The organism is Chromatiales bacterium, from assembly GCA_024234935.1.
Taxonomy (GTDB): Bacteria; Pseudomonadota; Gammaproteobacteria; order Steroidobacterales.
This window is the reverse complement of sequence record JACKNI010000004.1, coordinates 115,344-173,014: the sequence shown is the minus strand read 5'-3', so window position 1 is coordinate 173,014 and position 57,671 is coordinate 115,344. Positions and strand designations below refer to the sequence as shown.

Annotated in this window: 50 protein-coding genes and 1 riboswitch (2 of these 51 cut by a window edge); of the genes, 21 read left to right on the top strand and 29 right to left on the bottom strand. The window is 63.1% G+C overall.

From position 1 onward, the window contains the following. The 4 genes from H6979_10525 to H6979_10510 form a co-directional block, all read right to left on the bottom strand. Window positions 1–1,529, bottom strand: the 5' portion of a protein-coding gene (locus H6979_10525) for a CDC27 family protein (GenBank protein MCP5140282.1). The gene continues 382 nt to the left of window position 1, outside the view; the window shows 1,529 of its 1,911 coding nt (coding positions 1–1,529); its start codon is at window positions 1,527–1,529; its stop codon lies beyond the left edge, outside the window. Window positions 1,530–1,538: 9 nt separating this feature from the next. Then, complete coding sequence (locus H6979_10520; GenBank protein ID MCP5140281.1) at window positions 1,539–2,102, bottom strand: AraC family transcriptional regulator; 564 nt, start codon at window positions 2,100–2,102, stop codon at window positions 1,539–1,541. 28 nt (window positions 2,103–2,130) lie between these two features. Further along, a complete protein-coding gene (locus tag H6979_10515) occupies window positions 2,131–2,655 on the bottom strand; it encodes a TlpA family protein disulfide reductase (protein MCP5140280.1) in 525 nt (174 codons plus the stop codon). Window positions 2,656–2,792: 137 nt separating this feature from the next. After that, a riboswitch (cyclic di-GMP riboswitch) is annotated at window positions 2,793–2,894 on the bottom strand. 97 nt (window positions 2,895–2,991) lie between these two features. Next, the gene (locus H6979_10510) at window positions 2,992–3,696 is read right to left on the bottom strand and encodes a hypothetical protein (protein MCP5140279.1); all 705 of its coding nucleotides are present in this window, start codon (window positions 3,694–3,696) and stop codon (window positions 2,992–2,994) included. Window positions 3,697–3,772: 76 nt separating this feature from the next. Between H6979_10510 and H6979_10505 the strand changes: the two genes are divergently transcribed. Further along, window positions 3,773–4,516, top strand: a complete 744-nt coding sequence (locus tag H6979_10505) for an SDR family oxidoreductase (GenBank protein MCP5140278.1) — start codon at window positions 3,773–3,775, stop codon at window positions 4,514–4,516. 36 nt (window positions 4,517–4,552) lie between these two features. Here H6979_10505 and H6979_10500 read toward each other — a convergent pair whose 3' ends face one another. The 11 genes from H6979_10500 to H6979_10450 form a co-directional block, all read right to left on the bottom strand. Next, a complete protein-coding gene (locus tag H6979_10500; protein MCP5140277.1) occupies window positions 4,553–6,343 on the bottom strand; it encodes a hypothetical protein in 1,791 nt (596 codons plus the stop codon). After that, a complete protein-coding gene (locus H6979_10495; GenBank protein MCP5140276.1) occupies window positions 6,340–7,713 on the bottom strand; it encodes a GNAT family N-acetyltransferase in 1,374 nt (457 codons plus the stop codon). The genes H6979_10500 and H6979_10495 overlap by 4 nt, the downstream gene beginning before the upstream one ends. A 65-nt stretch (window positions 7,714–7,778) precedes the next feature. Next, on the bottom strand, window positions 7,779–8,660 hold the full coding sequence (locus H6979_10490) for an FAD:protein FMN transferase (GenBank protein MCP5140275.1): 882 nt from the start codon (window positions 8,658–8,660) through the stop codon (window positions 7,779–7,781). Between the two features lie 242 nt (window positions 8,661–8,902). Next, window positions 8,903–10,741 carry a glycoside hydrolase family 15 protein gene (locus H6979_10485; GenBank protein MCP5140274.1) on the bottom strand — a complete coding sequence of 613 codons (1,839 nt, stop codon included), beginning with the start codon at window positions 10,739–10,741 and terminating at the stop codon, window positions 8,903–8,905. Beyond that, window positions 10,738–12,957: a bifunctional alpha,alpha-trehalose-phosphate synthase (UDP-forming)/trehalose-phosphatase gene (locus H6979_10480; GenBank protein ID MCP5140273.1), complete on the bottom strand. Its 2,220-nt coding sequence runs from the start codon at window positions 12,955–12,957 to the stop codon at window positions 10,738–10,740. Before H6979_10480 ends, H6979_10485 begins: the two co-directional genes overlap by 4 nt. Before the next feature lie 84 nt (window positions 12,958–13,041). Beyond that, on the bottom strand, window positions 13,042–14,166 hold the full coding sequence (locus H6979_10475) for a DUF3570 domain-containing protein (GenBank protein MCP5140272.1): 1,125 nt from the start codon (window positions 14,164–14,166) through the stop codon (window positions 13,042–13,044). Continuing rightward, on the bottom strand, window positions 14,167–14,391 hold the full coding sequence (locus H6979_10470; protein ID MCP5140271.1) for a DUF4266 domain-containing protein: 225 nt from the start codon (window positions 14,389–14,391) through the stop codon (window positions 14,167–14,169). Then, window positions 14,388–14,885 carry a TlpA family protein disulfide reductase gene (locus tag H6979_10465; protein MCP5140270.1) on the bottom strand — a complete coding sequence of 166 codons (498 nt, stop codon included), beginning with the start codon at window positions 14,883–14,885 and terminating at the stop codon, window positions 14,388–14,390. Before H6979_10465 ends, H6979_10470 begins: the two co-directional genes overlap by 4 nt. A gap of 19 nt (window positions 14,886–14,904) precedes the next feature. Further along, window positions 14,905–15,582: an outer membrane beta-barrel domain-containing protein gene (locus H6979_10460; protein ID MCP5140269.1), complete on the bottom strand. Its 678-nt coding sequence runs from the start codon at window positions 15,580–15,582 to the stop codon at window positions 14,905–14,907. Next, window positions 15,552–16,292 (bottom strand): SH3 domain-containing protein, encoded by a 741-nt coding sequence (locus tag H6979_10455; GenBank protein ID MCP5140268.1) that lies wholly within the window; start codon window positions 16,290–16,292, stop codon window positions 15,552–15,554. Before H6979_10455 ends, H6979_10460 begins: the two co-directional genes overlap by 31 nt. Window positions 16,293–16,309: 17 nt before the next feature. After that, entirely contained in the window at window positions 16,310–18,952 is a 2,643-nt protein-coding gene (locus H6979_10450; GenBank protein MCP5140267.1) for a PD40 domain-containing protein, read from the bottom strand. A gap of 265 nt (window positions 18,953–19,217) precedes the next feature. On the opposite strand from H6979_10450, the gene H6979_10445 reads away from it, so the two are divergent. The 9 genes from H6979_10445 to H6979_10405 all read left to right on the top strand — a co-directional run bounded on the left by H6979_10445 (window position 19,218) and on the right by H6979_10405 (window position 28,922). Next, on the top strand, window positions 19,218–20,348 hold the full coding sequence (locus H6979_10445; protein MCP5140266.1) for a hypothetical protein: 1,131 nt from the start codon (window positions 19,218–19,220) through the stop codon (window positions 20,346–20,348). Between the two features lie 21 nt (window positions 20,349–20,369). Next, window positions 20,370–22,823 carry a LamG domain-containing protein gene (locus H6979_10440; GenBank protein ID MCP5140265.1) on the top strand — a complete coding sequence of 818 codons (2,454 nt, stop codon included), beginning with the start codon at window positions 20,370–20,372 and terminating at the stop codon, window positions 22,821–22,823. A 33-nt stretch (window positions 22,824–22,856) separates the two neighbouring features. Next, window positions 22,857–24,473, top strand: a complete 1,617-nt coding sequence (locus tag H6979_10435; protein MCP5140264.1) for a general secretion pathway protein GspF — start codon at window positions 22,857–22,859, stop codon at window positions 24,471–24,473. A gap of 916 nt (window positions 24,474–25,389) precedes the next feature. Next, window positions 25,390–25,770: a type II toxin-antitoxin system RelE/ParE family toxin gene (locus tag H6979_10430; GenBank protein MCP5140263.1), complete on the top strand. Its 381-nt coding sequence runs from the start codon at window positions 25,390–25,392 to the stop codon at window positions 25,768–25,770. Next, window positions 25,763–26,071, top strand: a complete 309-nt coding sequence (locus H6979_10425; protein MCP5140262.1) for a DNA-binding transcriptional regulator — start codon at window positions 25,763–25,765, stop codon at window positions 26,069–26,071. Before H6979_10430 ends, H6979_10425 begins: the two co-directional genes overlap by 8 nt. Before the next feature lie 581 nt (window positions 26,072–26,652). Continuing rightward, the gene (locus tag H6979_10420) at window positions 26,653–26,904 is read left to right on the top strand and encodes a DUF2281 domain-containing protein (GenBank protein MCP5140261.1); all 252 of its coding nucleotides are present in this window, start codon (window positions 26,653–26,655) and stop codon (window positions 26,902–26,904) included. Further along, a complete protein-coding gene (locus H6979_10415) occupies window positions 26,888–27,313 on the top strand; it encodes a putative toxin-antitoxin system toxin component, PIN family (protein ID MCP5140260.1) in 426 nt (141 codons plus the stop codon). Before H6979_10420 ends, H6979_10415 begins: the two co-directional genes overlap by 17 nt. A 71-nt stretch (window positions 27,314–27,384) precedes the next feature. Then, the gene (locus H6979_10410) at window positions 27,385–27,522 is read left to right on the top strand and encodes a hypothetical protein (protein ID MCP5140259.1); all 138 of its coding nucleotides are present in this window, start codon (window positions 27,385–27,387) and stop codon (window positions 27,520–27,522) included. 26 nt (window positions 27,523–27,548) lie between these two features. Beyond that, entirely contained in the window at window positions 27,549–28,922 is a 1,374-nt protein-coding gene (locus H6979_10405) for a methyltransferase domain-containing protein (GenBank protein ID MCP5140258.1), read from the top strand. 12 nt (window positions 28,923–28,934) lie between these two features. Here the strand turns inward: H6979_10405 and H6979_10400 are convergent, their stop codons facing one another. Genes H6979_10400 through H6979_10390 form a run of 3 tightly spaced genes read right to left on the bottom strand, consistent with a single transcriptional unit; the run spans window position 28,935 to window position 31,482 of the window. Further along, a complete protein-coding gene (locus H6979_10400) occupies window positions 28,935–30,293 on the bottom strand; it encodes a GHKL domain-containing protein (protein MCP5140257.1) in 1,359 nt (452 codons plus the stop codon). A 33-nt stretch (window positions 30,294–30,326) separates the two neighbouring features. After that, the gene (locus H6979_10395; GenBank protein ID MCP5140256.1) at window positions 30,327–31,010 is read right to left on the bottom strand and encodes a response regulator transcription factor; all 684 of its coding nucleotides are present in this window, start codon (window positions 31,008–31,010) and stop codon (window positions 30,327–30,329) included. Window positions 31,011–31,020: 10 nt separating this feature from the next. Beyond that, window positions 31,021–31,482, bottom strand: a complete 462-nt coding sequence (locus H6979_10390) for a PepSY domain-containing protein (GenBank protein MCP5140255.1) — start codon at window positions 31,480–31,482, stop codon at window positions 31,021–31,023. Here H6979_10390 and can point away from each other — a divergent pair. After that, window positions 31,481–32,116 carry a carbonate dehydratase gene (gene can, locus H6979_10385; GenBank protein ID MCP5140254.1) on the top strand — a complete coding sequence of 212 codons (636 nt, stop codon included), beginning with the start codon at window positions 31,481–31,483 and terminating at the stop codon, window positions 32,114–32,116. The two genes, H6979_10390 and can, sit on opposite strands and share 2 nt — an antisense overlap. A 25-nt stretch (window positions 32,117–32,141) precedes the next feature. On the opposite strand, the gene H6979_10380 is transcribed toward can, so the two are convergent. Genes H6979_10380 through H6979_10370 form a run of 3 tightly spaced genes read right to left on the bottom strand, consistent with a single transcriptional unit; the run spans window position 32,142 to window position 35,895 of the window. Then, window positions 32,142–34,391, bottom strand: a complete 2,250-nt coding sequence (locus tag H6979_10380) for a molybdopterin-dependent oxidoreductase (GenBank protein MCP5140253.1) — start codon at window positions 34,389–34,391, stop codon at window positions 32,142–32,144. Further along, window positions 34,381–34,887, bottom strand: a complete 507-nt coding sequence (locus H6979_10375; protein ID MCP5140252.1) for a (2Fe-2S)-binding protein — start codon at window positions 34,885–34,887, stop codon at window positions 34,381–34,383. The genes H6979_10380 and H6979_10375 overlap by 11 nt, the downstream gene beginning before the upstream one ends. 12 nt (window positions 34,888–34,899) lie before the next feature. After that, window positions 34,900–35,895: an FAD binding domain-containing protein gene (locus H6979_10370; GenBank protein MCP5140251.1), complete on the bottom strand. Its 996-nt coding sequence runs from the start codon at window positions 35,893–35,895 to the stop codon at window positions 34,900–34,902. A 123-nt stretch (window positions 35,896–36,018) separates the two neighbouring features. Between H6979_10370 and H6979_10365 the strand changes: the two genes are divergently transcribed. Beyond that, on the top strand, window positions 36,019–36,837 hold the full coding sequence (locus tag H6979_10365) for a lipid-binding SYLF domain-containing protein (GenBank protein ID MCP5140250.1): 819 nt from the start codon (window positions 36,019–36,021) through the stop codon (window positions 36,835–36,837). 42 nt (window positions 36,838–36,879) lie between these two features. On the opposite strand, the gene H6979_10360 is transcribed toward H6979_10365, so the two are convergent. Then, complete coding sequence (locus H6979_10360; GenBank protein ID MCP5140249.1) at window positions 36,880–37,284, bottom strand: hypothetical protein; 405 nt, start codon at window positions 37,282–37,284, stop codon at window positions 36,880–36,882. Window positions 37,285–37,582: 298 nt separating this feature from the next. Here H6979_10360 and H6979_10355 point away from each other — a divergent pair, with 298 nt between their 5' ends. Further along, window positions 37,583–38,284 carry a Crp/Fnr family transcriptional regulator gene (locus H6979_10355; protein MCP5140248.1) on the top strand — a complete coding sequence of 234 codons (702 nt, stop codon included), beginning with the start codon at window positions 37,583–37,585 and terminating at the stop codon, window positions 38,282–38,284. Window positions 38,285–38,382: 98 nt separating this feature from the next. Here the strand turns inward: H6979_10355 and H6979_10350 are convergent, their stop codons facing one another. From H6979_10350 to H6979_10335, 4 genes are all read right to left on the bottom strand, one after another. Further along, window positions 38,383–38,685, bottom strand: coding sequence for a hypothetical protein (locus tag H6979_10350; GenBank protein ID MCP5140247.1), 303 nt, complete (start codon window positions 38,683–38,685; stop codon window positions 38,383–38,385). Window positions 38,686–38,722: 37 nt separating this feature from the next. Next, a complete protein-coding gene (locus H6979_10345; protein ID MCP5140246.1) occupies window positions 38,723–42,046 on the bottom strand; it encodes a FecR domain-containing protein in 3,324 nt (1,107 codons plus the stop codon). A 163-nt stretch (window positions 42,047–42,209) separates the two neighbouring features. Continuing rightward, a complete protein-coding gene (locus H6979_10340; GenBank protein ID MCP5140245.1) occupies window positions 42,210–44,417 on the bottom strand; it encodes an adenylate/guanylate cyclase domain-containing protein in 2,208 nt (735 codons plus the stop codon). A 9-nt stretch (window positions 44,418–44,426) separates the two neighbouring features. Next, window positions 44,427–45,116, bottom strand: a complete 690-nt coding sequence (locus H6979_10335) for a Crp/Fnr family transcriptional regulator (GenBank protein MCP5140244.1) — start codon at window positions 45,114–45,116, stop codon at window positions 44,427–44,429. Window positions 45,117–45,596: 480 nt separating this feature from the next. Here H6979_10335 and H6979_10330 point away from each other — a divergent pair, with 480 nt between their 5' ends. Then, a complete protein-coding gene (locus H6979_10330) occupies window positions 45,597–45,845 on the top strand; it encodes a hypothetical protein (GenBank protein ID MCP5140243.1) in 249 nt (82 codons plus the stop codon). A 12-nt stretch (window positions 45,846–45,857) separates the two neighbouring features. Further along, window positions 45,858–47,918 carry a TonB-dependent receptor gene (locus H6979_10325; GenBank protein MCP5140242.1) on the top strand — a complete coding sequence of 687 codons (2,061 nt, stop codon included), beginning with the start codon at window positions 45,858–45,860 and terminating at the stop codon, window positions 47,916–47,918. Window positions 47,919–47,924: 6 nt separating this feature from the next. Here H6979_10325 and H6979_10320 read toward each other — a convergent pair whose 3' ends face one another. Both H6979_10320 and H6979_10315 read right to left on the bottom strand, forming a co-directional pair. Then, entirely contained in the window at window positions 47,925–50,036 is a 2,112-nt protein-coding gene (locus H6979_10320; GenBank protein MCP5140241.1) for an HD domain-containing protein, read from the bottom strand. After that, window positions 50,009–50,659, bottom strand: a complete 651-nt coding sequence (locus tag H6979_10315; protein ID MCP5140240.1) for a transglutaminase-like cysteine peptidase — start codon at window positions 50,657–50,659, stop codon at window positions 50,009–50,011. Before H6979_10315 ends, H6979_10320 begins: the two co-directional genes overlap by 28 nt. A 69-nt stretch (window positions 50,660–50,728) precedes the next feature. On the opposite strand from H6979_10315, the gene H6979_10310 reads away from it, so the two are divergent. The 6 genes from H6979_10310 (at window position 50,729) to H6979_10285 (ending at window position 57,252) form a co-directional block, all read left to right on the top strand. Continuing rightward, on the top strand, window positions 50,729–52,009 hold the full coding sequence (locus H6979_10310) for a DUF560 domain-containing protein (GenBank protein ID MCP5140239.1): 1,281 nt from the start codon (window positions 50,729–50,731) through the stop codon (window positions 52,007–52,009). Between the two features lie 176 nt (window positions 52,010–52,185). Beyond that, complete coding sequence (locus H6979_10305) at window positions 52,186–53,331, top strand: hypothetical protein (protein ID MCP5140238.1); 1,146 nt, start codon at window positions 52,186–52,188, stop codon at window positions 53,329–53,331. A gap of 25 nt (window positions 53,332–53,356) precedes the next feature. After that, window positions 53,357–53,941, top strand: a complete 585-nt coding sequence (locus tag H6979_10300; protein ID MCP5140237.1) for a VPLPA-CTERM sorting domain-containing protein — start codon at window positions 53,357–53,359, stop codon at window positions 53,939–53,941. Window positions 53,942–53,953: 12 nt separating this feature from the next. Beyond that, on the top strand, window positions 53,954–55,141 hold the full coding sequence (locus tag H6979_10295; GenBank protein ID MCP5140236.1) for a L,D-transpeptidase family protein: 1,188 nt from the start codon (window positions 53,954–53,956) through the stop codon (window positions 55,139–55,141). 39 nt (window positions 55,142–55,180) lie between these two features. After that, complete coding sequence (gene icd / locus H6979_10290; GenBank protein ID MCP5140235.1) at window positions 55,181–56,479, top strand: NADP-dependent isocitrate dehydrogenase; 1,299 nt, start codon at window positions 55,181–55,183, stop codon at window positions 56,477–56,479. Window positions 56,480–56,496: 17 nt separating this feature from the next. Continuing rightward, window positions 56,497–57,252 (top strand): hypothetical protein, encoded by a 756-nt coding sequence (locus H6979_10285; GenBank protein ID MCP5140234.1) that lies wholly within the window; start codon window positions 56,497–56,499, stop codon window positions 57,250–57,252. Window positions 57,253–57,291: 39 nt separating this feature from the next. Here the strand turns inward: H6979_10285 and recQ are convergent, their stop codons facing one another. Beyond that, a protein-coding gene (recQ, locus tag H6979_10280; protein ID MCP5140233.1) for a DNA helicase RecQ crosses the window boundary here: on the bottom strand, window positions 57,292–57,671 show its 3' portion. 1,459 nt of this gene lie beyond the right edge of the window; the window shows 380 of its 1,839 coding nt (coding positions 1,460–1,839); its start codon lies beyond the right edge, outside the window — the gene reads right to left on this strand; its stop codon occupies window positions 57,292–57,294.

Sequence of the window (57,671 nt, the reverse complement as noted above, 5' to 3'; positions counted from 1 at the left end):
AGCACACCCTTCAGGAGGCGATAGCGTTCGCGGGCATCGCCGGCAGCTTCGTCCGCCAGGACCGGGCTTGCCCCGACTGCTTCGAGACGCTGCCAGCGATCGAGCTCTTCAGTTGTCGCCAGTCCGGCAACATCGCGTGACTCTGCAACCTGCTCAAGATGAGCCGCCAGCACATCACGCCGCGCCTGCAACTCATCGATGCCAGCCTGGTCGAGCCCGGCGGCAACGCGACCCTGGCGCTGCGCATAAGCCATGCGCCGCGTCGCCACCATCTGCTCGAAGGCTGCGAGCTTCGACTGCCACTCATCGAGGTTGGCTGAAAGGGCCGCCAGGTCACGCACATTGCGCAGGCCTTCCTGAAAGCTGTGCCGCGCCACCAGGTCATACAGATAACGGGTTTCAACGCTGTCGGGCAGCGCATCGAGCTGCCAGTACCAGCGGCCGATCCGTGCATCATCGGCGCTGAGCATGGCGGGTACCAGCTGGCCGGAGCGGCTGCCTGCAATCGCGGCATCGAGCTTGCCGATCTCGGCATCGTAGGCATCCAGTGCAGCCTGGTAACCGGCCGCCGCCTCGCTGTGCGCATCGAGCCTCGCCCAGGCATAGGGAATCGCGAGCAGAGACTCCTGCACCGCGCTGTCAAGCAGATCGCGGTCGCGCAATTCGAGCCACGGTGTCAACGCGGCACGGTAGTCCTGCGCCGCTGCATCCGCCCACCCGGCGCCGAGCAGCGCCTTCGCGGAGAAGGGTCCGTTCAGGCGTACTCGCGCAAGTACCGGGCGAGCCTCGCTGTCGCGACCCTGCTGCAGATAGAGGTAACCGAGCGCGAGATTGGCCTTGTCACGCAGGTCGCGCAGTTCGGCAGTATCGGCTGAGCTGCGGCCCAGCTGATCGAGCTGGCGAATCGCATCTTCCGGCCGATCAAGCCGCACCAGCGCCACGCCCAGGTTGTAGCGCGCGTAGGCCACCCAGCTTTCCGGGCCCCGCCAGCCGTCCAGCAAGGCAACCGCTGCGTCAAAACGACCGAGCGCGAGATACGCCTGGGCCTTGAGCATCGGCAGTTCGGCCTCCAGGCTTTCGGGAAGTTCACCGGAGATCCGCTCGAAAGCCTGCAGTGCTTCGGGATACAGGCTGCGCTGGTACCGCACCTTGCCCAGATAGAACCATGCCCGGTTGCGCACCTCCGCTTCAGTTGAATCCTGCAACAGACGGCTGAAGATCTGTTCGGCACGGATGTGCTGACCGTAATGCAGATAGAGTCCACCGAGCAGCAGCTCGGATTCGGCCTCATGATTGCCGACACGGCCCGCGTCACGGGCAACCAGCAGGTGGGTCAGCGCATCGAAGTGCTCATCCTGGTAGAACTGGAACAGGACCTCGCCATAGTAAAGATCGCGCACCACAGAGCCACTCACCGGCTCCGCCGCAGACACCGCAGCGCTGCCTGCAAGGAGCAGCAAGGCGATCAGGCCGCGCAGACTGGATCGCCTGCGGCCCGGGTCCGGGATACTGTCGCGAATGCAGGGCACAGCAGCTCCCTACTCCCACTCGCGAACCACGAACTCGGGTTGCTGGGCGCTCTGCCGGTCGGAAATACGCAGCTCGACAAACTTGGCGCCTACGCCCTTTTCGACTTTCAGTGTGGCGCCGCGCCGGTAGTCACGCGCGTGCGGCCCCTGACCGGTGAAAACGGCGGTCAGTTCATGCTCACCGGTCTTGAGATTGCCCAGATACAGGCGATGGACACCACCGCGCAGCAGTGCCTTCAGCTCGCGCTCGGTATACAGGTAGTTGCTGATCGGCTTGTCATCGATCTTCAGCTGCACGGAATCAAGCGCAAAGAACTCGCCGACATCCATAGACACGAAAACCGCGACCTGCGTGTTGGCGGGAAACAGAAGTTCCTCCTCCAGCATGAACAGCTCGCGGTTCAGGTCCAGCACATCATCCTTCAGCGTCTGCATCTCGGTGTCGACGCCGGAAACGGCAGCCACCGGCACGGCGGCCGGAGCGACAGTCTCGCTGGCGTGTGCCGCCCTCGCGGCCAGTGCGCCACCCAGCAGCATCGCAGTCAGGCAGATGTTCATGGTCAGACGGTTCATCGCATTACTCCGCATCGGTCAGCAGCATTCATTCCAGAATCAGGGCAGCCAGTTCATCGGCAAAGGTCACGGCGTCTTCGGCGCGGTAGCCGGCATGCACTTGCCGGACAGTGCCGTGCGGGTCGACGAGCACGGCGAAGGGAAGGACGGAAGGGTCGTACTCGCGGACGACCGACTGATCGGCGTCGTGCAGCACGGTGATGTTGAGGCGCCCGGCGGTTTCCCGCGCGGCCTGGTCATCCGGATCGATATTGACGGCGAGGATGCGCAGATTCGCGTCGCCATAGCGCTTCTGCAACTCGCTGAGCATGCTCAACTGCTCAGTACACCGGTTGCACCACTGCGCCCAGAAGCTGATCAGCACGACCTGGCCGCGATACTCCGACAGGCGCAGATTCGCGCCGGCGATACTCTTGAGTGCAAAATCAGGCGCTGGTTGGCCGGCAAGACCCGAGCTTGCCGGCACCGCGACTGGCAGAAGCAGCGCGGCGAGCGCCAGGACACGGCAGTTCCGGCGCATGAACGTACGCAGCGCAGCGCTTCTGCTGCGCATCTGTCCGTGCTGCCGACCCATGATCTTCAAAGCCTGTCTCCGCGAAACCAGCACAGCGCTGGCGCTCACACGCAGACAAGGGAAACAGCTGAAGGCAGCGGGAACGCATGACGCAGCTCCAAAGAACTGCGTTGAAGTTCGGCAGCCCCGCTGTCCTGGGTGCAACTCGCAGCATGCGAGGCACCGTTAGACCGGTGGCTTTGCGTCCCCGCCTTTCAGCGGGTTTGCCTTTGTCGCCCGGGAATGGTGACGATTTGACGGAAGGAATCCTGCGACTTCGCTCACGTTAGACAGATTGCCGGCTGAAACCGGCGCGCTTATGTCAAAGCCACGGTGTCAGGGCCTGCCCGCGAGGCGAAACATCCGGTAGTACTCGCTGCTCTCGGTGCCCCAGCGCACCACTCCGCTATCGTCGACGAACTGCCCCCAGAACTGGTATTCGTCCGGCCGGATGACGACTGCATCGCGCGCATAAAGCGTGGTTTTCAGACCCTCGCTGTACAGGGTGCAGACCCGCTCCTGCATGACGCCGGAAACCTCAGTTCCCGCGGCATTGGCAGTCAGCACGAAATCACAGCCCGGTTTCACCTCGACGTCGGCCATCGTGACCTGCTGCAGCAACTCCGGCTGCTGATACGCGTTCTTCCACCGCTCGCCGTCCCTGAAATTCAGTTCGCGCTGCACCAGCTTGCCAGTCTGCGGATCGGTGAAGTACTGCAGCAGACCGATACGGATCAGCGATGGCGGGCTGAAGCTGCCATCCACAGAAGCGTGTTGATAAACCAGGTAACCGTTGATGCCCGGAATCGCTGCTGTCAACGGTGCGAAGAACTGGTAAAGCTGGCGGTGAATCTGTTCCGGTGGCAACTTCCGCGCCAGGTCGCTCTCGAACTGGGCCGCGTTGCTGTACCGGCCGTGTACCCAGGCGCGCACCAGCTCGAGCGTCCGCGCTGCATCGGCACTGCCGGGCGAGGAATCCGCGCTGACCGACGCCATGGCGCCGAGCATCAGACCCAGGAAGAGCACGATCCGGTTGCGCATGTTCGGGATACCCCAATAGACTGATGTCAAGATCGATTATAGACACGGCGCGTACCGGTATCAGGAAAAAGCAGACATGAACACGGGCTCCAGCCAACTGTTGCAAATGCTCGCCCTTCTGCTGTTGTCCGTCGGCAGCAGTCAGGCCGGCAGTGATCGGACCAGCAGCGAAAACAAGGTGCTGGTTTTCGGCGGCACCGGGCAACTGGGTTCGGCCATCGTCCGCGAACTGGTAGGGGCCGGCCATCCGGTTGCGGTGTTCGTCCGCCCTTCCTCCGACCGCGGTCGTCTGGATGGTCTTGCAGTCAGCTATGTCGCCGGCGACATTCTCGATGCCGCCCAGGTCATGGCTGCTTTTGACGGCAAGGATATCCGGACCGTAGTCGATGCGACGGCACGCGGCAGTGCCGACGATGAGTTCTACCCCACGGCGATGGCGCACATCATCGCCGGCGCAAAAGCCGGCGGCGTCCAGCAGATCATCCTGGAGGGCTCCGTCGGCGCCGGTGACAACGTGAAACAGTTTCCGCAGGCCAATTTTGGCCGGATGCGCTCGACCCTCGCTGCCAAGGGGCGCGCGGAACAATTGCTGATCGACAGCGGTATCGGCTACACGATCATCCGCAACGGCATACTGCTTTCGGCGGATCAGCCGCCAACGCGCAGTGCCCGCCTCAGCACCGATCAGCGCCTGATGAGAAAAATCACGCGTACAGACCTGGCGATACTGACCGTGCGGTGCGTGGGCAACCCGGACTATATGAATGGCATCTGGCATGCCGTCGACGACAGCCTCGATGTACCGCCGCAGTATCGATAAATAGTACCTTATAACTATTACACAAGGTATTGTTATCTAAGCGCTTATTGTCGCTACTTCCTGATCAATACTTGCTGCCGTCACACCGTCTGCAACGCGCTGTGCACAAGCCTCGACCAGCGTCCGCAGCGGTACTGACAACGCCGCCCCTGCGCTGAGCAGCGCCAGGCTGCAGCGATCAACGGGGAAACCCTGTGCCTCGATCTCCGCAGGCGTGATACCAATCAGCAGCACATCACAGCTGGAATCAAGCAACAGGCCGCGTACCCGATCAGCCAGCGCAGCCGGGGGCGCGAAGCGCTCCTGGCCGGCGAGCAGCGTCCGCCGGCTGTCAGTCACGCCCGTGCATGCCCCCTTCGCCTGCAATGCATCGCCTGCCTGCATCAGCAGCTGCTCGTCGCCACCGATCAGCACGACCGTGGGGATGCGGCCATCGCAGCCCGGCGGGAACCGTGCCTGCAGGATCTGCACCGCGCGCTCATCGGAAGAAAAGCCGGGCGTGGCATTGATCTCGATGACGGCGCAATCGACCTCGCGCCAGGAGCGACTGATGTCCGGCGTCATGAAGTCGATACCGGCCGCATCCAGATGGAAGCAGCGTGCCAGCGATTCCGCCATCTCGCGGTTATCCGGATGGATCTCTGCCGTGCAGTCCCTCAGTGTTCCACCACGAGAGATGTTCGCGGTACTGCGCAGCGCCACCTGCGTGCCAGCTGCGGGCCGATCCTCTGCACTGAAGCCCTGCTTCGCCAGCAGCCCCTGCATATCGGCATCCAGCGTCAGCTCCACGGCAGCACCGTCTCGTGCAGATTTCCTGCGCCGCTCATTCTCCGCATCGATCAGCTCCCTGATCGACCGCCTGCCATCACCGGCGACCCGCGGCGGCGCCAGGCATGAGGCCCAGATCAACCTGCCACCGATCACGGTCAGCCGATGGTCGTCACCGGAGACATGCCGCTCGATCATAACGCTGCCCGATGCAACCCGGTTGGCCGTCTCGAAAGCCGCTTCCAGCTCGTGATCGCTGCTGACCTGCGCGGTCACACCCTCGCCTTGCCGGCCGACATTGGGCTTGATGACCACGGGAAATCCGGTTTTCTGCACATGCAGGCGCGCGTCGGCAAGGCTGCTGACCGGCGCGGCCCCGGCGCCAGGAAATCCCAGTTGTACGATCAGCTGGCTTGCCAGCAACTTGTTGCGCGCCAGATTGAATCCGCTCAGCGAGTCCCGGTGACTGGCCGCCACGAAACCGTGCAGGCCGGCCCGCCCCTGCCCATAGAGCCAGATGCGTGAACCGGGCGACACCGGGTAGACCGGAATGCCCCGCGCACGCGCGACGCGCATCAGTGCCCGGGTTGTCTGGTCCGGTTGGCGCAACAGCAGCATCGATGCGAGCATCTGCATACGTGCCTCTATCGGCTGCAAATCGACGGCGCGTCCACCCGCTTCATTGAAAAATGCGGTAGCGAGTTCCAGACCGACCTCAAGCGCCATCATGCTCGCCTGGATATCGTAATAGCCAAGCAGAATCCGGCAGACATCACCGTTCAGACGCTGGATCTGCAGGTCCAGGCCGAGCCGGCCATGCAGGTCCTGCAGGGCGCTCGCCAGCACCGCCGCGAGTTGCGCAAAACTCACGTTTCCCGGCGGCAGAACGACGCGGCGCATCAGTGCGCGCGGAATGAAGCTCGCGAGTTTTTCGGCCAGCGCTTTGGCCGGCATGACGGCCTCGACCGGCTCCGGGAACTCTGCGGCTACGGCCGCAAATGGTGCGACAAGACTCGGACCATGGAATACCGTGTATTTGACCCGCAGTACATCCGTCATGCCGTTTCCAGCTGCTGACGCAGTCCGAGCATGGCGCGCACCTGCGCACAAGTCGCCAGCGGCCGCTCGAACTCCTGGCTGATCCGTACCAGGCGCTGTACCAGTTCGACGTTGGTAGCCAGGCGACTACGCCCGGCGTCGTAGTGGATGTTGTCCTCCAGGCCGACACGCACGTTGCCACCGGCAAGAATCGCCGCAACGTTCATCGGCAACTGGAATGAACCAAGACCCGCAGCAGACCAGACCGAATCCTCCGGCAGCGCGGCGACCAGGTGCGAGAGATCACCGATCGTTGCCGCGGCCGTATTGAGGTTGCCGAGCAGCAGATTGAAATACTTCGTGCCGCTGAGTATGCCGTGGCGCTCGAGATACCTGGCCAGATTGATCATGCCGCTGTCGAATATCTCGAGCTCGGGCTTGATGTCGTTTTCACGCATGCACATCGCCAGACGCTCGATGGTGTGGATGGCGTTGCTGCTCGGCCCGGTGAGGAAGTTCAGAGAACCGAGCGTCAGGCTGGCCATGTCCGGCTTGGCCGCACCCTTCAACAGCAGTACTTCGCTGCGTCGCTCGAACTCCGGCCAGTTGCGGCCGCTGGTCGTCACGCAGCAGACAAGTTCCGGGCGCTCGCGGCGGATGCCGGTGAGGATGCGCTCGAAGTACCGGGTATCGGAGGTCGGCCGGCCGGTTGCCTCGTCACGGGCGTGCAGGTGAACCATCTGCGCGCCGGCATCTGCCACCGCAATCGCATCGCGGACGATCTCGTCCACGCTCAATGGTACATGCGGTGTGCTGGCGCGGGTCGGGATCATCCCCGTCGGGCAGACATTGATGATCAGCGGCGGCCAGGGCGACAGCGGATGCGGCGAGTAACGCTGCATGTGGGCTTCACGGCGCGCCTCCCAAGCATCCCGTTCGCCCATGTACCGCACCAGATCCATGCGGATCGTGGTCCAGTGATCCACATGCTCGAGACCGAAGGAATGGATCTTCTTCAGCCGGCCGATTTCAAGGTAACCAAAATGCTTCTTGTACCAGGCGATCGTGTCGGGAATATCGGCGTTGGTGAGCACGGTCTGTGCACCGAGCTCGTACATCGCCTCAAGGCGGGCTATTTGCAGCGCCTTGCCGATACCGAGACCCGACAGCTCCGGATTGACACCAAGCAGCGTCGTCTTGCCCTCGGTCGGGGACAGCATCGTATAACCGGCTGCGCCGACAACCTTTCCGTCGAGTTTCGCGACGAAGAAGCGATCGATATCGAGCGCCGGCATTTCCGCCGAAGGCACATGATGCATGTTGAAGAAACGCATGACCTCCAGGATGGCCGGAAGGTCAGCGGGACAGGCCTTTTCGATGGTGTACTGCATGCGCGGATTCTTGCAGACTGCAGCGGGCAAATGCCAGCCTGCCTTTTTTCCGGCCTGTCAGGTGGTCAGTCGGCGGAAAGCGCCGAAGAAAATCGCACCTTGCGCCCGGCGTCGATGATCACCGCCGCATAGCCGGGCGTCGCCTCGATCAGGGCCAGGCCGCGTTCAACGCCCAGCACGAAGACGCTGGTGGAAAGGCCATCGGTAAGGGTCGCATCAGGACCGACGATGGTCACGCTGCGCACGCCAGCCACCGGCTTGCCGCTCTTCGGGTCGAGGATATGGTGGTAGCGGACACCGTCTTCCTCGAAGAAACGCTCATAGTCACCGGAGGTCGAGATGGCTTCATCATCGAGCGCCAGGCGCGTCACCCACCTCGACCCGTCGTCCGGATCACGGATGCCGACCACCCAGGGCTTTCCGCGCCGGTCACCCAGCAGACGCGTATCGCCGCCCGCATTGACCAGCGCATTTGTCACGCCGGCCTTGCGCAGCAGCGCCACCACCTGCTCGCAGGCGTAGCCCTTGGCGATGCCGCCCAGGTTGATGCGCGTCCCCGGTCGCGTGAAACGGATTGTCGATTTGCCTGCATCGAGCAGGACATGCCGGTAGTCGATGGCAGCAAGATTTTTCGCAATGACAGTCTCTGCCGGCCGCTCATGCGCGCGAAAGTCATAGAGATAGCCGACGCTGTCGTAGGTGATGTCGAAGGCCCCGCCGGTCTGCACGGACAGCTCGAGCGAACGACGCACGAGGTCAAACAGTTCAGCCGACACGACCACCGGTGCAGTAGCGGCTTCGCGATTCACCGCCGATATCTCCGAGGTCTCGCGGTAGGTGCTCATGCCCGCTTCGATGCGGTCGAACTCGGCCATGCCGGCGGCGATGAGCTGTCGGGCCTGCGGCTCGTCGTCCATCCACAGCTGGATCTCGACGCGGGTACCCATCTTGTCCTGCTGCTCGCCAAACCATGCCGCGCTGACCGACAGCGGGAGAAATACGGCGAACAGGCCAACAAGCCCGAAAATGTCGCGTGGACCAGGGACTGCAAACACGGGCGCAGGGCCTCTATGATCAGGGGGCAGGGATTGAAGGATAGGATAACCAAAGCTCCTCCCGGTAGCCCTCTCCACTGGCGGACTGCATCAGGTAGCCGTCCATTCGAGCGGCAGGTAGACCGGCGAACCGCCTATAGCTGAATGAGAGTGTTGTCTTCGTCCCGGGAAAGTTCGAGCGCGCAGTCGATCAGGGCCAGATGACTGTAGGCCTGGGGAAAGTTGCCGAGCTGCCGCCGGGTGCTGAAATCCAGGTCCTCGCTATAGAGTCCGTGCGCGTTTCCCGCACGCAGCAACGACTCGAACAGGGTCCGCGCCTCGTCGCGTCGGCCGACAGACGCAAGCGCCTTGACGAGCCAGAATGAGCACACGGTGAAAGCGCTCTTGGGGACGCCGAAGTCGTCCTGATTCCGGTAGCGGAACATCAGTCCGTCGATGCACAGTTCTTCCTGCGTTCTTTCGACGGTCGCGATGAATCTCGGGTCCGTCGGAGCCAGAAAGCCGTATTCGGCCATCAGCAGGTTGGCGGCGTCGAGGTCGGCGGAACCGTAGGACTGTACAAACGCCCCCTTCTCCGCATTCCAGCCACGGGCGCAGATGTCGTCGTGGACCTCCTTGAGCAGCGGCCGCATCCGGTCCGCCCATGTGTGCTTGCCGAGAAGCTCTGCAATCTTTATGGACCGGTCGATGGCAACCCAGCAAAGCACCTTGGAGAACACGAAATGGCGCTTCTCGCCACGAATCTCCCAGATACCGCGATCCGCGTCCTGCCAGGCTGCGGAAACATTCCGGATGATTGAGCGGACGCGTGTCCAGACCCTGTCGAGGGATTCCGGGGTGCGCTGGCGCAGCGTCAGGTCCTGATAGAAAACATCCATCACCACACCAAAGATATCGTGCTGTTCCTGGGTGAACGCCGCATTGCCAATTCGCACGGGCCGGGAACCCTGGTAGCCGGAAAGGTGCTCCAGCACCTTCTCGGTCAGGTTCCTTTCACCCCGCAAGCCGTACATGATCTGGAGGGCATCGTTTTTTGTTGGCACGGTCCGCAATAGCCAGTCGATGAACCGTGCGGCCATCTGTGGATGACCAATCCGCTGCAGCACCTCGACCGTCATCGACGCGTCGCGTAGCCAGCAGAAACGGTAGTCCCAGTTGCGCTCTTCGCCGATCGTTTCGGGCAGCGATGTGGTTGCTGCGGCAAGGAACGCACCCGTGGGACCGAACTGCAGCATCTTCAGCACGAGCGCACTGCGCATTACCTCAGACCGGTACTGCACCGGAAGGTGAGTCCGGGCCGACCAGAGCATCCAGTAGGCCCGCGTGCGCTGAAGCATGAGTTCGACCAGGTCGCCATCGGGAACCTGGACCTTGTCGTGATAACTGAGGAACAGGAAACGATCCTGGTCCAGTATCGTTTCGCGGCCCGAGAGCACCGCATCGTGATCCATGTCTGTCCACAGATAGGCTGATTCATAGGCCAGCCCGTGCTCACCCATCCGTTCGGACATCGCCTTCAGAAATCCGGGCTGGCGAACCACACGCGTCTCGCCGCGGGCATAGTCGAGCCTGGGGTCGTAGACCACGCGAATCCGCGGACTCCCGTGCACCAGCCGGATCCTCCGCACCACGTCCGGTGCCACGTCATGTTCCGCACCGGCCCGGCCATCAGTCGTGTAGCGGGGCATGAAGTCCACGACCTCAAACGCCCCCTCATCGCCGGCATAGCTCGTCACAAGGACGTTGGTATTGCGCTCGAATGCCTGGCCGGTAACCCGGCCTGCCAACATCTCGATCCGGAACGAACCGCCCTTGTCCGCGTCGAGTATCGCGGCGAACACCGTTCCCGAGTCGAAGTCGGGCAGGCAGCAGAAAACGATATCCCCCCGGGCATCGATCAGCGCACAGGTGCGGCCATTGCCAATCATGCCGAGGTGATAGTCGTCGGCGAGTCGGGCCGGGTCGATGGTCATGTACTCACCTCTTCGGGTCCAGTTCCTGAATTCAGTGCGCTGCGGAGCTCCGTGAGGAGCATGCGCAAGCCGGTGAGGTCGGTCCGGTAGCGCGCCCGAGTCGAACCCTTGCCAACACGTACCGAGATGAATTCGACACCGTCTGGCTCCAGGGCAATCATTGTCTCGTCCGTTGCATCGTCACCCGCCACCAGGGCGATATCACAACCCTGGTGCCTGATGAGAAACCGGACTGCCGCGCCCTTGCTGACCAGGAGGCTCGAGACTTCGACGATCTTCTGGCCATGGTGGACGACCACCGGCAAATTGGCAGCCAGAGCCGTCAGCTCGTGCATCAGTCCCCTCGCCCGCCAGAGCCCGAACTCGGGATCGGCCTGGCGATAGTGCCAGACGAGGGCAGATTGCTTTTCCTCGACGTGCGTGCCGGGCGTCAGCAGCGAGGCCTGCTCGAGGTGGTCGCGGACCGCACTCTTCCACTCATTGCTCACGGCATTGAACAGCGCCCACTCACCGCTGCCACCATCCAGCCACTGATAGCCATGCTCGGCAACGAGCGTAACGCCAAGCCCACCGAGATGCTGCTCGAGAAAACCCGGTGTCCGGCCGCTGACAACGGTAACGGACACGCGGTCGCTGCTGGCGAGGTCGGCCAGCAGGGGCCGTAGCTCTGCATCCGGCACGGCATCATCGGGAATATCGACGAAGCCCCGAAGCGTACCGTCATAATCGAGGAACAGGCCCAGCTTTTGTCCGGCGTGCACCTGGGCCGCCAGCATTGCCGCCAGTGGTTTCAACTCCATGACCGGCACACGTTCGTTCCGCGCGGGCACCTCGCCAAGCTCACGCAGGAACCGGCGCGCCCAGACGCTGCAATCCTGCTTCCGCAGACGCTCCTGCATCATGCCGATGCGCAGGCGACGCTCGTCGTCGGGCATGTCCAGCGCCCGGCCTATGGCGGCCACCACGCCGTCGACATCGTGGGGGTTCACCTGCAAGGCATGCGACAGCTCCTGTGCAGCGCCCGCAAATTCGCTCAGGATCAGGACCCCCGGCCGGACTGCCAGATCCTCGTGCTGACAGTCCACGAACTCCTTGGCGACGAGATTCATGCCGTCCCGCAACGGGGTTACCAGGCACACCTCGGCAAGCGCATAGAAGGCAGCAAGGTCCACAACCGGAAAACTCCTGTGGAGGAGCTGGACCGGGGCATGGCCCATCCTGCCGAACTCGCCGTTTATTGCCCCGACCTCGCGCTGGACCTGCTCTGTCAGTGCGTCGTACTCCTGCACACCCCGACGGGACGGCACGGCGACGAGTACGAAGAGGACGTCGGCGCGCTTGTCGGGGTTCTGCTCAAGGAACTTGCGCATGGCCGCCAGCTTTTCCGGCAATCCCTTTGTGTAGTCGAGGCGCTCCACATTGAGGATCAGACGCTTGCCACCGAGATCCGCCCGGTGTCGGGCCAGGATTTCCGGAAAGTCGATGCGGCGCATGGCACGGTCAAAACCGGCGTGATCGTGGCCGATCGGATAGACGCCCAGGCGGATCTCCCGGCCGTTGTGCCACATGCCTTCGGTCTCGGTCTCGAGGCCGATCACCCGCAGCAGCGATGAGCGGAAGTGGCGGAGGTAGTTATAGGTATGGAAACCGATCACATCCGCACCGAGGACGCCCTCGAGCAACGCCACCCGGTCGGGCAGCACACGAAAGATCTCGCTGGTGCAGAACGGCGTGTGCAGGAAGAAACCGATGCGCAGGCCCTTCTGCTGGCCCCGAAGCATCGCCGGAAGCAGAAACAGGTGGTAGTCGTGAATCCAGACCAGGTCACCCTCGTCGGCGACTTCCAGTATCGCGTCGGCAAACTTGCGGTTGACTCGCTGGTAGGCGTTCCACCAGTCTTTCGAGAATGTGGCCCGCTCGACCATGTAGTGCAGCAGCGGCCACAGGGTGGCATTGGCATAGCCCTCGTAGAAGCCGGCGACATCATCCCTGTTCAGGAATACGGGGACGAAGCCTTCGCGGCGCGCACTGGCTCGCACTGCTTCCGGGTCTTCCAGGTCTTCTGCGGCAGCACCGGTCCAGCCTGCCCAGACCTGCTCGCAGTCCGGGTCTGCGCCCCGAAGGGCGGACACCAGACCGCCAGCTGTTCGCGTCACCGTGCCGTCGGCAGCGAACACCACGGGCAGCCGATTGGAAACCATGATCAGCTTGGCCATATTCAGGCACACCGTACCCGAATATGCCGCGAACCCCAAAACCACAGCCGGTCAGACCATGGACAAGGAGCCGTCTCGGACGCGCTAGAACCAGAGCGAAACGAAGAACTGCAGGACGTTGGCGTCGAACTCATAAAGTGGCTCGGCACCGACCGCACCACCGCTGCTGACATCGCGGAAATCGTCATAGCTGTAGGTGTAGTGATCGAAAAACAGATTCACCGTACTGCGCAGCGGGCGGTCGCCCGCCCTGTCGAGCCAGGTATAGCTCAGGCCGATGTGCGGACCGTAGCTCTGGAACTTGCTCAGCTCCTTGTCGCGGCCCATGTAGTTCTGCGCATCGGCATAGGGAAACAGGTCTGAATAGAAGTCCGCGGCGTTCTGGCTGTAGAAGCGGTAACGGACATCAACCATCCACCGGTCACGCCAGGGCTGCACGTAGCCGATATCGACCGTATGCGCGTCTATACCCCAGTCGTCCGTGAAGAAGCGGTACCCGCCCGACACGGCAGCCCGGTATGGCAGGTGATAGCGGGCACGGATCGCCACGGCATTGCTGGCGCGGGTCCGTGGATAGACCTCGCCCTGCCAGCCATATCCGCTGGCCTCGTTGATATCGACGTACCGGACCTGGCGATACGGGTTATTCAGATAGCCCTCGTCTGCGATCGCCTCATAGTTGAGACTCATCAGCAGGTTCCTGGTCAGTACCTGGGTGATACCCGCCCGGTAGGCATGCCGCTTGATCTGGCCGGCGAATACCGGATCGCCGCGCTTGCTGACATCATCGGAGCCGCTGCCATAACCCAGGGTGATGGTAGTCAGGCCGTTGAAGATGTCCTGGCTGATCGAAAGGTTCAGCGTATCGGCACTGTAGTCGTTCTCGTCACTGTTACTGAAACCCACACTCAGCGTGGTGTCTTCATGCAGGTAATCGACACCGAGCCCCCATTGGGTGCGCTCTTCTGAATACTTGCTGGCGGTGGTAAGAACGTCGATCGATGCGCTGCTGATGCTGTCCACATAGTAGCTGGCCGATACGGACACCTTCTCGTTGACGGACTTTCGCACCAGGAGCGATGGCCCGTCGATCTCCACGCCGCCACCGTCGTAATAGTGATAGAGCGCATCGGCGCGCTCCTCGGGCAGCACACCGGCAAACGCCGCGCCCGCGGAAAGTATCAGCAGCATGCCGGTGCGCCACATCATCTAGTTACACCCGCAGCCGCCACCGGCGCTGCCGGTCGCACCGCGCGCCGATTCGCGCGCTTCATGAACATGATCGAGATAGCTTGAAGATACCGGATCGCGGTCGAAACTCATCACCGGATCGGCCAGCCGGTCGCGCTCGTAGGGTTTTACCCATGGCTCCACCCCGCTGCATCCGGCCAGCAACATGGCGCCCATCAGGAACGCGGCCAGCGACATTCTCATGTCCGCTCCCGGATCAGCTGGCGGATCACATCCTGGTAACGGCTTTCGTCACCTGGCTGGTAACCCTGATGAATGAAGCGGACGTTGCCCTTGCGATCGACGATCACGGTGCTCGGCATCGCCGCCACATCGTAGAGCTTGCTGACCTGGTTGGCCGGATCCAGCAGCACCGGAAACGTGACCGGCACATCGCCGAGGAATGCCTCCATCTGCGTCGTGTCTTCCTCGACATTGACGCCGAGCATGGTAAAGCCGAGCGGCGCATACTTCTTCTGGATCTGTTCGAGCAGCGGCATTTCCTTGCGGCAGGGGCCGCACCATGTCGCCCAGAAATTGATCAGCACGACCTGTCCGCGCAAGGCAGACAGCGACACGCGCTGACCGCCGCGGGACGGCAGACTGAAATCAGCCGCCGGGCCTGCGGCCTGATCCGCCGACAAGACCACAGGCAGCAGCACGCCCGACAGGCATGCCACCAGCATCAGACGCCGCATGTTTCCGTGCATGCTCATCTCAGAAGAACCAGCTCAGGCCGAGGGTGAACTCGATGTTATGCGTGGTCTTGTCCTCACCGCTGATGTCATCATCGAACAGGTGATCGCGCACATCGAAGTGCAGGCCGATGGCATCCGTAAGCAGTATCCGGTAGCCGCCGCCGAAGCTCAGCGTAAACATGTCTTCGTTGTGAAAGGTGGTGTTGCCGGCACCGGCAAGCACATAGAAAGCCGAATTGAAGGCGTGGTTCCTGCCGATGAATACCTCGCCCGGCAGCAGGTTGTAGCCCAGCGACAGGTCGTAATACTTGTACTTGCGATCGCTGCCAAATGACAGGTCGTAGTTGCCGAGGATCTCGGCACTCGTCTGGTCCACATCGCCGGTCTGCGCCAGGGTCGCCTCGGCAAACAGGCCCTCTGTTATGTGGTAGGCAAGACGCGCACCGATGACCGAATTGGTGCCGAAATCCTCCACGCTCAGCATGCCGTAATAGCCGGTGACTTCGAAGTCTTCGCTGTCGATCTTCGGCGGCGACACCTCGCGGCGCTCGATACGCGGATCGATGACCGGCGAGGATGCGTTTGCATCTTCTGCAGGCTCACGCGACCGTCCCAGCAACGAGCAGCCAGCCGTGGCGGCCAGCAGCAGGGACAGTGCGGCTGCCCTCAGAAGAAGAAGGTGAATCCGGCTTTCCATTCGTCCAGTTCCTCATTGTCGTCACGACTGGTAAATGTCAGGTAGCTCGAGTATTCGGCACGAAACATGAAACGCTTCGTCACGTAAAGGCGCGCGCCCAGCCCCACGTGTCCGACCTGGTCAGTACGGTCTTCGGTACTCACCAGGGTCGCTTTCGGGTTGATCTGGATGATTCCCGTACCGAGCATGGCAAAGGGCGAAATGCGCCACGCCGGAAATGGCTGATGGACGATATCGACCGTCGCCAGCCAGCCGTCGGAAAAATCCCCGCTCACATCGCCCACCCTGGCCTCCACCGACAGGTTGCGGGTCAGGTGATAACCGGTGTAAACGGATATCACGCTCGCACCATCCAGATCGCCGAGCCCGACGCCGGCTTCCCAGCGGCGGGCCTTGTAATCATCGACATCCGGGTCATCGATCTTCGTCGCCGAACCGGCTGTATCCAGCGTGGCTCTCATCTCCGCCAGCTTCACCCAGCCCCGGACACCCCGGTCTGTCTGCACCTGAAACCAGTCGGTGCGTCGCTTGAGCACTTCAATGTGCTGACCGCGGTCAACGACATGAAACACCGGGAAACCCCGCCCCGGCCCCGTGTGGAGTTCGAGAAAAGGCTCGGCAACCACGGCCTCATAGTGAGCCGTTTTTGCATAAGCGGGTGTGACGAAGGGCAAGAAAACCAGCATCACCATGACGACTACTGTGCGCATCGGGGTTTCCTGCGAACCTAGTTCAGGGGTGCCTGGAACGGATCGTTGTAGTACTGCGCACCGATATCCACCCACTCGGAGATCAGCCGCAGTTCCGCCGGCGACAGCCGGCCCGCATGCGTGCCACCAGACGCGAAGATGTTGAAGAATCGCGGTGAATTGCGCGCACCCGCGGTGGACAGCGAGGGGCTGACCGGCACCGGACTGAATACCGGATCACCGGTGACCGGATCGACACCCGTCTGGACCAGCCGGTCGGCGAGCGCACCGCCGGCGATTTCCTGCTCGTTATCGCCGGAGAGCAGCTCGCGGTAGGCCTTGAAGTGGTCTGCATTGATATCCGACGGACCATCCGAGAGGTCGAGCTGGGCAGCCGGCACCTGCACGGCACCGAGCGTGCTGACTGGCGCATGGCAGTTCGTGCAGGTGTCATCGCTGAGCACCGTGACACCGTCGCCCGCCAGTGTCTGACGGAGCTTGCTCCACAGGGGGTGTATATGCGCTTCGTAGTTGATCGTGATCCGGCAGTGCGGCGCCCAGTTGTCGAGGCAATCGGCGCTGGTCGGTATCGGCGTAGTGAGGTCCGTATAGCGGTAGGCGAAGCCCGTATCGGCGGGACGGCCAGCCGCAACGGGATCCGTCCAGATGTCGTCGTAGACGACGTCCTCGTCCAGTGCGATCAGCTGGCAGTTGGTCGCACAGCTTATGCGCTTTTTGACCTGCGCCATGGTCTCGCCGAAATCGGCAAAGAACGCACTGCTGGTGTTCGGGAAGGGCTGACCGTCGGCCGCAGCGCCGCTCCATGCGCTCGCAAAAGCGTCTTGCCGCCCGTGCGATACGGGATTTTGCGTCGAGTGGCAGCCGTTGCAGGCCAGTACCTCACCGGGACGGAGCTGCAGCCAGTTCTGATGTCGCGCCGTGATGCGCCGCCCGTCGACATCCAGCACCGAAAGTGCAATCGGCACATTGGCAGGCACCCGCACCACGACCGAACCGTCGGGTTCGACCGGCGCATAACCGAGAATCTCGCGCATGCCCTGCGCAGCGCTGACGCCGAAAGCGCTGTTGTCGAAGTCACGGACTTCACGATCAGGCAGGGCCACCGCCTTTTCGACGCGCAGAAAGCGCGCCTGCCGCTGGACCGCCGTGGTCTGTGCCGGATCGGCCAGCGCCCGGATATTCACCGAAGCCGTACCGTCAAGATCGTAGACGCTGCGGATATCGACAAGACCCTGCTCCTGCGCGACGAGATCCGGATCGAGCTGACCGGTCGATGCCTTGTCGAAGATCACCGGGGGCAGCGCGCGCGGCTGTGCCGCCACGATGTCGCTGATCAGCAGATTTTCCGTCGGCGAGAACACCGGCAACTGGGTTCCGGCAACCGGATCAAAGATCCACACGCCATACAGCGGGAAGGCGGAACGGGCGCCCGGCGCAGCCAGCGCCGACTCGGTACAGGGCACGATGCGGTCATCAACGTCCAGCAGCCGGCACGGGCTCCAGACCGCGAACATCCGCCCGGTACCATCCCAGAGCGGAAACGCAGCACCAAATTCACCGCCGGGTGAGATGCCGGCATCGGTGCGCACATCGTTGACGACGGTGCGGGTCTGCGCCGGCCCGCTCAGCAGGCCCGCATTCACGGCAACGGGCTGCAGGTTTTCCACGAAGTTTGCCGCGTCGATGCTGACCAGGTCACCGCCGCCATCATCCGCCTGAAAAGGCCGGATGACAGAGAGAATTCGCCCATCCGGCATCTCGCGCGGTTGCGAAAACTGGATGGTCGCACCATCGGTGCCGGTCTCGTGACTGCGCGCGCCGTAATAGAGTTCAAGGCCCGTGCCGTCAGGGTTCATGCGATACAGGTTCATCTCGCTATTGGCCGCTGCATTGTCCCAGCGGCTGAACAGGATCTGCCCGTTGGCAAGCACCGAGGGATCCAGGTCATGGCTCTGATTGAAGGAAATCTGGTGGATGTCGCTGCCATCGGCATTCATGACATGCAACACGAAGGCCGGCTCATTGCGGTCTTCATCCTGCGCATCAAACTGCTGCTTGCCTTCGTCGATCAGCACCGCCTTCGATTGCCGCTGGCGCGTGGATGAAAAGACGATGCGGCCATCGGGCAGATACGCCGGCGCAATATCGTGCCCGGCCTCTGCAGTGAGATCCGAACTGATCACCCGGCGCAGGGTGTCGCCGGCGAAGTTGTACTCCCAGATGTTCCAGGTGGGCTGGTCTTCTTCGTCAGCGCCGGCCACGAAAGGACCGCGCATCGCAAAGATGAGCGTCGCACCGTCCCAGGACACTTCAGGATCGCGGACGTCATACAGCCCGCTTCCCTGCGTTATGCGTTCGGTAATGTTGCGCTCGACAGCCGTGACTGCCGCGCGCTCGCGCACATAGAGATCGGCACCGATATCGAAGCGCCGCAGTTCGCGCAGATCAGAGCCCTGCAGCACACCCTGGGCGTTGACGGGCAGCGGACGCTTGACGTAGGCGATCGGCACATCGACCACCACCGGGTCAGGCTTCTGTTCGCCCCCGACGCCACCGCCGCCGCAGGCCGCAAGGCCAAAGGCCACGGCGATCCACAGCAATACACTGCGGGCGGACAATTTCCGTCCGCTCAATGGAACATTTCGCGTACCTGCAACCATCACCATCCCTGTCACAGCCTGCCCAAAGGCCGTGTGTGCATCTGACCTGATGCGCAGCGCCCAATCGCCTGCCAGCTAACCTAATGCAAAGCGAATTGAACGAACTGTTAAGGCGGTCACAGAAGACCGGGCCGCTGATAACGATAAATGCCCAACGGCGTGCAATGCGCCGCGTTACCGGGATGGGCACAAGGTGGTTACTACGCAACGAGGACGGCGCAGCGCCGTCACGTCGAAGCCAGGATCTCTGCGGCCGTTAAGCCGGCTGACTGCAATTGCAGTGTTGGCGGTCCTGGGCCAGGCGGCCATCGCGGGGCCGCGCGAGCAGGCCTGGCGCATGCACGAGCGGCTCACGGGCGTACCGCCCGACGCGACCGTACTGGAAAACATGCGGGCCGATATCGCCGGTGGCAACGCCACCGCTGCCGCGCAACTGGCAATGGATAACAGTGCCTTCTACAACGTGACACTCAAGAATTTCGTTGCGCCCTGGACCAATGAGGAACAGAGCGTTTTCGTACCGCTCAACGATTACACCGCCACCGTGATCGGCATGGTGCGCGACGATGTGCCCTTCAATACCCTGCTCTCGGCAAACCTCGTTTACATCGGCTCGGGGTCCGGAATACCGGCCTACTCGCCGACCAACAACGACCATTACCAGGCGCTTGAAGACCAGAACGTCGATCTGAAGCAGCGCCTGACTGCCACGACCCAGACCGCCGTGAGCGGCCTGCCGGATTCTGCCGCGGCCGGAATCCTGACCACACGCGCCGCAGCTGCGGCCTTCTTCGAGGCCGGCACCAACCGCGCCATGTTCCGCTTCACGATGCTCAACCACCTGTGCCGCGACATGGAACAGGTACTCGACACCAGCGGCATCCCCGACCGCATCCGTCAGGACGTATCGCGGAGCCCTGGCGGAGACAGCCGGATCTTTCTCAACAACTGCATCGGCTGCCACACCGGCATGGATCCGATGACCCAGGCCTTCGCCTACTACAACTTCGATGCCGCGCAGGGGCGGCTGGTCTATACACCCGGCCAGGTACAGCCCAAGTACTACAACAACGACACGACCTTCAGATACGGGTACCGGACACCGAACGACGACTGGGCAAACTACTGGCGCCACGGACAGAACCGGGTGCTCGGCTGGGATCCGAACCGCAGCGGCAGCGGCACAGGCGCAAAGACCATGGGCGAGGAACTCGCCAACAGCACCGCGTTCGCCCGCTGTCAGGTGGAGAAAGTATTCCGCAACGTCTGCCTCAGGTCGCCGGTGGATGGCACTGACCGGGCACAGATCGATTCGATGGTCACTTCCTTCCGTGCGGGTGGTTATCGCCTGAAGCAGGTGTTCGCCGAATCCGCCACCTACTGCATGGGCAATTGAGCGGGGAACTCACGGGTGAACATGAAACCGATCCTCGCTGTACTGCTCGCGACGCTGCTCACCGGCTGCGGCGGCGGCTCCAGCACACAGCAGAAGGCGCCGAGCAGCCTGCCACCGCCGGTCACCTACTCCGGTCCGGCTGCGCAGACCGCAGACATCCTCCATTTCCAGAACTCGCTGTGGGCGAACGTCCGCAACGGCGGTGTGGCGCGTTGCGCGGGCTGCCATGGCGTCACGCAGAATCCGCTGTTCGCCCGCGACGACGACGTCAACCTCGCCTGGGAAGCGGCCGATCCGCTCATCAACCGGAATGATCCAGGCAGCTCGCGGATCGTGCAGAAGATGGCCAGCGGGCATAACTGCTGGCTGGGCAGCAACCAGGGTGCGGTGCAGGCCTGCGCCACGACCATGCAGGCCTGGGTGGAAGCCTGGCTGGATGGCAGCGGCACCGGTGGCACGCGGCAAATACAACTGGTCGCGCCGCCCGATCATGAGGTTGGCCAGAGCCGCAACTTTCCGGCTGATTCGGCAGGCTACGCCGCCAATGTCTGGCCGCTCACCCGGCAGTACTGTGCCGGGTGCCACGACTCGTCCGCTGCCACGCGCCAGTCGCCATTCTTCGCCGATGCAGACGTGGACAGCGCCTATCTCGCGGTGAAGACCAAGATCGATCTGGACGATCCGGACCAGTCACGGCTCGTCCTGCGTCTGCGCAACGAATTCCACAACTGCTGGAACGACTGCGCGGCCAACGCCACGACGATGGAAAACGCGATCCGCGCCTGGGCCCAGCAAATTCCGCCGACAGAAGTTGATCCGTCGCTGGTAATCAGCAAGGCGCTGACCATGTACCAGGGCACGGTGGCGAGCGGCGGCAGCCGTTACGAAGGGAGCCAGATCGCGCTCTGGGAATTCAAGGAGGCCAGCGGCAGCACGGCATACGACACCAGCGGCGTGCAGCCGGCGATCAACCTCAGCCTGTCGGGCGACATCCGCTGGGTCGGCGGCTGGGGCATCGACATACACAGCGGCAAGGCGCAGGGCTCGACGACGGCCAGCCGCAAACTCCGCGACCTGATCACCGCAACCGGGCAATACAGCGTTGAAGCCTGGGCAGCACCTGCCAACGTCAACCAGGAAGACACACGAATCGTCAGCTACTCGGCCGGTCCCACGGCGCGCAATTTCACGCTGGGACAGACACTCTACAGCTACGATTTTCTCCATCGCAGCAGCACCACCGACGCAAACGGCGCACCGATACTGCAGACCGCCGCCGCCGATGAAGACGCACAGGCCACCCTGCAGCACGTCGTGCTGACCTTCGACCCGGTCAACGGCCGGCATGTGTACGTGAACGGCGTCGACACGCAGGACGCAGACCCGGTCGCGGGTGGCACGCTCGGCGACTGGGACGATACCTTTGCGCTGGTGCTTGGCAATGAGCCTTCCGGAGACCGGCAATGGCGCGGTGTGCTCCGCCTCGCGGCGATCCATAACCGTGCGCTCACCGCGACCCAGGTACAGCAGAACTTCGATGCCGGTGTGGGCGAGCGTTTCTATCTGCTCTTCAATGTCAGCACGCAGGTGGGTGCCGCGGGCAGCTACATCATGTTCGAGGTCAGCCAGTTCGACAGTTACAGCTACCTGTTCTACCGGCCCACCTTCATCAATCTCAACGCCGACTGGCAGCCATCCGGCAGCATCCCGGTGCGCGGCCTGCTGATCGGTGCCAATGGCGTCGAGGTACCCGTCAGCCAGGCCTGGGGCAACATGAACGAGTCGGTCAGCACCGCAAACGGCTATGCGCCGGACACCGGTCAGGTCCTGTCCAGCCTCGGTACGGTGGTGCCACTGGAGAAAGGTCCGGATGCGGACGAGTTCTTCCTGAGCTTTGCCCAACTCGGCGGCAGCAGCAATGTGCGCGTTGAACCTGCGCCGCTCACGCCGCCGCCGCCTGCAGACGGCGAGCTGCAGCCCGACATCGGCGTGAAAACCTTTGACGAGATCAACGCCAGCATGGCGACGATCACCGGCGTCGCACCGACCACGCCGGCGGTCAGGGCAACCTACGCACTGGTCCGCCAGCAGCTGCCGGCGATCGACGATGTCTCGGCCGTACTTGCCTCGCACCAGGTGGGGATCGCGCAGCTGGCCATCGAGTACTGCAACGCGCTGGTCAATGACACGAGCCTGCGTGCTTCGATATTCCCCGGCTTCAACTTCAGCACCCCGGCCAACCAGGCTTTCGACACGCCCGGCGAACGCGACCTGATCTTCGTCCCGCTGCTCCGCCGGTCGATGGGTACCGGGCTGCTCAGCCAGCCTGACGAGTCGAACGTGCGCCTGGAACTCGACAACCTGACCACCACGCTTGCCAGTTGCGGCGGCAGCTGTGCCGCCGACCGGACTGCCACGGTGGTCAAGTCGGCATGTGCCGCAGCGGTTGGCAGTGCCGTAACCCTGGTGCAGTAGTCGCACCGAAGCAGAGCCGACCGAGGCAAAGGTATGTCACGAAAAAGCAGGAATTACTTCGCGCCCCAGCGGCATCCGGACCACGCGCGGCCCATTACGCGCCGGCAGCTGATCGCGCAGGGCTTCATGGCGGGAACCGCTACGGTACTCGGCGGCGGCGTGCTCAGCCTGTTTGCGAATCCGCGCGCTGCCTATGCCGCGCTTGCACCCGATCTTGAAGCACTGAAAGCGTCCTGTGGCATCGCGGTGCAGGGCGCGGGCAAGATTCCCTTCATCTGTTTCGACCTGGCCGGCGGCGCGAATATGGCGGGCTCGAATGTGCTGGTCGGCGGCGCCGGCGGACAGCTCGACTTTCTCTCCAGCGCGGGGTACAGCAAGCTCGGCCTGCCCGGCGACATGATTCCGCCGGTGATCAACCCGGTCACGCAGCAGGACCATGTCGACCAGAGCATGGGCCTCGCCTTTCACAGCGACAGCGCCTTTCTGCGCGGCATGCAGGGAAGCATGAGCGCGGGAACCGCGGCAAGCATCAACGGTGCGGTCATCCCCGCACGTTCGGAAAACGACACCGGCAACAACCCGCACAGCCCGCTGTACGGCATTGCTCGCATCGGCGCGGACGGTTCACTGCTGAAGCTGGTGGGCTCACGCAACAGCGATTCAGGCGGCAACTCGGTGGCACCCATGGCCATGGTCAACGCCGCGGACCGGCCGACCAAGATCGACCGGCCCAGCGATGTTACCGGCCTCGTCGATACCGGACAGCTCGTCGGCCTGCTCGGCCAGGCCGATGCCGTCGCGGTACTCGAATCAATCCAGCGCATCAGCGCGATGAAGCTGCAGCGGGTCAGCACCGGACTCAACATGCCGGATCCGGGCAATCCCGCCGTCACGCGCGATGCGGTGATCAAGGATCTGGTGAGTTGCGGCTACGTCAAATCGGCTGATATTGCCGACCGCTTCGGCAACCCCTCCAGCCTCAATCCGTCCATCGACCCGCTGATCGTCGGCAACAGCGGCATCTTCACGCAGAACGAATACGACAGCGACGATGAGTTCAGAAAGACGGCCTCGGTGATGAAACTGGTGGTCAACGGATTTGCGGGCGCCGGTTGCGTCACGATGGGCGGCTACGACTATCACGGTGGCCGTCGCGCTGAAGGCGAAGTGAAGGATTTCCGCGCCGGGCGCTGCATGGGAGCCTGCCTGGAATATGCCGCCCGCGTCGGTGTGCCACTGATGCTCTATGTGTACAGCGACGGTTCGCTTTCCAGCGATGGCAGCATCGACAACACGGTGAACGGCCGCGGCAAGGGCGAGTGGACCAGCGACAACCAGACCACCGCCGCCTCCTTCTTCCTGGTCTACAACCCCGGCGGCCGCGCGACACTGCTGGGCGGCACATCGGAACAGCAGGCGAGGCATCAGCAGCTGGGCTATTTCCGCAGCGACGCATCGGTAGAGACTGCCGCGACGCCCGCGGCCAACAACGTCAATCTGCTGGTCGAAACCGTACTGCTCAATTACATGGCGCTGCACGGGCAGCAGGGCAACTTCGCGAGCCTGTTCCCCGGTCACGGCCTCGGCAACAGCGCCCTGCGCGATTCGCTGACCGCCTTTGCACCAATCGTCAACGGCACGATCCCTTAAGGCGTTTCCGATGCCATAAGAAGTCGCCGACGAGCACGGAGGCCTCGTTGCCGAACGCGAATAGGACGTTCAACGCCCATGTTGCCGGCCGTGTAGCCGTCCGGCGCGGCACCGGCGAATCGCACCAACCGTGGCCGATGGCTCGGGCACGCTGGGCGTGCTCAGTTGAGGTCGAACTCTTCCTGCCCCGGCGGGCCGCGGGCGCGGTGTGCTGTGGTCAGGTCAGCCGCTGAGCCGCTCGCCGGCTTTGTTGGCTCCAGGTACGCAAGGATCCGCCCGATGACTTGCGGGTCCTCGATACTGGCAATGATCCTGACCTTCCCGCCACAGCGCTCACACCGCTCGATATACAATCGCTCGGGCAACACTTGGGGGCAATGAGTCGTGGTAGGCCGACCGTTACGATACATTTACTTTCGCCTGAATCAGTCCCTCAACTCGATGCAACGGGATCGCGGGATCCGCCCAGCGAGTATGGGGTCCGCTGTGATCACGCTCATGACGGTGGTTTACGGGACATATGTACAAGGCGCAGTGGCGCTGGTCCAATACCTCCTCGATTCACGCTACTTGTTTCGAGAATTCGCTGGCGTTCTCGCAATTGGCACATTCGTCGGGCTGTTCACCGCACAGTACCTGTACCTGGCAACCCCGAGTCGCCATTTTCAGATTCTCGCTGAGTTCGCCAGCAGTCCGTCTCGCGAACGCTGGTGGCTTACGTTCTTATTGCTGGTGTAGTTCATCGGTGGAGCAACGTGCGCGTCTGTCGCACTTCATTATCGTGATCAGGGCTGAGGGGGGCGAAATCTGGAGGGACGTCAACGAGGTTCTCCCGCCACTTCAATGAAACCCTGGAAAAGTGAATCAACCTATATCACTAAGTGCTATAGTAGTGCTTCAATGCTGAGCAGCGGCCATGCAGACCTTTAAAGCCAGGGCCTTCGCCAAGTGGGCAAGAGGCGAGGGTCTTGGCGATGCGGCGCTTGCTACTGCCGTGGCTGAGATAGAGCGAGGCCTGATCGATGCCCATTTGGGTGGTCAGGTGGTCAAGAAACGGGTGGCCTTTCCGGGCCGCGGGAAGCGCGGCAGCGCCCGGACCTTGGTTGCCTTCAAGCAAGGTGACAAGGCGTTTTTCATTTACGGCTTTGCCAAGAACGAACGCGGCAACGTCAGTGAAAAGGAACTGCAGGCGTTGAAGTTGTTGGCGAAGGAGTTGCTGGGCTACACAGCAACGTCGTTAGGCAAGGCGCTGAAGGCCGGCGAACTGATTGAGATCAAGGAGGATGATGATGGCTAGGAAGATCCTGGATACGGTGTACAAGACGGCAGAAGGCTTGCGCGATGCCGGTGTCATGAGCGCCAAGACCATGCGCGAGTTCGATGCTCTCTGCCTGCCGCCGATCCGAAACTTGAGTGCTGCACAAATCAGACGCCTGCGCATGCGGAACAAGGCCAGTCAGGCGGTGTTCGCGGCCTACCTGAATACGAGTGCATCCACTGTGCAGAAATGGGAGCAAGGCCAGAAGAAGCCCAACGGTCCGTCGTTGAAACTCCTGAACCTCGTTAACGACAAGGGCCTGGCGGCACTCGGCGAATAGGACGTTCAAAGCCCCTGTTGCCGACAGTGTAGCCGCACGGCGAGAAGCCGGCGACCCTCGGTAACCCGTGGCCCAGTGCTGTAGCAGCCGGTTGCGCCGCGGGAAATTCAGGCCTGCGGGCGGGATTCTCGCCGTGCGGGATGCCGAGGACACAGCCGCCCACTGCGCGCCCGTAGCTCGGGCACGCTGGGCGTGCTCAGTTGAGATCGAACTCCCGCTGCCCCGGCGGGCCGCGGGCGCGGTGTGCTGTGGTGAGGTCAGCCGCTGAGCCGCTCGCCGGCTTTGTTTGCTCCAGGTGCGCAAGGATCCGCCCGATGACTTGCGGGTCAACTCCATTTTCCGGGCGGTGACTACGCCACGCTGATCGCATCAATCACCGGCAGACTCTGGCCACGTGGCAACGCGGTGACGTTTGTACCCGGCCACGGCCCGACCTCGACTTTCGGGCAGGAGCGGCAAGGCAATCCCTTTGTGGGTGACCGGGCGCTGGCGGCTGCGGGACGCAGGTAGGCTTGACTGGAAGTAGTCAACCCAAATGGCGCAGAATAAGCCGCCGACACATACCTTCAGGGCCGTTTTCCATGAACGCCAATACCCGCACCCTGATCGACAAACTCCAGCGTCTCCCGCCTGAGCGCCAGGCCGAAGTCGCCGACTTTGTGGACTTCCTGGAGAAGCGCGACGCCGAGGAGCGCTCGGAGGCTGCGCGCCGGCTGGGCGATGCGTTCAAGCGACTCGATGCCATCGACGAGCCGCCGATGAGCAGTGAGGAGATTCAGGCCGAGATCGACGCCGTGCGTGCCGAGCGCCGTGCCCGTGCGGATCGTCGCTGACACCAACACCATCCTCTCGGGGCTGCTCTGGCAGGGTCCACCACGTCAGATCATCAACCGCGCGCGGGCCGGCGACATCACACTGCACACCAGTCTCGTCCTGCTTGCCGAACTCGCCGAGGTCATCGGTCGCAGCAAATTCACCCGGCGCATTCAGTCTGTCCAGCTCTCGGCTGCCGGCCTCGTTGCTGATTATCAGCACCTGGCTGTCCTTGTTGACCCGCAACCACTCGCAGCGCCCACCAGTCGCGACGCCGACGACGACCATGTGCTCGCCTGTGCGCTCGCTGCCGGTGCCTCACTCATCGTTTCCGGCGACCGCGACCTACTGGACATCGGCACATTCCACCAGATCCGCATTCTGCCCGCCCACGAAGCGCTCGCGATCATCACCACCGGTCGCAACTGACTTCCCGGGCGCAAGCTTAAGCACGCATTCGTCGTCGTATTGCTACGCTTGCGCTGAAACTGGTTGAAACCGTGCTGCTCAACTACGTGGCGCTGCACGGGCAGCAGGGCAACTTCGCCGGCCTGTTCCCCGGTCACGGCCTCGGCAACAGCGCCCTGCGCGATTCGCTGACCGCCTTTGCACCGATCGTGAACGGCTCAATCACCTAGAGCCTTTCCGATGCCATAATCAGCGGATGTCATCTCCCGCGCTCGCAGCCTACCTCGCCTGTCCCCGCTGCGAGCAGCCGCTCCGGCACTACCCGGACCGCAGCTGGGGCTGCGGTGCCTGCGGGATCAACTTCCCGTCGCTGGCCGATGTGCCCTGCCTGTTCGCCGAACCCGCCGCCACACTGACGGAGTGGCGCGGGAAACTGCAATTCACACTCGAAAAACTCGGCAAGGAAGCCATGGAACTGCAGGCCGAGCTGCAGAATCCCCGGCTGCGGCCGCTGACCCGCGATCGTCTGAACCTTCTCAACCGGGCGACTGTCGACCAGATCAGGCGCCTGCGCGAACTGCTCACGCCGCTCGCGGTTCACCAGGCGCAGGGCACGCTTGCCACTCATATGGCCCTGCAGACCCGGTTGCCCGGCGACCAGGGCCTGACCACGTACTACCCGAATATCCATCGCGACTGGGCCTGGGGCGATAAGGAAAACGAAGCGGCACTCAGGCTGGTCGGCGGGGCACTGCCGGGACGGGATTCCGTCGATGGCCTGCTGGTGCTTGGCTCGGGTGCGGGCCGGCTCGCCTACGATCTGCATCAGGAGTATGCAGTCGGCCTCACGCTGGCACTGGATTTCAATCCGCTGCTCGCACTGATCGCACGCCGCGCCACAGCCGGTGAAGCGACCGAACTCTGGGAGTTCCCGCTCGCGCCACGCACGCTGGCAGAGCACGCTGTACTGCGCGAGCTGGTCGCACCGGAACCGGTGCGCGAGGGTTTTCATCTGGTACTCGGCGATGCACTGCGTCCGCCGCTTTCTGCCGGCAGCTTCGACGTGATCGTCACACCCTGGGTCGTGGACATCCTGCCGGAAGACTTCCGCATACTTGCCGTGCGGCTGAACAACCTGCTGAAGCCCGGTGGTCGCTGGATCTGTTTCGGCTCGCTCAGCTTCGCCCAGGCCCTGGCCAGCCAGCGATACAGTCTCGAGGAAACACTCGCCATCGTGATGGACACCGGCTTTGCCGAACCGGACGTCCGCGAGGACGACATTCCTTATATGTGCTCGCCAGCCAGCCGGCACGGTCGGCTGGAGAATGTCATCACCATCGTTGCCGACAAGACGCGCTCGGAGCCGCAACCGGCCCGCCATCGCGCATTGCCCGACTGGCTGATCAGCGGGACACAGCCGGTACCGCTGCTGCCGGCCTTTGAACTGCAGACCATGACGACCCGTATCTATGCCTTCATCATGGGCATGATCGACGGGCGCCGTTCGATCCGCGACATGGCGAAGCTGCTCGCCGACCAGCGCCTGATGAGCCGTGATGAAGCCGAGCCGGCGGTGCGCAACTTCCTGATCAGGATGCACGAGGACAGTCAGCGCCCACCCGGGCTGTGATCCGTCCGGAGGCTAGTCGCTCGCCTGGATCCCGGCCTTCAGCGGCAGGCGCAGCTGCACCTCCGCGCCGCCGAGCGCCGAGCGCCTGATTTCGACGCTGCCGCGATACAGGCCGACGATTTCCCGCACGACCGCGAGGCCGATGCCCTGGCCGGGAACATCACCGCGCTGCTCGACACGAATGCCGCGACCGAGCACCGCGGCAGCCTGTTCGTCGGGAATGCCGGGACCATCATCGGCCACGGTGACCAGCAATGCATCGCTGCCGCGCATGGCCACCGTCACCACGATGCGGCTCGCACACCATTTCCAGGCATTGTCGAGCAGGTTGCCGAAGATCTCGTAGAGATCACCCTGCTCGGCCGGATAGCTCGCACCTTCCGGAATCTGCAACTCGCAAGTCACCACCTTGTCGCGATGAATCCTGCGCAGACTGCTGACGATGTCCTCGAGTGGCGGCGCAAGCGCAACAGCGCGCGCAGCGAGGCTGCGCGGCCCGGAGGCAGCAGCCCGCCGCAACTGGTAGTCGACGACACTTTGCATGCGGTCGATCTGTGCACGGAGCGTCGCCGCGTCGGGCTGACCACCGCCGAGTTCGGTGCGCACAACGGCCAGCGGGGTTTTCAGGCTGTGCGCCAGGTCATCCATCGTGGTCCGATAGCGATCCATGCGCTGTCGCTCGGAACCGAGCAGTGTGTTGAGACCCCGGGTCACGCCTTCCAGTTCGCGCGGATAGTCGGCACTGAAGGCTTCCTGCCCGCCCGCCTCGATCGCCGCGATTTCATCCGACATGCGCCGCAGCGGCCGCAGCGCAAAGCGGATTGCCAGCCACAGCGCCGCGAGCAGCACGAACATGACGCCGGAGAACCAGCCGAGCAGCTGCTGCCGGAAGCGATCGAGCTGCGCTTCGTAGCCAGCCAGATCAGCCGCCGCAAAGACCTGGAACGCCGGCGTGGCCGTCGGGCCGAGTTCCCAGTTGATGCCAAGTCCGAACAACAGGACTTCGCTGCCGTCCGGCAGCAGGCGCCGGCTGACCGTGCGCTCGCCGGCCTTCAGCGTCGCACCCGGCGCAAGCTCCAGCCCGACAGCCGAGGGTGAACGCCACAGCGGCAGGCCGGAGGCATCGAGAATCTCGCTGTAAAGTCCGGATCCCGGATTGCGCAGCCGCGGTTCCAGCAGGCGCGTCGGCACCGACAGGTTGCCCGCCTCGTCGGGTTCGGCCGCACCGATCAGCGCCAGCACCTGCACTTCGAGCTGATCGCCTAGCGCCGCTTCGGCGCTGCGCCTGAACACCACGTCGAGGACGGCAATCGTGATGCCAAATGCGGTGAGAAGCATGACCGCCGTAATCACCAGCAGACTGGTACTCAAGGAAGCCCGACGGCGCGACACCCGGGATTCGCCTCAGTCCGGTTCCGGCGGGCGCGGCATCCGGTAGCCCAGCCCGCGGACGGTTTCGATGAGGCCAAGCTTGCGCTCCGGATCGAGTTTGTTGCGCAGGCGGGTCAGCAGCACCTCCACCACATTGCTGTCACGCTCGTCGTCCTGGTCATAGAGCTGGTCGGTAAGTTGTGCCTTGCTCACCACCTGACCTGCGCGCATGACCAGAATCTCGAGCAGCCGGTACTCAAAGGCCGTGAGCGTCACCACCTGGTCATCGACACGCACTTCGCGGGCCTGCGTATTCATCGCCACCGGACCCGCACGCAGCACCGGTTGCGCGTGTCCGGCGGCACGGCGCAGGAGGGCATTGATGCGCGCCTTGAGTTCATCGATGTTGAAAGGCTTGACGACGTAATCGTCGGCACCGGCATTCAGGCCCTTGACCTTGTCCTGCCAGTGCTCACGCGCGGTGAGAATCACGACCGGAAATGTGTGCCTGGCAGCACGCAGGCGGGTGATCAGCTCGACACCCGAACGATCCGGCAGACCGAGATCGACGATCGCAAGCTGCACGGCAAATTCGGCGGCAAAGTACTCGGCCTCGCTCGCCGTTCCGGCCTCATCAACCGTGAAACCCGCCGCACGCAGCTGCGCCGCCAGTGACTGGCGCAGCGCGGCATCATCCTCAACGATCAGCAGGCGCATCGGCAGCTCCTCAGTGCATCGCACCGGTGGTCGCATCGACCCGGTACTCGCGTACCCGGCCATCGGCAGTCAGCACGCGGATCCGGTACACCGCGCGTCCGCCCTGCTCATAGCGGTCGGCGCGCACCACCTTGCCACCGCTGCGTTCCCTGACCAGCGCCACGGCCGCATCCTTGCTCATCACCGCACGCGGTACGGCCGGGGCTTCTTCAGCGCTATCGCGCTTCCGGTCCGCGCCCCCCGGCTTCGCGGCGTCTGCCGGCACTGTCGCCAGCAAGCCGGCCAGCAGGATGAGCAGCAGTGGTGTACGGACCGGAAATGACATGTGGAGCATTGTCGGAGCTGATCCGGATGCTGGCAATGGCAGCAGAATGAGCCCCTGCACTGAACCCGTACTGAATTTCCGCGGACTGGCAATGCGCCGGTCGATCAGGCAACCTTGCCGCCGGCTCTCCATCAGCAGACCAGCCATGCGCACTCTCGACAAGCTGTTCAAACAAAACCGCGACTGGGTCGCATCTGTTCGCCGGGAGGATCCGCAGTTTTTTGCCCAGCTGGCGGAACAGCAGAACCCCGAATACCTGTGGATCGGCTGCTCTGACAGCCGCGTCCCTGCCAACCAGGTCACCGGCCTGATGCCCGGCGAGGTCTTTGTCCATCGCAACGTCGCCAATGTGGTCGCACATGCCGACCTCAACTGTCTGTCGGTAATCCAGTTTGCCGTGGAAATACTCAAGATCAGGCACATCATCGTCTGCGGACATTACGGTTGCGGTGGCGTGCGCGCCGCTTACGAGGACCAGCACCTCGGCCTCGTCGACAACTGGCTGCGCCATGTGCAGGACGTCGCCATCAAGCACCGTGCCGCGCTGGACGAATTCAGCAACGATGAAGCCCGCCTCGATCGCCTGAGCGAACTCAACGTCATCGAGCAGGTGGCGAACGTGTGCCGGACCAATGTGCTGCGCGACGCCTGGGCCAGCGGCCAGCAGGTAACCGTGCACGGGTGGATCTACAACATCACCGACGGGCTGCTGATCGACCTGGACCTGTCTGCCTCCAGCAGCAAGGAAGTCCAGGAGATGCAGAGCCGCGCCACCGGCTGAGCGAGGCCAGACTCCGGACCCGGACTCAGCCTTTCGCCCGCCGGCCGAGTATCTGCAGGATCTTCCACGGCGTGATCGGCATCTCGTTGACCGGTTCACCGAGTGCATTGGCGACTGCATTAGCCACCGCCGGCAAGGTGCAGACGATCGGCCCCTCGCCAACTTCCTTTGCGCCGAAAGGCCCGAAGGGATCGATGCTCTCGACGATGATGTGCTCGACCTTCGGCATCTCGTATGAGCGCGGCAGGCGGTAATCGAGCCGCGAGGGATTCATCACCTGCCCGTCTTCCAGCAGGGTCTCTTCGTAGAGCACCTGTGACAGGCCGCTGAAGACCTGGCCGTCGATCTGGCCCTCGACGATGCGCGGATTGATCGCCCTGCCCACATCGTGCGAGGCGACGATGCGATCGACGGTGACAAAACCGGTATCCGGATCGATGGTCACCTCGGCAATCTGCGCACCGAAGGAGTAGGCCATCGTGCCGCTTTCCTTCGGCGAGTTGTAGAAACCACGGCCCATCACGAAGCGGCCTTCGCGGCTGTGCAGGGTGTCATAGACGATCTTTTTCAGCGGAATCGCCTTCTCCGGCTGCCCCTTCGGGTAAACCTGCCGGTCGCGAAAAACCAGCTGCGAGGGCTTCACACCCAGGCGCGCGGCAGCAAGCACCTCGAGCTGCTTGCGCGCATCGAGTGCAGCGGCTTTCACCGCATTACCCGTATTGAAGGTACCGCGCTGGATCAGTGCACCCACATCCAGCGGCACGATGTCGGTATCGCCGGAAATCACGGTGATGTCTGATGCCTGTGCGCCAAGCACTTCGGCAGCGATCATCGCCATCGCGGTGTGCGAACTCTGGCCCATGTCGGGCAGACCGACGAACAGCGACATCGTGCCGTCATCGACGATCTTGATGAAGGCCGCCGAGGTATCGTGCTTGAACACGCCTTTCGCGCCCGAGGCCATCGCACCGACGCCGATGCCGATACCCTTCAGCGGCGGCAGCTTGCCGTACTTGCGCTTCCATCCGGCCTGCTTCGCGGTCTTCGTGATGCACTCGGCCAGGCCGCAGCTGCCGAAAAAAGTGCCGGTCATGCTGGTGTAGCCCTTGGTCACACCATTGAGCAGATGGAAGGCGATGGGATCCATGCCCAGCTCGCGCGCCAGCGCATCCATGTGCTGACCGAGGCCAAAGGCCATCTGTGCCAGTCCGCCACCATGATGGAAGTAGTACGGGATGTTGTTGGTATGCACCAGCCGGCCGCTGTAGCGGGCGGCTTCGATCTTGTACAGCGAGTGGATGTACGAGCTGGTCAGCGTCAGCACGATCATCTGCGATTCGACGTAGGCACCGGTATCGAAACTGATGTCGGCTTCAAAAGCCTTGATCTGCCCGGTTTCCGACACACCGGTGCGGAAGGTGTATTTCACTTCGCCGCCCGCACGACAGGCAATGAACTCTTCGTCTGCCGTGGCGCGGATCTTTACCGGCCGGCCGGTCTTGCGCGAAAGCACGGCAGCGACATAGTGATGGGGGCGCACCGAAGTGCGGCCGGTAAATCCGCCACCCGTGTTCAGGCTCATGATGCGCACCTGGCCATCACTCAGGCGCAGCGCGCCAGCCAGGCTCTTCTGGAACAGGATCGCGGTCTGGGTCGGCGTGTACATCGAAAGCTTGTCGGGCAGCGACCAGTCGGCGATGGCCACATGGAACTCCGCATAACAGTTGTGCGAGGCATGGGTCGTGTACTGGTCGGTGCGCACATGTGCCGAGTTCGCAAAACCCGGCTCGACATCGCCGAGGTCCTGCGACTGCTGCCAGGCGATATTGCCCTTCGCCTTGGCATGGATCAGGAATGCGTCGGGCTTCCGCGCATCCTGGATATTGAACAGTGCCGGCAGGGGTTCGTATTCCACCTTGATGAGCGCCGCGGCTTCTGCGGCAGTGGCTTCGTCGAGCGCCGCAACGGCGGCGACTTCATCGCCGATGTAATTGACGATCTCCTGACGGAACAGCGGCTGCTCGATGCCGACGTAGAGCTTCGGCGCATCGGCATGGGTGATCACCGCCTTGACGCCCGGCAGGGCCAGGGCCGCGGAGGTATCGATGCTCAGGATCCGCGCACGGGCAAACGGGCTGCGCACGATCTTTGCGTGCAGCATCCCCGGCAGGACCACGTCGTCCGTAAACAGCGAGCGACCGGTGAGCTTGTGCGCACCGTCCAGCCGGGGCTGGTCGTGCCCGACGACCGAAAAATCCGCTTTTCTAGACGCCATGATCGTCCTCCGGTGCCTCATCGGCAGCCATGGCCTTGATGGCCTCGCGCACCGCGATCTTCACCTTGATGTGCCCGGTGCAGCGGCAGAGCGCGCCGGCAAGCGCCTCGTTGATGGCCTCCTCGTCCGGATCCGGGTTTTCATCGAGCAGCGCCTTCGCCGTCATGATCAGGCCCGGCGTACAGGCACCGCACTGCACGGCGCCGTACTCCAGAAATGCCTTTTGTACCGGATGCAGCTCATCACCACCGGCAACGCCCTCGATGGTCGTCAGGGTACGGTTATCCCATTCGATGGCGAGCGCGAGGCAGGACAGCACGGCCCGGCCATCGTCGCCCTGAACCGTGCAAACCCCGCAGGCACCGCTGGTGCAGCCACGCTTGGTACCGGTCAGCGCAACCCGGTCGCGAATCACATCAAGCAGGGTTTCGTGCGGCGCCACCGGCACCTGGTAGCGGTCGCCATTGACGATGAGGGTAATCAGTTGTCGGGTCATCTGCCTGTCCCCTCAGCCGGCCGCCGGCAATTTCTGCCGGCGCAGTTCATTGAGCACCCGCCGCACGAGGCCGCGCACCAGACGTTTCTTGTAACCCGGCGGCGTGAAGAGATTGGTGACCTCGCCCAGATCGTCGCGCGCTGCATCGGCGGCCGCTTCGATGCTGGCTTCGCTCAGTCCCTCAGCCAGAATGATCTGTGCCGACTTGTGCAGCACCAGCGGCATGGTACCAACCGACCCCGCCACCAGCAGCAGCGACTTCGGCGCACGGTTGCTGCCGGTCAACGCACCGGCCAGCGTCGCGTAGCCATAATCGAGCCCGGTACGCGCAGCCGCCTTGACGAACGCGGAACGCACACGGGCGGGTGGCACCAGCACCGCAGTGATCAGTTCGCCCGGTGCCAGCACGTTGTTCTCGATGCCATCATCACGGTAAAAATCAGCGAGCAGCAGCTCGCGTTCGCCCGTGCTACTGCGCAACAGCACGCGGGCATCCAGGGTCATCAGCGCCGGCACCGAGTCGGCGCTGTGTATGGCACGACAGTTCGGCGCCGTCTTGATGACATGGCAAACCTGCCCGTCTGTCTTCCAGCAGGGCTGCTGCGAACCGCGCCAGTTCTCACTCTGGTTGGTGTACCAGCAGCGCGTCGGCAGACACAGGTTGCCGCCCAGCGTGCCCATGTTGCGCACATGCTGCGAACCCACGGCCCGGATCGCCTGGGCGAGACCCGGATAGCGCACGACGATCAGCGGATGTCCGGCGAGATCTGTCAGCCGTTCACCGGCACCGATGCGCAGCGTGCCGGACGCATCGAGGCTCACGCCCGCCAGCTCCGGCAGGTCGCGCACGCTGACGAGCGCCCGCGGGCGTTCCAGACGCAGTTTAAGGTTGATGAGCAGATCAGTGCCGCCGCCCAGCACAGCCGCGCCGTCACCGGCGGCACTGAGTCTGGCCAGCGCCTCATCGAGGCTGGCCGGCCGGTGATATTCAAACGGTGGCAGCTGCACCCGGATTCTCCTTCATGGCAAATGCTGGCCTACACAGCAATCGTTCGGCCTGAGTTCAGCAAAAGAGTGTACTTGATGCGTGCATCGGCGTTAGATTAGCCATAACCACCTGCAGGACGCATCATGATCAAGTCAGCCGGAATTATTGCCACCCTGTTGCTCGGCACGCTCGCTGCCGGTACAGCATTTGCCGATATCGGTGATATCGAGCACCGCGTGCAGGCCGCCACCGAAATCCTCAACGACCTGCAGCGCATCCCCGAACAGGCCATTCCGCCGAATCTCCTCAACAGCGCCTATGCGGTTGCGGTGATTCCCAACGTCGTCAAGGGCGGACTCATTGTCAGCGGCAGCTATGGCCGCGGCGTGCTGATGGTCCGACATCAGGACGGCAGCTGGAGCAATCCGGCCCTGATCCGGCTCGGCAATCTCGGCATCGGTTTCCAGGCCGGCGTCCAGGGCGCCGACCTGGTGCTGGTTTTCAAGAACCGTCAGGGCGTGGATAACATTGCCAGCGGCAAGTTCACCCTCGGCGGCAGCAGCTCGGCCTCCGCCGGCCCGGTCGGGCGCACCGCAGTCGCCATGACTGACGGCGAGTTCAAGGCAGAAATCTACAGCTACGCCCGCAGTCGCGGACTGTTTCTCGGCGTTGCGCTCGATGGCGGTGCGATCACCATCGACCGCAAAGACAACGCCGAGTGGTACGGCAGCGAAGAAAATGGCTCAACCAGCCGTATTTTCAGCGACACCAGTCTGCCCACGCCCGAAGCTGCAAAGCCCCTGCTGGCAATACTGACCACCATGGCACCGCGCCTCAACTGGCGCGACGCATCGGCCGCCGCACCTGCTGCAGCGCCGGCCACCGAACCCGCTGGGGATCCGGCGACCGGCGGCAGCAAGACTTTTCCGGTAGACGACGCGGCACCTGAAACGCGGTTCTGATCACATGGCCTGATCAGAGACGGCCAGGCGCGCAGGCCTCGCCTATTTGCGGTCAGCCTTGGCGACACTGATGCTTGTGCGGTATTTCTTCGCATCGCTGCTGTTGTTGTTGAAGCGACCGATCATCGTCATGCCATCGGGCAGCTCGCCCGCGGCAGTCATCTTTATCTTGTTGGTTTCGATCAACTGACAGTCGCCCGGCTCCACGATGGTTTCCCCTTCACTGTGGGTCACCCTGAGCGGTACAGCGCCGCGACCTTCCTCGACGCAGACCCGGTACGCCTTCGTTTTTTTCCCGCGGATCACCGTCTGCGCGTCGTCATTGCCCAGCTGAAACATCCGGTAGTATGCGAGCAGCCCGTCGTTGCTGTCCGCATGGGCCGCCGGCAATCCCGCAATCAGTCCGGCGCAAGTCACGGCAATGAGCCTGATGATTTTCTTGTTCATGGCTGAAACTCCCTGAAGTTTTTGAGCGTCTGTAAACGCCGGACCTCCAACCCGGCTTGAGCACAGAGCCTGCGCCCTCATCGCTGACTCGTGTGTCGCGGTACAGACAAAACAGCCCAAGAAGCCCGATGCAGACGCTTTCACGCGAACTTTTTCGCGCCGAATGTCGCCGTACCGACACAGGCGAGACGGCCTTTCGCCGAAATTATGTCAACCGGGTGACAGACCGGGTGACTGACCCGGACAACACTGCTGCACAGGCGGGCGCAACGGGTCACGCGACGCGGGAGCAATGCCGATGAACACAGCACGGGCAATATTCAAGAACAACGAACTGCTGCAACACCTCGACAGCAGCGGCCTGGACCGGATTGCAAGAGTGGCGGTGCGACGCAGCTACTGCGGCAGCGCAACGATCTACTCCCACGGCGATCCGGCCGATGCGGTCTATGGCGTGATCGCCGGCCAGGTACAGATCAGCTCGCGCTCATCCGCTCTAGATGAAGTCCTGCTGGGCAGCTACGGTTCCGGCCGGGTTTTCGGCATGATCTCGGTCATCGACGGCCTCCCCCGATGCGTCAGCGCGCGCGCCGCACCCAAAGCCGAGGTGTTCGCAATCCGTCGCGACAACTTCCTGCAGCTGCTGGCGAACGATTCACTCCTGGCGCTGAGCCTGCTCAATGTTTTTTGCCAGCATGAACGGATCGCCACCCGGATGATCACCGACGAATACGCGCTCAGAAGTGTTCCGGCACGCCTGGCGCACCGCGTCCTCGAACTTGCCGGGCGTCATGGCAACGGTCAGGACGGCGCCGAGCAGGCAGTCGAGATCACCCAGGCTGATCTTGCCAGGTACGTTTTCGTCTCACGCCAGGTGGTCAATCAATACCTGGGCGAATGGCAGAACCGCGGCTGGATATCCACCTCGCGATGTCGCGTGACCGTAACGGATCGCAAGGCGCTGGCGATGGTCGCGGCCAACGGCGGCGGACACGCGTGAGCAGCGCAGAACGTGAGGTTACGGCAATTGTGGGGCAGTGAGCTAAAAAGGTGAGAGGGGTGGCTCGCCACCCCTCTTACAGTACGACAATGGCAACGTCACTTCGCTGGCGGAGCAACTGGCGTCAGGACGCAGACCCAGTTCCACACACCGCCTATCAACCTCCACTGCCAGACGCACTTGTTGTCGTCGCCTACAGGCTTTACCGAAATCTCCAGCGAATCGATGTCCACAGCAACCGGATATCCTCCCGCCATGCCATTTCCGTCGGAAAGATAAACACATTTGTTTTCGCTGTCACAAGTCAGGCTCCACTTCGGATGGGCGGCATACCCTGCTGTACCGAGCAGGAGAAGTGTTGATCCGGTGGCCAGTGCGGTCGCTACTCTGATTGTCCTCATTGGACTCTCCCTTTTAAGCAACTGTGATTTATCCCGACTACATCGCCACGGTTAACTTCAGAAGTATCAGTCGCTCCGGAAGGATCCGTGGATTCTCAGGATCAACGTCCTGGAACTTGAAACTTGAATCGAATAGATTGCCTCCCTCCAGACGCACGACTCCCCAGCGATTCGGCAATCGATACTGGACATAGCCATCCACCACCCAGAAGTCGTCGTCATCCCGACTCAGATCAAATGGCGGGTTGAAGTCCTGGAACTTTCCACGCTGATGCACGAACGTGGGGGTCAGGCCAAATGAAAAGCCGTTTGCTGCGTAGTAGCTGGCGTTGAACGGGAACCTGTGCGTCTCCAGGGTCCTGAACCCGTAGGGCGCGAAATTGTCGTCGTACTCGGCCAGGTCGTACTGGTAGTTCAGGCTTGCCGAGGTATTTGGAGATGGTATCCAGTACAGGTAGGCGCGGGCATTGGACTCATCCACGCGAGTCGTGACCACCGAAAAACCTGGCTCAGGCGGCGGAGTCTGAATCGCAATCGGAAGATCAATCTTGCGTTTTGAGACCTCTGCCCCGGCAAACAGGTATTCACCAAAGCGCTGGTCGACGCCAAGACCGTAACGGCGGTCCCGCTCTGCCTCAACGCCGGCAAAGAATTGATTGAACCCGCCGACCGCGGTGGGCTCAAGCGAGGGCTGGATGTCGTCGCGGGTTGGCATGGGCGAATTCAGGGTCTGGAATGCGCCAACTCGAACCGTTGTGTCTGCGGTGGGCCGCCAGATTGCACCGAACTTCGGGCTGATCTCATCCCTGTCATACACGCTACCAGAAATGTTGTCAGAGGCCAGGCCGAGGGTGCCCACCAGGGTTGGCGTCAGCTCAACACTGAGATAGGCATAGGTACTGAAGTTTTCCGGACGCGTGGTCGTTGTCGAAGAATATGTCTCCTCGAACGGTGGATCCGGAATGGGGTACACAAACATCAGATCATTGGTCTGGTCGGCTCCGTAGTACCGCGCACCGGTAACCAGGCTCCAACGGTCCGCGCGGTAAAGCCACTGCAACTCTCCGACGTAGGCGTCCGAATCGATGCCAAAGACATAGTCTGACGTTCTGCTGAAGTCCGACGGCGAGGCAGTCTGATACGCGAACAACGCCAGAAGGGTTGAACGATTCGAGAAATTGTGACGAGCACCCAGCTTTACCGAGCTCGAGTCCTCGTCCTGTCGGGGAAGACTGGAATTGTCTGCAGGCTCAAAGCGCAGGACCAAATCGCCCTCCTCACGATGGGTCGAACGGATCTCCATAAAAAAGCTGGTATCGACCGACTGCTGGAACTGGACGAATGCATTCCCTGTATCGACCGTGAGGTCGTTGTTCTCCTGAAAGCCGTCGGTTTCGAAATGGAAGCCGCCAACACTGAATGACCAAGGGCCTTCAATACCAGACAGAACCGAATCGCCCCCCCACGTCCCCTGATTCCCAACGACAGCCGAAGCCTGGATTGCGAGGCGATCCCGACTGAAGAGTGGATTGAATTCATTGAAGGCAATCGCAGTTGGCCCTGCATTGTCCAGGACAAAAAGGTTGGCCTCAGCCAGTTGCGGCTGGATTGGCGTCATGTTCTGTGGCTGGAGGATCTGGGACTGGAGCAATTCGTTAACGCGAGCGATCTCGTGACGGGGCAGAAATGAGTAGTTATCTGCCAGCAGGCGATGACCAGAGTAGTCAGCCGGAGCGAGCGCGATGGACTGCCAACCCTCCCGCAACGCGAGTTCCTCGAAGCCGAGGTTGCGCTCAATCTTTCCGAGTGCGGCGCTTCGCGCCGCCAGATCCTGATCGAGCTCCAGGCGTGAGCGGTAAACCGCCCGGTTGTCATTGAGTTCAACCGACTTCTGGACACCCAAAATCGCCCCAACGGGATCATTTACGGTCTGCCTCCGAATAGCGTCGTAGAACCACGGCGTCGGATCATTTGGATCAAGCCCTTTCGCAATATCGAACTGCGAAGCCGCGAGCTTGTCGCGCTTCTCGTCGAAGTAAGCCTTGCCCATGTAGCTCCTGACCAGCGAGTTGTTCGGGTCGAGAATCACGGCGATTTCAATATCCTTCCGTCCCGCCTCCAGCTCGCCATCACGAATTTTTGCCAGTCCAAGCCCAAGACGCGGCAGCGGTGCATTGGGCTCCAGGCGAATGGCTTCGACAAAAGAATCCCTGGCCGCACCCGGCCGGATGTGGCTGAGTTCCACAAAGCCAAGCACCGCATGGGCCAGCGAGAGCTGCGGATCAGCCGCCAGTGCCGCCTTCGCTTCCGCTTCGCTGCGCCCGAATTCACCGGAGGCCAGCCAGAGTTCGGCGAGTCGTGCGCGCAGCAGCGCGTTATCGGGATGCGCCGCCACCCCCGCTTCCAGGTCGCTGATGGCACCCGGCAGGTCGAAGCGGGCCTGCCGCACATAGGACTGCGCGAGTCGGGCAGCTGCGGAATCCGGTGCAGCCGCTACCGCCTGGTCGGCAAGTCTTGCGGCAGCTTCGGTGTCATCGCGCGTGAGCACAATCACCGACTGCCTGGCCAGGACCTCGGCGCTGCCGGGAGCAAGACTGAGCGCGCTGGTGAGATCGGCTTCGGCCGCAGATACCTGGCCGACAGCGAGCCGTTGCTCGGCGCGGCCGACATAAAAGTCCACCGATGGCACGGCAGGCTCCGCGGCAGCTGCATCCGGCAAGGGTCCGGTGCCTGTCGGCGGGTAGTAGAGCGTCCACACGACCGCATCGCGGGGTCGCACGATCTGCTGAAGTACCGGCGCGCTCCCGGCGCGGGCCAGCACGCTCTCGCCTGAAGCTGCAGTCGCTGCACCGGCGCTGTTCTCCACCTTCACGCGGCCTTCGTAGACGATCACGGTGGTGGCATCGCCGCCCACGCCGACAAAGAACTCCGTACCCTCGATACCGGCATTGGCGAAGGGCGTGATGACGCGCAGCGCCCGCGGGTCGCGGCTGATGACGTGTATCGCGCCCCGCAGGATATCCAGCCAGGTGCGCTTGTCGTCGGCCGGCGCGGCAAAGGTGACGATGGTGTCCTGGTCCACGCTGACCACGGTCTGGTCCGGCAGCTCGAGGGCGGCGCGACTGAAGGGACCGACTTCAAGTACATCGCCGACACACAAGGGCTCGTTCAGGCCCGGCTGTGAGACGCGGGCAAGACCCGATCGGCGCAGATTGAGACTGCCCTGGCTGGATATCAGCCTGGCGACCCAGGCCTCACATTGCCGTGAACCCGAAGCGACCGTCTGCGCCCAGACCGGATTGACGAGAACGCTTGCACTCAGAACGAGTACAGCAAGCAGCGACACGCGGATACGTACCATGACCCCCCCACGACAGGTTGCAATTTGGTACGTCGATCGCCCCACGAACGACGCCGGTTCTTGTTCTTTGCCACCGGGACCCTCTTCCGTTCCGGTGCCGTTCCAGTCTATGTGCTACCGGCGCAAGCTGCAACGCGCAGTATCTTTTTTTTAAACAGTTACCTCACTTTCCGGGCATCCTGACAGCGCCGCGCTCGAAACTGTCCGGTCCGCTCGCGAGATACCGGGCGCAGAGCTGCGCATAAAAACGCGCTGGCCCGTCATCGGGTTGCTCGCGGTGCAGACTGTCGAAGGCATCCGCCGCCACCTGCCAGCGGGCCGCCCTGAACGCCGACAGCGCCGCTGCAAAACGGGCGTGCCAGTCGCGAGCCAATCCATCGCGATCTGCTTTTGTATCCAGCAGTTCGTGGATCACCAGCGGCGTCGACTTGCCGGCCAGCAGGAAGGTGCCGAGTTCACGAGTCAGCAGCCCCTCTGTTTCCGCCAGCGTTTCGCCCGAGACGAGAATCCGCGTGCCAAGCGGCTTGTTGAGACTTTCGATGCGCGAGGCGGTGTTCACGATGTCACCGACCGCGCGAAACTCCATATGGCCCGCGCCGCCGATGTTGCCCAGACGGATGGGCCCGGTATGCAGGCCGATGCGCGTGGGCAACCGCGGACGGCCCGGCACGGCATTGAAGCGCTCTACGGCTGCGGCCACGGCGAGCGCGCCGACGCAGGCACGCGCCCGCGTCTTGCTGTCCGGCTTCGACATCGCCCAGATCGCCATCATGGAATCGCCGACCACATCGGTCACTACCCCGCCGCACTTCTCCACTTCGGCGAACATCGCTGCGTAGTAGGCGTTCATCAGCGCCGCGAGTTCTTCCGGCGCCAGCGTCTCGGCAAGGCGCGTGTACTGCTCGGCATCGGTCGCCATGCAGGTCCCGTGCAGGAGTTCGGCATTGGCCTGCAGGTCGCCGAGGTTCTCCATCAGCCGGTCCAGCGCCCGCTTCGGCAGATAGCTGCCCAGCGCCAGCATCACGCGCTCGCGCTGCCTGCGCGTCTGCAGGTACTGCGCGAGCAGACCGAGAAGCAGCGCGACAGGCAGCTGCACGAACAGCGGCACGAACAGGGGCAGCCAGATGTTCATGGCAGTGAACACCCACCATGCCCAGGCGCCATACATGGGCACTGCGAACAGGCTGAAGGCAATTGCGGCTGGCGGCGTCAGCACGCGGCAGAAGCCGCCGACGAGCAGCCCCCAGAATCCGATCACGAACAGTTCCGCGGGAAAGGACAGCGGCTTTATCGCCGTGCCGTCCACCATGTTGGCAATGGCGGTCGCTGCAACTTCCACGCCACTGATGTCGAGGCCGGTGTGATCGGAGTACACGGAATAGAAGCCGTCTTTCTGCTCCGGCTGAAACTCGTCTGAAAATCCGACCAGAACTATCTTGCCGGCCAGGTCATCGCCAGTCCCGCGCAGCGCCTGCACATACGGGATCGTCCTCACCGAGCGCGCCGGCCCGTAGTAGTTGAGGTAGCGGGTATCGGCGCCCGCGTAGAGTTCCAGCAGCGAGCGCAGCACCGCTGGCTGTTGTGGCTGGCGCCAGGCAGCATCCAGTCTGGCCACGGCCACTGGATCAGTGGTCAGGCAGCTGCGCGCCTCCCGCAGAAAGCTGCCGACCTGTCTCCCGGCAAGCACTTCGCCCGGCGTGATTGGCCACGATCCTTCCAGCGCCGGACAGACCGCGCGCAGATCCGTGAACCACTCACCGGGCTGGCGCAGCATCCAGGCCTGGAAAACCGTCGTCGGGAAAGTCGCGAGGTTGCCGGCACTGGCCTTGAAGGTCCAGAACTGGCTGACTCTTACCGGCACGACCGGCAAGGTAAATGGCGCGACCGCCAGCGCACCCGCGGCAAGTGGCGCGACCGGAGGAATGAGCTTTTCCGCCGTCAGCACGATCTGTCGATCCTGGCTCGCGCCGACGGCGGTTTTTTTCAGAAAGGCCACCAGCACTACATTGCCGGCCTGGCTCAGCGCCTCACCGAAACGCAGATCGCCAGCCGGCTCGGCCGGATCATCGAACAGCACATCGAAGCCGATCACGGCCGCGCCCGCAGCCGCCAGACGTTCAACGAGTTCCGCGTGCAGGGTGCGTGGCCATTTGGCCGGTTCGTTCGGCAGGCCGAAAGCATCGCTGGACAACTTGTCGAGGCCCACCACCACCACTTCGGCTGGTGCCTCGCGCGGGCCGCGCATCAGGAACAGGCTGCCCAGGCCGAGGTTTTCCTCGAGGCGCAGCACGGCGGGCACGGCACCGGCGAGCATGCCAAACACGGTCGCAAGCAGGCCGAACAAGGCAAACTGCGGTGCCCTGCCCTTCATGGCATGACCTCAGTCGCGCTCATCGCGAACGCCGCGCAGTCCGTCCGGATCACGGATCACCACCCGGCCGCGAGCCAGGTCGATCCATCCCCGCTGACGCCACTGCTGCAGGTGCTGATTGACGACCTGCCGCGAGACGTTCATGAAGCCGGCCAGCTCCGCCTGGGAGATGTGGAGCGTCATGAGGCCATCGACCCTGCTGCCGTGTTCCTCCGCCAGCTTCATCAGCCGGCGTGCGAGACGCGCGGGGACCGACAGGAATGCCGCCTCCTCAATGAGATCGCTGGTCCAGCGCAGGCGCTTGCACAGCAGTTGCAGGAGCTGGCTCGCGAGTTGCGGCTCCTTCTCGATCAGGGCCAGAAAATCGGCACGGCGAATGAGAAACAGCTCCGTATCGGTCAGTGCATCGGCGCTGGCCGTGCGCGGATGGCCGTCGAGCGCCGCGATCTCGCCGAAGCTGTCACCGGACTCGAGGATATTGAGGAATACCTCCTGGCCGCCAGGTGTACTCGCACTGATCCGCACCTGCCCCGAGATCAGGCCCAGCAGCGAGTCACCGGGCTCGCCCTGGGCGAAGATCCGCGTCCCGCCCCGGTACGAACGCCGAATCGCGAGCGCAGCCAGCTTGTCGATCGCCGACTCGGGCAGATTGCCGAGCAGCAGGTTGGCCTTCAATACGGCGCGTGCGGTCAGGGTCATGACACCCTTTTCCGACTATTTGCGGCGATGTGTCAAGTGCCTGACAGATTCGCAACGCCGGCCGGGACATTGTGAATCTGCAGCCAGGAAGTTGTGGACATCTGGTCGGGCAGGATTCCGGAATGTGCCCCACGCATTTCGGCAATGCGCCAGACGTGGCCATGAATTTCCACCATTGCCTGGCCGGTCGGGGTGTGCTGCCGCCCGAACCTGTCCTCCAGCGGGGAACAAACGACCGGCCAGGTGTCTCTGCCCGATCGCCTGACAATCGAACCAGGAGTGCATATGACTCTCAGACAGCAACGCCTCGTGAGCGCCGGTCTGCGCGGCTTCTGTTGCGCGGGCCTCGCAACGCTGATAACCGCCTGCTTCTCCTGGACCTTTGTCACTTCGGTTGCCCCGCCACAGATCCGCGCGGATTCTGGACAAAGCAGCACGCTTTAGCGACCATGCGCCCGGCACCCGGACCGGACCTCCAGCATGGACATCAGCAATCAGCACAATCTGCTCATACCGCGACTGCCCGACAGCGAGATGAAATTCGGCGTCCGCGTCGGTCTGCCCGCTGCTGACCCGCTGCGCGACGTACTCGGTGCAGACTGGCATCGCGAGCACTGGTTTGCGACCGCGGCCGAACGCGATGCGGCCCTGCGCGAGATGGCCCGGCGCCATCCTTTCAGCCGGATTGGCGATACGCCGAGCATCCGCCTGGAAGCCATCCAGCGCTGAAGTACTCCGGCGATGCCCTGTCTCCGGCCTGGCCTGGCCAGCGGTCTTGCCGCCTTGCTCATTGCCGGCACTGTATCGGCCGCTGATCGCGGGCTGCCCGAAGAAATCTTCGTCACCGCCACCCGCTACCCGGTCACCGCGCTCGATCTGGCCGGCAATACCTCCCGCCTCGATACCGCGCGGGTCGAACTGCTGAACGCCAGCCATATATATGAATCCGCGGCGCAGATTCCCGGCACCTGGATCACGCGCGCCGATGGTCAGGAAAGCATCACTGCCATCCGCTCACCGGCACTCACCGGACCGGGTTCCTGCGGCAGCTTCCTGTTTCTCGAAGACGGTCTCGCGATCCGGCCCACCGGCTTCTGCAATGTCAACGAAACCTTCGAGATGGTGTCCGAACTGGCGAGCGCCATCGAGGTGATCCGCGGGCCGGCTTCAGCCCTGTATGGCTCGAACGCCCTGCACGGCACGCTCAACGTGCTGCTGCCCGAACCGGGACCGGACCTCCTGTATGTCAGCGGCGAAGCCGGCTCGGAAAACTTCATGCGCGGGAAGCTGATATGGGGCGATGGCAGTGGCGACGGCGATGGCCTGATCGGCGGCATGGTCTACGATCACGCGGATGGCTTTCGCGACTCGGCCGGCTACAACCAGGCCAAGGGCTTCATGAAATACGGCACTGATCTGCGCGGCGGGCAACTCGAACTCGGCTTCAGCGGTACCGTGCTGGACCAGGACACCGCGGGATATATCTACGGCGAGGATGCCTACCGCGACGCGACACTGCGCCACACCAACACCAACCCGGATGCATACCGGAAAGCGAACAGCCAGCGTCTGCAAGCCAGCTGGCAGCCGGATGGCAACCGTACCGACGATGGCTGGAAGGTGCTCGGCTTCCTGCGCCGTTCGGAAATGGATTTTCTGCAGCACTTCCTGCCCGGCCAGCCCGTGGAGAAGAACGGACAGCTCAGCGGCGGCGCCACGCTGCTGCGTTTTGCGAGGCTCGGTCCGGCGAGGATCACCGCCGGCTTCGATACCGAAATCGCCGACGGCTACCTGGAGGAAACCCAGGGCAGTGCGGATGCCGGCAACCGGCCGCAGGGCCGGCACTACGACTACGACGTCTGGCAGTATCTCGCCGCACCCTATGCACAGGCCGAACTGCCGATCGCTGCGCGCTGGACACTCCGTGGCGGCTTGCGCTTCGAGTGGCTGCGCTATGACTACGACAACCGGATGCCGGACGGCAATACGCGGGACGATGGCTCGGCATGCACGCCGCCCTGTCTCTACAACCGGCCGGCAGACCGCAGCGACAACTTTACAACCCTCGCACCGAATCTCGGCCTGCTGTTCCGTCTGGACCCCGAAAACTCCTTCTACCTCACACTGGCCCGCGGTTTTCGCGCACCGCAGGCGGCAGAACTCTATCGCCTGCAGGCGGGCCAGAACGTCGCCGACCTGAAGTCAGAAACCATCGACAGCCTGGAACTCGGCTGGCATCACCAGACCGCGCATCTGAACCTGTCGGCGGCAACATTCACCATGCACAAGAATCACTACATCCTGCAGGACTCAAATCGCTACAACGTGAGCGACGGCGAAAGCCGGCACCTCGGTGTCGAACTGGAAGTCGAAGCGCGCAGCGACAACGGGCTCTACGCCGGTCTTGCCGCCACCTGGGCAAAACAGACCTATGCTTTCAGCCAGCAGATCGCCGGTGGTGAAACGATTGTTTCAGGCAATGACATCGACACGGCACCGCGCACATTGGGCAGCCTGCATCTCGGCTGGTCAGCCGAACCGTGGCTCGCGGAACTCGAATGGGTGCACCAGGGCCGCTATTTTCTGACCGCACAGGAAAACCAGCGTTACGACGGGCACGACCTGCTCAACCTGCGCGCCGCCTGGTCAGTCAACGCCAACTGGCGGGTAACGGCCCGCATCAACAATCTCAATGACACGGCATACGCCGATCGCGCCGACTACGCGTTTGGCGAGTATCGCTACTTTCCTGGCCACGACCGCGAACTGTTCCTGGAACTCGGTTACCGGCGCGGACCGTAGCCGCGTTCAGGACCAGCTGGACCAGTCGCCGCGATTCTCGACGACGTGGAACAGCGCCGCGATCACCCGGCGGTCGAACTGGGTGCCAGCGCCGCGCAGCAGCTCGGCCAGCGCATCATCCATGGACATCCCCTGCCGGTAGGCACGCGCACTGACCAGCGCGACGAAGGCATTCGCGACCGAGAGGATCCGCCCCGACAGGCTCATCTCTTCTTCGGTCAGCCCCCGAGGATAGCCACTGCCGTCCAGACGCTCCTGCTTCTGGGCGATGACATCGAGCACCGGCCCATCGAAGTCCAGGCCCTTGAGCAGCTCCAGGCTGTAATTGACGTGTTTCTGCAGCAGTTCGCGGTCGGCTGCCGTCAACGGTTCTGTCTTGGTGAGCAGGTCGCCCGGCAACATGATCTTGCCGATATTGGCCAGTGTCGCCGCGAGTCCCAGCGTTTCCTGTTCGTCCGTCGGCAGATCGAGTTCGCGCGCAACCGCCTGCGCCACTTCCGCCATGCGGTTCGCGTGATGGGCCGAGTACGGGTCATGCAGATCCACCGCATCGGAAAGTGCGCTGACCAGGCTGCGCAGCATGTCTGCATGGTGCTGCTCGGCCAGACGCAGGTCGGTGACATCACTCAGCACCAGCAGGACCAGTTGCCTTCGCTCGCCGATCCGCTCGACCGGTATGAAGCTGGCCTGGTAACTGCCCAGCGTGGAATCGATCTGCAGCTGCATGACGCGCTGTACCGGCACACGCCGCCGGCGCGCTTCGTCGCTGAGCGCGGCGATCTCGGCTGCCATGTTTGTGCCGAATATCGCGCTGATCCGGCTGCCGACCATGCCGGCTATCGTGTTTTTTGCCGCATTCGCCGTGGCCTGGTTGGTAAACACCACTTCCTGGTCGCGGTTCATCAGCACGGTCAGCACATCGATATTGTCGGTAATCGTATGCAGCAGATCGGTCTGCTTCTGCAGCTTGGCAGCCTTGCTGCGCAGCTCTTCCGCCTGATGCCGTGCGCGCACGCTGCTGCCGTGGCGCCACGCCGCCACTGATAGCGTCGCGATACTGAACAGCAGCAGGGACAGCGTCGCGAGCAGAAAGCGCCGGCGCTCATCAGCCGTGCTCAAGGCATCCTTCGCGTTGACACCCTGAATCAGCACCCACGGCTCGCCGGCAGATACCAGGCCACGGATCCGCCGGCTGACCTGCAATACCGGCACACCGCGATAGTTGTCGAGGCTCACGAACCGGCCCGGCGACAGCACGGCGGCAACTTCAGCAAGATCGGAACGCTCGATCGGCAGGCTGCGGCGCAGAGGCGCGCCGCCATCCTGGGTCGGCGAAAGGAAGACGATGGTGTCGTCATGGCGCGCCACCAGCAGGGTTTCACTCTCTTCGGCAAAGGCCGGCCCGCGACTGAGCAGCGGATAGAGTTCCTGCTCGGCGCTGCGCACACCGATGAGCACGCCGTTGGGCGGGCCGCCACCGGTCAGGGAACCCGACACCGCAGCCACCGATACCGCGATCACCACGACGGCGCGGTCCTGGGCATCAAGCCGCAGATCGACCAGCGTCGTGCCGGGGTTCGCGAGTGCGTGACGCATCACGTCACCATAGCTGTCCGCCAGCTCGCCGAGACCCGATGTGACCACCACCGGCCGCAGTTCGGCATCGAGCAGCGCCAGGCCGTAACTGAGCGAACGCGGCAGGTTGGCCGGAACGCGGGCAGCGGGATCGGGCATATAGCCGCCACGCTCGGCCGCTGCGAGCATGAGGTTGCGCAGATAGGCTTGCTGCGCCGACTCGACCTGCGCGCCATCCGGCGTCTGCTGACGCGCGCGCACCAGCTGCCACAGGTAGAGCTGCAGCGATGCGTTGTTGGCCAGTTCGCGCAGATCGCGCTGATCGGCAGCCAGCGACCGGGACAGCGCATCGGCCTTGCTGTCGGCCACCAGGCCGAGGCGCGTCTCCCATTGCAGGAGGTCGCGCTGTCGTTCGTTCTCTATATATATGTTGATCAGCACTCCGCCGGCGCCCACCAGCACGACCAGCGCCAGAATGGCCGCCATCACCGACCGGCGGATATTTCGCTGCTCGGTCATGGCGTACGCGGGACGTGAATCCACCAATGGGATTCATTGATGGAAAACACCGGCGCGTAGTGGACGACATCCCGCTGCGAAAGCACCGCCTGCACCTGGTTGTCGAGAATGAACACGTCGGCACCGCGCGCAACCGCCAGCACCGCATGGGGCACGCGCAGATTGGTGTCCTGCACGATCACCAGGCGCATGTCATCGTCCGGCAGGCCGAGCCAGCGCAGCGAGAAGAACTTGGTGATGGCGTAGTCCTCGCAGTCGCCACCGTTGTTCAGGAACTCGCGCGGGATTGCCCAGTAGTCCTCGACGCCATAGTTCTGCAGATCGAGCACGTAGTCACGACTGTTCGCATAGAGGTTTACGGCCTTCAGCTGCTCGCCTGCGGGCAGCCGGCGAGTCTGGTCGATGAAGCGCCGCCACTCGGCCATATGACAACGGTTGATCGTCCGTGCAGCGCAGTCTCCATCCTGCAGGTCGTCAGCCAGATGGCGTTCGAGCACCCGCAGCCATTGGGGGAAATCCGCCAGCCGTTGCTGGGGTTCCTGGGCATAGCCGAACAGGTCTGCCGGAAAGGCCTGCGCCGCATTCTGGCCTGCGCCGAGCAGGCAGACGGCAAGCAGCCGGAGAGTTGCTTTGACAAAAGCCGACATGGTTAATTTGAGCTGTGGATCGTCATCAAGTACTGTGTACAAGTGTTTGCGACTAGAACAAAAAGGATTATGGAAAGCAAGCTCTTGCGCCGATTGTCGCCAGCCCCCTTCCTGGCTCTTCTGCTGATCTGTACGCCGCTGCTCGCCGACGATCTGCAGGACGACTTTGACCAGGCCATGCAGGCGATCGACCAGAACAAGCTGCGTACGGCACGGGAACGCCTGACCAGCCTGCTGACCACGAACCCGAGCCTGAGCCGGGCGCGGCTTGAACTGGCCCGGGTGTACTACCTGTCCGAGGACTATCCCAAGGCACGCGAGGAAGCACAGCGCGTAGCCGACGACCCGAACACGCCGCCGACGGTGCGCGCGACGGTCCTCGCCTTCCTGGCCCAGATCGACGCCGACCAGAAGAAAAACACGGCCCGGCATACCTGGACGCCCTCGATCTATGCCGGCCTGATGTATGACTCCAACGTCAACGTCGGACCCACACGCGACATCATCGACATCAACGGCAACCCTGCACTCGTGCTGCCCGAATCACAGGAGAAGGACGACTTCGGGATGGTCATCAGCCCCGGCATCGCCCACACCTGGAATCCGGGCCGGCGTTTCGATGCCGGTGAACAGCAGGGATATTTCCTGTGGCAGAGCCAGGCCAACGCCTACTACCGCGCCTACGCCGATGAGAGCGACTACAACCTCGGCATCCTGACCCTGCGCACCGGTCCCGCCTGGGTGGTATCCGGCCACTGGCGCGCCGGCATCGCGCTGCAGGGTGACCAGATCTTTCTCGGTGGCAGCAACCTCGCCTGGTTCACGACGCTGAACCCGAACATCACCTGGGACCTGAGCAGCAACACCGAGCTGTCGCTGGATGGCATCGCAACCGATCGCCGCTATCACGACAATGATGAAGACGGGCGGGACGGCGTGTACCTGAGCGCAAATGCAGTCATCACCCACTACTTCCGGAACCATACGATCGGCGTACAGGGCGGCATCGGCTATGCCGACTTCAATGCCGACGATGATCGTTTCGGTTACAACACGCCGGACCTGATGCTCGGCGTCATCGTTGATGCCTGGCAGGGTGGCTCGGTATACGCGCGGGTCAATTACCGGAACTACGAATTCGACGGACCGGAGCCCGCGCCATTCGCGCCGACAGTGCGCGACGAGGACGAAATCCGTCTGACCCTGGGTTTTCAGCACGAGTTCCGCAGCAATGCATTGCAGAACTGGGTGTTGCTCGGCAGCTGGGTGCACACGAACAACGATTCGAATGTCGCGATCTATGAATACGATCGCGACGTCGTCAATCTCGGCCTGGCGCGTAATTTCTGAGACAGAAAGTCAAATAGACAGCTTATGGAAAATGTGACGCAGTTCACACAAAAGTACGCAACCGGTGACCTGCGACACGATTCGGTGTAGAAAGATAAACAGCTGTCCCTGGATGGACAGGCAATAAATATAACGAGGGCAAGCCGCGCTACAGCGGTGCCCCGGGGAAGACCAGCATGAAGACCTTCAGTCTGTTGACCGTTCTGTTCTTGTTCGCTTCACCACTGGCGGCGACGGCAGCCGGCGCACCCCAGTCCGATGCCGACTGCGCCGCCCTGATCGAGCGCTGGGCGACCGACCCCAAGGCTGCGCCGAAGCAGGTGATCAATGACTGCAAGGACCAGCTTGCCCAGGCCGCGGCGCTGCCTGTCGCCGCTGCGCCCGCCCGGATCGCGGCCGTTGATCCCTGTGCAGGACCCGGTGCAGCGGACTCGGTGCTCTGCTGGGGACCGTGGGCCAGCGTGGCACCGGCGGCCGGCTTTACGGAAGACCCGTCGCAACAGCCCATACCGGATCGCGAGATCTGCGATGCGCGCACCGGGCAGTGCCAGCCGCTGCTCGCAGCGGTTCCGCCCGAGCCACCGCTCGGCAGCTGCACGCCCGGAACGCCTTGCGGATTTGCAACCATCGTCAGTGGCACCGCTTTCACGGATGACGCAGAGGACACGGCGTTCGGACGCTTTGACATGGCGCCCGACAGCACCCGCTTCAGCATCGCCCCGGAAAGCGGCGGAGAAAACATCGAGTCGGTCGCGATGACCACCTATGCCGACGGTCCGGGTTATATCCGCGCTAGCGGCAGCGAGGGAGATATCCTTTCTTACCTGAATGCCAGCATGGAACAGGATGGCGAGGGGCAGGCCCTGATCGCCTCTGATCTGTGGGCCCACGGCACGCTCGAAAGCGCCCGGTCAGGTCGTTTTGCATGGGGCGTTGCCACCAGCCAGGCGGGGCTCGACACGCTCAACGCGGGCAACGTCAGCCTGAACTTTGCAGGGGCGATGGGGGTGGACCCCGCCACGGTCGGCTCCATGACCATCGCCTTCGGCACCAACCCGACCTGGACCGGCAGCTGGACCAACCCCGCTTACAGCTTCGGTGCCGGTGGCACGGTGAGTGGTGCGGATCTGATTTCACAACCGGGGCAGTTCACGAGCAATGTCAACGCGGCCCAGAGCTTCGTGCAGGGCGCACTGGTGGGTGAACAGGGTGGCCCGCGCGGCATCGCTCACATCATTGATGTCACAGTCGAGGGACAGGGCCGCATCAAGGATATAGGCCTGCTCCGCGAAGTGATCGGCACATCTGTCATCAACCCCTGACCGGCTTGTTTACGCGAGAAACGCCATGCAAAAAATCCAACGCCTGACTGCCACGCTGCTGCTGATCGTTACCGGTACTGCCGCGCAGGCTGCCAGTCTCGCTCTCATGCCCTCTGCTGGCACAGTGCAGCAGAACAGCGCCTTTACCGTAAACCTGGCACTCAATGCTGCGGAAGTACCGGGCACACACCCGGGACAGCACGGTGGCGAAATCAGGGTGAGCTTTGACCAGACCCTGTTGCGCTACGATGGCTTCAGCCTGACGACTGGTCTCGGCTTTATCTACTCGCCGACGGTCACCACGAGTGGCAATACCCAGACAGTACGCCTCGGTTTCAACAAGGCTGCTGATACCGGTACGGTCGGTATATTCAGCTTCACAGCAATTGGCGTCACCTCCCCCGGCAGCCCGACAGTTCTCGATCTTCAGGATGCGAGCATTTTGGCCAGCAGCTTCGCCAACTATCTGCCCAACAAGCAGGCCTTCACCCCGACATTCATCGACGCGCAGGTGAATATCAGCGCTGTGCCGCTGCCGGCCAGCATCTGGCTGCTCGGGACTGCTCTCGGTGGACTGGCCGCACGGCGCCGCTTCCGCCGCACCGGCTGAGAGGCCACCGAATTGCGGGCCAGCATACTGGCCCTCGCGCTGCTGCTGAATACAGCGGCCTGGGCCGCACCACCCGAGGTACCGGCCCTGGTACCAGCCCGGGATCCGGCCTGGCACATCCCGCTTGCACCCGATACCGCCGGCGAATCGCAACGGCCCGAGGCCGTGCGGCTGCGCGAGGCACTCGCCCGTTACCGGGAGATCGCCGCTGCGGGTGGCTGGCCGGAAATCCCCGCTGGCACGATGCCGCAGGCCGGACAACGCGATGAGCGAGTCGCCCTGCTGCGTGATCGCCTGCGCATCGGCGGTGATTTCAGCGGCATACCGGCAACTGCCGATGCCTGGTTCTTTGATACCCCCCTGCAACAGGCGCTGCAGTCTTTTCAGCGCCGCCACGCGCTGCCAGAGTCGGGCCAGCTGGACGAGCGCACGCGCGCGGCGCTGAACGTGCCCGTCGCGGCGCGCATGCAGCAGCTGCAGGCCACGATCACGCGCTGGAACTGGCTGCCGCGCGACCCCGGACCGCGCTATCTGTGGATCAACGTACCCGAGGGTTCACTCGAGTACGTGGACCACCGCGAGACAGTGCTGCGCATGAAGGTCATCGCCGGCCATCCGAGCCGGCCCACACCGAGCTTCCAGGACGAAGTGCGGCAGATCGTCGTCAATCCGTCCTGGTCCGTGCCACCGACCATCGCCGTTGAAGACCTGCTGCCCGCCCAGCAGGTCGATCCCGACTTTTTCAGCCGGCTCGGCATCCGTGTGTTTCGCGGCAGCGGCCCGGATGCCCGCGAAATGGATGCCCGGAAGATCGACTGGCAGCACGTCAGCCCGGAGCGCTTTCCCTACCGGCTGCTGCAGAAACCGGGTCCGCTCAACAGCCTCGGCCGCTACAAGCTGACGATGACCAATACATTCGACATCTACCTGCACGACACACCGTCGCGACGACTGTTCGATCTGTCGAGCCGGACACTGAGTTCAGGCTGCATCCGCCTGGAGCAGCCGGAGGAGCTGGTCAGGCTGCTGCTCGAGGGAACGCCGCTGCCGGCCGGCGTCGCGGACCGGACCAGAACCCGGAACGTCACCCTCCCGAGACCGATTCCGGTCTATATCGTCTACCTGACATCGTGGGTAACACCTACAGGCGAGGTCAATTTCCGGCCAGACGTTTACGGGCGGGATGCCGGACTGCGATAATCCCCGGCTTCGCGAAGCTGTTTCCCCAAGGAACCCAAGATGGCAGAACCAAAGCTCAGCGCACCTGCGGGCGGCGCCAAGATCACCATCAGCAACGGCAAGCTGACGGTCCCGAACAACCCGATCATCCCGTTCATCGAAGGCGATGGCACCGGCCCCGACATCTGGCGCGCCTCGGTGCGTGTACTTGATGCCGCGGTCGCCAAGGCCTACGGCGGCAAGCGCAAGATTCACTGGCTGGAAGTCTTCGCCGGCCAGAAAGCCTGGGACAACTACAACACCTGGCTGCCGGACGCCACCGTCGATGCCTGCCGCGAATACCTGGTTTCGATCAAGGGCCCGCTGACGACGCCGATCGGTGGCGGTATCCGCTCGCTGAACGTCGCGCTCCGCCAGATGCTCGACCTCTACGTCTGCCTGCGCCCGGTGCGCTGGTTCAAGGGCGTACCCTCGCCGGTCAGGAAACCGGAAGAAGTGGACATGGTGATCTTCCGCGAGAACACCGAAGACATCTATGCCGGCATCGAGTTTGAAGCGGGCACCGAAGCCAACAGGAAGTTCCTCGAACTGTTCAAGGCCAACTTCCCGAAGGAGTACGGCAAGATCCGCTTCCCGAACACTTCGGGCATCGGCATCAAGGCGATTTCGCAGGAAGGCACCGAGCGGCTGTTCCGCGCGACGATCGAGTATGCGATTGCCAACAAGCGCAAGAGCGTCACGATCGTGCACAAGGGCAACATCATGAAGTACACCGAAGGCGCCTTCCGCAACTGGAGCTATGCGGTTGCAGAACGCGAATTCGGCAGCAAGGTCTACACCTGGGACCAGTGGGAACGCACCAAGGCCGACAAGGGCGAAAAGGCCGCCAACGAAGAGCAGAAAGCTGCACTGGCGAAGGGCGCGATACTCATCAAGGACGCCATCGCCGACATCACGCTGCAGCAGGTGCTGACCCGCCCGGCCGAGTTTGACGTGATCGCCACGATGAACCTCAACGGCGACTACCTGTCCGACGCGCTGGCCGCCCAGATCGGCGGTATCGGCATCGCGCCGGGTGGCAACGTCAACTACATGACCGGTCATGCCGTGTTCGAGGCCACCCACGGCACCGCACCGAAGTATGCCGACCTCGACAAGGTCAATCCGGGTTCGGTGATCCTGTCCGGCGAAATGATGCTGCGCTACATGGGCTGGACGGAAGCCGCCGACAGCATCATCAACGCGATGGACAAGACCATCGGCGACAAGACCGTAACCTACGACTTTGCGCGACTGATGGATGGCGCCCGCGAAGTGAAGTGCTCCGAGTTCGGCGACGCCCTGATCCGGAACATGTAGTCGTCTCTGCCGAACCCGTGTCCCGATACGAGGTTCTGCAGGCTGAACTGGGTCCGCTGACCCGTCGGCAGCATGTGGCGATCATGCTGCCGACGGTCATCGCCGCAGTTGCCCTGGCCTTCAGCGCCGGCAATTACCGCAGCGGACTGGCCCTGGCGCTTGCCGCCCTCCTCCTGCTGCCGCTGCCGCTGCACTTCCTGTGGCGAAGCTTCTTTTCCGCATACCGCAACGGCTCGGCGCGCCGCGCAACCATCCGCCGTGAACTCCGGCAACTGGACCGGCGCATTGCCGCGATCTTTGCCGGCTACCGTGAACGGCAGCAGGGCGAACACTTCAAGAAGGCATACGAACTCGCCGGCCGGCCGCTCCGCGACCTGGAGGAAGCACTTTCGGTCGGCATGTTCCGCGAGCGGCGCGAAGTTTTCGTCACCGCATTCATGCGCCAGGGCATCGCGGTACGCGTCACCGCCTCGATCGGTTCACCGATGCGCTGCTCGGCAGCCGACAATCCGGCGCGCTGGAAGGAACACGTCGAGCGGCTCGGCTGCGACGAGATCCGGCAGTATCACAACCACCCGGTACATGACGGACACACTTCGCCATCGCGGACCGATGTCAGAACCTCGAAAAAGCTGCGCGCGCTGCTCGGCCCGCACGGCGAGAGACTGCGATCACTGATCATCTGCTGGAATGCGGCCCGGGAATGGAAGGTCTTCGAGCACGATACGAGTGGCAAGCACTGGCTGCACTTCGAGTTCGATGCTGCTGCGTAGGCGCGGCGCACAGACCAACCCCGCTCAGCCCGGATGCGATCAACCCGGCTCCGGACTGCCGGTTGCCCTGATCAGCTGCAGGAAATCTTCGCCGTAGGCCGCCAGCTTGCGCTCGCCGATCCCCGAGAGCGTGGCGAGCGCCTCACGATCTGTCGGCCGCTGACGCACCATTTCCGCCAGCGTCGCGTCGTGGAATACCACATAGGGCGGCACGTTCTGGGCTTTGGCCAGCCTCATGCGCAACTCGCGCAGCGCTTCCCAGAGCTCACGGTCCGCGGCCGTGGAGAAACTGCCCGCCACACTGCTGCCGGACCTTGCGGCACCGCGCTTCGCCCGGCTTCTGGCCGCCGGCGCTTCGCGCCGCAGCCACAGCTGCTCCTCACCGCGCAGCACGGCACGGCAGGCGTCCGTCAGGTGCA

Excerpts from the sequence above, each read along its gene's own strand:
- H6979_10305 (MCP5140238.1), top strand. The coding sequence starts at position 52,186 with ATGAAGACCTTCAGTCTGTTGACCGTTCTGTTCTTGTTCGCTTCACCA.
- H6979_10350 (MCP5140247.1), bottom strand. The coding sequence starts at position 38,685 with ATGAGGACAATCAGAGTAGCGACCGCACTGGCCACCGGATCAACACTT.
- H6979_10355 (MCP5140248.1), top strand. The coding sequence starts at position 37,583 with ATGAACACAGCACGGGCAATATTCAAGAACAACGAACTGCTGCAACAC.
- H6979_10455 (MCP5140268.1), bottom strand. The coding sequence starts at position 16,292 with ATGCGCACAGTAGTCGTCATGGTGATGCTGGTTTTCTTGCCCTTCGTC.
- H6979_10425 (MCP5140262.1), top strand. The coding sequence starts at position 25,763 with ATGGCTAGGAAGATCCTGGATACGGTGTACAAGACGGCAGAAGGCTTG.
- H6979_10420 (MCP5140261.1), top strand. The coding sequence starts at position 26,653 with ATGAACGCCAATACCCGCACCCTGATCGACAAACTCCAGCGTCTCCCG.
- H6979_10520 (MCP5140281.1), bottom strand. The coding sequence starts at position 2,102 with ATGAACCGTCTGACCATGAACATCTGCCTGACTGCGATGCTGCTGGGT.
- H6979_10405 (MCP5140258.1), top strand. The coding sequence starts at position 27,549 with ATGTCATCTCCCGCGCTCGCAGCCTACCTCGCCTGTCCCCGCTGCGAG.
- H6979_10395 (MCP5140256.1), bottom strand. The coding sequence starts at position 31,010 with ATGCGCCTGCTGATCGTTGAGGATGATGCCGCGCTGCGCCAGTCACTG.
- H6979_10300 (MCP5140237.1), top strand. The coding sequence starts at position 53,357 with ATGCAAAAAATCCAACGCCTGACTGCCACGCTGCTGCTGATCGTTACC.
- H6979_10475 (MCP5140272.1), bottom strand. The coding sequence starts at position 14,166 with ATGATGTGGCGCACCGGCATGCTGCTGATACTTTCCGCGGGCGCGGCG.
- H6979_10450 (MCP5140267.1), bottom strand. The coding sequence starts at position 18,952 with ATGGTTGCAGGTACGCGAAATGTTCCATTGAGCGGACGGAAATTGTCC.
- H6979_10335 (MCP5140244.1), bottom strand. The coding sequence starts at position 45,116 with ATGACCCTGACCGCACGCGCCGTATTGAAGGCCAACCTGCTGCTCGGC.
- H6979_10510 (MCP5140279.1), bottom strand. The coding sequence starts at position 3,696 with ATGCGCAACCGGATCGTGCTCTTCCTGGGTCTGATGCTCGGCGCCATG.
- H6979_10490 (MCP5140275.1), bottom strand. The coding sequence starts at position 8,660 with ATGGGTACCCGCGTCGAGATCCAGCTGTGGATGGACGACGAGCCGCAG.
- H6979_10315 (MCP5140240.1), bottom strand. The coding sequence starts at position 50,659 with ATGTCGGCTTTTGTCAAAGCAACTCTCCGGCTGCTTGCCGTCTGCCTG.
- H6979_10340 (MCP5140245.1), bottom strand. The coding sequence starts at position 44,417 with ATGAAGGGCAGGGCACCGCAGTTTGCCTTGTTCGGCCTGCTTGCGACC.
- H6979_10435 (MCP5140264.1), top strand. The coding sequence starts at position 22,857 with ATGTCACGAAAAAGCAGGAATTACTTCGCGCCCCAGCGGCATCCGGAC.
- H6979_10505 (MCP5140278.1), top strand. The coding sequence starts at position 3,773 with ATGAACACGGGCTCCAGCCAACTGTTGCAAATGCTCGCCCTTCTGCTG.
- can (MCP5140254.1), top strand. The coding sequence starts at position 31,481 with ATGCGCACTCTCGACAAGCTGTTCAAACAAAACCGCGACTGGGTCGCA.
- H6979_10345 (MCP5140246.1), bottom strand. The coding sequence starts at position 42,046 with ATGGTACGTATCCGCGTGTCGCTGCTTGCTGTACTCGTTCTGAGTGCA.
- H6979_10515 (MCP5140280.1), bottom strand. The coding sequence starts at position 2,655 with ATGCGCAGCAGAAGCGCTGCGCTGCGTACGTTCATGCGCCGGAACTGC.
- icd (MCP5140235.1), top strand. The coding sequence starts at position 55,181 with ATGGCAGAACCAAAGCTCAGCGCACCTGCGGGCGGCGCCAAGATCACC.
- H6979_10440 (MCP5140265.1), top strand. The coding sequence starts at position 20,370 with ATGAAACCGATCCTCGCTGTACTGCTCGCGACGCTGCTCACCGGCTGC.
- H6979_10495 (MCP5140276.1), bottom strand. The coding sequence starts at position 7,713 with ATGCAGTACACCATCGAAAAGGCCTGTCCCGCTGACCTTCCGGCCATC.
- H6979_10360 (MCP5140249.1), bottom strand. The coding sequence starts at position 37,284 with ATGAACAAGAAAATCATCAGGCTCATTGCCGTGACTTGCGCCGGACTG.
- H6979_10380 (MCP5140253.1), bottom strand. The coding sequence starts at position 34,391 with ATGGCGTCTAGAAAAGCGGATTTTTCGGTCGTCGGGCACGACCAGCCC.
- H6979_10470 (MCP5140271.1), bottom strand. The coding sequence starts at position 14,391 with ATGAGAATGTCGCTGGCCGCGTTCCTGATGGGCGCCATGTTGCTGGCC.
- H6979_10330 (MCP5140243.1), top strand. The coding sequence starts at position 45,597 with ATGGACATCAGCAATCAGCACAATCTGCTCATACCGCGACTGCCCGAC.
- H6979_10390 (MCP5140255.1), bottom strand. The coding sequence starts at position 31,482 with ATGGCTGGTCTGCTGATGGAGAGCCGGCGGCAAGGTTGCCTGATCGAC.
- H6979_10460 (MCP5140269.1), bottom strand. The coding sequence starts at position 15,582 with ATGGAAAGCCGGATTCACCTTCTTCTTCTGAGGGCAGCCGCACTGTCC.
- H6979_10480 (MCP5140273.1), bottom strand. The coding sequence starts at position 12,957 with ATGGCCAAGCTGATCATGGTTTCCAATCGGCTGCCCGTGGTGTTCGCT.
- H6979_10500 (MCP5140277.1), bottom strand. The coding sequence starts at position 6,343 with ATGACGGATGTACTGCGGGTCAAATACACGGTATTCCATGGTCCGAGT.
- H6979_10485 (MCP5140274.1), bottom strand. The coding sequence starts at position 10,741 with ATGACCATCGACCCGGCCCGACTCGCCGACGACTATCACCTCGGCATG.
- H6979_10430 (MCP5140263.1), top strand. The coding sequence starts at position 25,390 with ATGCAGACCTTTAAAGCCAGGGCCTTCGCCAAGTGGGCAAGAGGCGAG.
- H6979_10365 (MCP5140250.1), top strand. The coding sequence starts at position 36,019 with ATGATCAAGTCAGCCGGAATTATTGCCACCCTGTTGCTCGGCACGCTC.
- H6979_10375 (MCP5140252.1), bottom strand. The coding sequence starts at position 34,887 with ATGACCCGACAACTGATTACCCTCATCGTCAATGGCGACCGCTACCAG.
- H6979_10465 (MCP5140270.1), bottom strand. The coding sequence starts at position 14,885 with ATGCGGCGTCTGATGCTGGTGGCATGCCTGTCGGGCGTGCTGCTGCCT.
- H6979_10325 (MCP5140242.1), top strand. The coding sequence starts at position 45,858 with ATGCCCTGTCTCCGGCCTGGCCTGGCCAGCGGTCTTGCCGCCTTGCTC.
- H6979_10310 (MCP5140239.1), top strand. The coding sequence starts at position 50,729 with ATGGAAAGCAAGCTCTTGCGCCGATTGTCGCCAGCCCCCTTCCTGGCT.